Origin of the sequence: Azoarcus sp. TTM-91 (assembly GCF_012911025.1) — a bacterium.
Classification (GTDB): Bacteria; Pseudomonadota; Gammaproteobacteria; order Burkholderiales; family Rhodocyclaceae; genus Azoarcus.
In genome coordinates this window covers 114,070-171,740 of the sequence record NZ_WUEI01000001.1, presented here as the reverse complement: position 1 = coordinate 171,740, position 57,671 = coordinate 114,070, and the positions used below count along the sequence as shown (strand labels likewise).

Annotated in this window: 47 protein-coding genes, 1 tRNA gene and 1 pseudogene (2 of these 49 only partly in view); 14 read left to right on the top strand and 35 right to left on the bottom strand. The window is 66.7% G+C overall.

The window, feature by feature from the left end; all coding sequences use genetic code 11:
- From GRF61_RS24700 to GRF61_RS00685, 4 genes are all read right to left on the bottom strand, one after another.
- Positions 1–410 carry the 5' portion of an OFA family MFS transporter gene (locus GRF61_RS24700; RefSeq protein WP_169148821.1) on the bottom strand. The gene continues 1,240 nt to the left of window position 1, outside the view, so 410 of the gene's 1,650 nt are visible here — the first part of the coding sequence; it begins with the start codon at positions 408–410; the stop codon falls past the left edge of the window.
- A 772-nt stretch (positions 411–1,182) separates the two neighbouring features.
- Entirely contained in the window at positions 1,183–2,262 is a 1,080-nt protein-coding gene (locus GRF61_RS00695) for an NAD(P)-dependent alcohol dehydrogenase (protein ID WP_169148820.1), read from the bottom strand.
- Positions 2,263–2,440: 178 nt separating this feature from the next.
- Positions 2,441–3,331: a LysR family transcriptional regulator gene (locus GRF61_RS00690; protein ID WP_169148819.1), complete on the bottom strand. Its 891-nt coding sequence runs from the start codon at positions 3,329–3,331 to the stop codon at positions 2,441–2,443.
- Positions 3,332–3,733: 402 nt separating this feature from the next.
- Positions 3,734–3,830 (bottom strand) — tRNA-Sec (locus tag GRF61_RS00685).
- Between the two features lie 116 nt (positions 3,831–3,946).
- Between GRF61_RS00685 and GRF61_RS00680 the strand changes: the two genes are divergently transcribed.
- Positions 3,947–4,582 carry a methyltransferase domain-containing protein gene (locus GRF61_RS00680; RefSeq protein WP_169148818.1) on the top strand — a complete coding sequence of 212 codons (636 nt, stop codon included), beginning with the start codon at positions 3,947–3,949 and terminating at the stop codon, positions 4,580–4,582.
- Between the two features lie 92 nt (positions 4,583–4,674).
- Here the strand turns inward: GRF61_RS00680 and selB are convergent, their stop codons facing one another.
- Positions 4,675–6,603, bottom strand: coding sequence for a selenocysteine-specific translation elongation factor (gene selB, locus GRF61_RS00675; RefSeq protein WP_169148817.1), 1,929 nt, complete (start codon positions 6,601–6,603; stop codon positions 4,675–4,677).
- Between the two features lie 190 nt (positions 6,604–6,793).
- On the opposite strand from selB, the gene GRF61_RS00670 reads away from it, so the two are divergent.
- Complete coding sequence (locus tag GRF61_RS00670; protein ID WP_169148816.1) at positions 6,794–7,720, top strand: L-lactate dehydrogenase; 927 nt, start codon at positions 6,794–6,796, stop codon at positions 7,718–7,720.
- Between the two features lie 312 nt (positions 7,721–8,032).
- On the opposite strand, the gene GRF61_RS00665 is transcribed toward GRF61_RS00670, so the two are convergent.
- Complete coding sequence (locus GRF61_RS00665) at positions 8,033–8,206, bottom strand: hypothetical protein (protein WP_169148815.1); 174 nt, start codon at positions 8,204–8,206, stop codon at positions 8,033–8,035.
- 58 nt (positions 8,207–8,264) lie between these two features.
- Between GRF61_RS00665 and GRF61_RS00660 the strand changes: the two genes are divergently transcribed.
- Entirely contained in the window at positions 8,265–8,462 is a 198-nt protein-coding gene (locus GRF61_RS00660; protein ID WP_133594528.1) for a hypothetical protein, read from the top strand.
- Between the two features lie 137 nt (positions 8,463–8,599).
- Here the strand turns inward: GRF61_RS00660 and GRF61_RS00655 are convergent, their stop codons facing one another.
- The 19 genes and pseudogenes from GRF61_RS00655 to def all read right to left on the bottom strand — a co-directional run bounded on the left by GRF61_RS00655 (position 8,600) and on the right by def (position 32,010).
- Positions 8,600–9,313, bottom strand: a complete 714-nt coding sequence (locus GRF61_RS00655) for a class I SAM-dependent methyltransferase (RefSeq protein ID WP_169148814.1) — start codon at positions 9,311–9,313, stop codon at positions 8,600–8,602.
- Between the two features lie 178 nt (positions 9,314–9,491).
- Positions 9,492–10,082 carry a VOC family protein gene (locus GRF61_RS00650; RefSeq protein ID WP_169148813.1) on the bottom strand — a complete coding sequence of 197 codons (591 nt, stop codon included), beginning with the start codon at positions 10,080–10,082 and terminating at the stop codon, positions 9,492–9,494.
- Between the two features lie 1,033 nt (positions 10,083–11,115).
- Positions 11,116–13,443: an SIR2 family protein gene (locus tag GRF61_RS00645; protein WP_169148812.1), complete on the bottom strand. Its 2,328-nt coding sequence runs from the start codon at positions 13,441–13,443 to the stop codon at positions 11,116–11,118.
- Between the two features lie 444 nt (positions 13,444–13,887).
- Complete coding sequence (locus tag GRF61_RS24520) at positions 13,888–14,607, bottom strand: transposase (protein WP_211165654.1); 720 nt, start codon at positions 14,605–14,607, stop codon at positions 13,888–13,890.
- A gap of 47 nt (positions 14,608–14,654) precedes the next feature.
- Positions 14,655–15,170: pseudogene (locus GRF61_RS24515) on the bottom strand (site-specific integrase); the annotation flags it as partial.
- Between the two features lie 425 nt (positions 15,171–15,595).
- Positions 15,596–16,768 carry a ferritin-like domain-containing protein gene (locus GRF61_RS00635; protein ID WP_169148810.1) on the bottom strand — a complete coding sequence of 391 codons (1,173 nt, stop codon included), beginning with the start codon at positions 16,766–16,768 and terminating at the stop codon, positions 15,596–15,598.
- On the bottom strand, positions 16,752–17,612 hold the full coding sequence (locus GRF61_RS00630; RefSeq protein WP_211165653.1) for a PhnD/SsuA/transferrin family substrate-binding protein: 861 nt from the start codon (positions 17,610–17,612) through the stop codon (positions 16,752–16,754). The genes GRF61_RS00635 and GRF61_RS00630 overlap by 17 nt, the downstream gene beginning before the upstream one ends.
- Positions 17,613–17,730: 118 nt before the next feature.
- Positions 17,731–18,843 (bottom strand): acyl-CoA dehydrogenase family protein, encoded by a 1,113-nt coding sequence (locus tag GRF61_RS00625; protein ID WP_169148809.1) that lies wholly within the window; start codon positions 18,841–18,843, stop codon positions 17,731–17,733.
- Between the two features lie 19 nt (positions 18,844–18,862).
- Entirely contained in the window at positions 18,863–19,975 is a 1,113-nt protein-coding gene (locus GRF61_RS00620) for a transglutaminase domain-containing protein (RefSeq protein ID WP_169148808.1), read from the bottom strand.
- 17 nt (positions 19,976–19,992) lie between these two features.
- Positions 19,993–20,538, bottom strand: coding sequence for a TlpA disulfide reductase family protein (locus tag GRF61_RS00615; protein ID WP_169148807.1), 546 nt, complete (start codon positions 20,536–20,538; stop codon positions 19,993–19,995).
- Positions 20,535–21,899, bottom strand: a complete 1,365-nt coding sequence (locus tag GRF61_RS00610) for an FAD/NAD(P)-binding oxidoreductase (RefSeq protein WP_169148806.1) — start codon at positions 21,897–21,899, stop codon at positions 20,535–20,537. The genes GRF61_RS00615 and GRF61_RS00610 overlap by 4 nt, the downstream gene beginning before the upstream one ends.
- A 201-nt stretch (positions 21,900–22,100) precedes the next feature.
- On the bottom strand, positions 22,101–23,555 hold the full coding sequence (gene selA / locus GRF61_RS00605; RefSeq protein WP_169148805.1) for an L-seryl-tRNA(Sec) selenium transferase: 1,455 nt from the start codon (positions 23,553–23,555) through the stop codon (positions 22,101–22,103).
- Positions 23,556–23,679: 124 nt separating this feature from the next.
- Positions 23,680–24,612, bottom strand: coding sequence for a formate dehydrogenase accessory protein FdhE (gene fdhE, locus GRF61_RS00600; RefSeq protein WP_169148804.1), 933 nt, complete (start codon positions 24,610–24,612; stop codon positions 23,680–23,682).
- 143 nt (positions 24,613–24,755) lie between these two features.
- Positions 24,756–25,382 (bottom strand): formate dehydrogenase subunit gamma, encoded by a 627-nt coding sequence (locus GRF61_RS00595; protein ID WP_169148803.1) that lies wholly within the window; start codon positions 25,380–25,382, stop codon positions 24,756–24,758.
- Complete coding sequence (gene fdxH, locus GRF61_RS00590; protein WP_169148802.1) at positions 25,379–26,299, bottom strand: formate dehydrogenase subunit beta; 921 nt, start codon at positions 26,297–26,299, stop codon at positions 25,379–25,381. Before fdxH ends, GRF61_RS00595 begins: the two co-directional genes overlap by 4 nt.
- 10 nt (positions 26,300–26,309) lie before the next feature.
- On the bottom strand, positions 26,310–29,372 hold the full coding sequence (gene fdnG / locus GRF61_RS00585) for a formate dehydrogenase-N subunit alpha (protein ID WP_169148801.1): 3,063 nt from the start codon (positions 29,370–29,372) through the stop codon (positions 26,310–26,312).
- 182 nt (positions 29,373–29,554) lie between these two features.
- Positions 29,555–30,397 (bottom strand): zinc metalloprotease HtpX, encoded by an 843-nt coding sequence (htpX, locus tag GRF61_RS00580; RefSeq protein ID WP_133593837.1) that lies wholly within the window; start codon positions 30,395–30,397, stop codon positions 29,555–29,557.
- Positions 30,398–30,476: 79 nt separating this feature from the next.
- Complete coding sequence (fmt, locus tag GRF61_RS00575; RefSeq protein ID WP_169148800.1) at positions 30,477–31,445, bottom strand: methionyl-tRNA formyltransferase; 969 nt, start codon at positions 31,443–31,445, stop codon at positions 30,477–30,479.
- A gap of 61 nt (positions 31,446–31,506) precedes the next feature.
- Positions 31,507–32,010, bottom strand: coding sequence for a peptide deformylase (gene def / locus GRF61_RS00570; protein ID WP_169148799.1), 504 nt, complete (start codon positions 32,008–32,010; stop codon positions 31,507–31,509).
- A 172-nt stretch (positions 32,011–32,182) separates the two neighbouring features.
- On the opposite strand from def, the gene GRF61_RS00565 reads away from it, so the two are divergent.
- The 4 genes from GRF61_RS00565 (at position 32,183) to GRF61_RS00550 (ending at position 37,581) form a co-directional block, all read left to right on the top strand.
- Positions 32,183–33,214: a LysM peptidoglycan-binding domain-containing protein gene (locus GRF61_RS00565; RefSeq protein WP_169148798.1), complete on the top strand. Its 1,032-nt coding sequence runs from the start codon at positions 32,183–32,185 to the stop codon at positions 33,212–33,214.
- A gap of 4 nt (positions 33,215–33,218) precedes the next feature.
- On the top strand, positions 33,219–34,346 hold the full coding sequence (dprA, locus tag GRF61_RS00560; protein ID WP_169148797.1) for a DNA-processing protein DprA: 1,128 nt from the start codon (positions 33,219–33,221) through the stop codon (positions 34,344–34,346).
- Between the two features lie 87 nt (positions 34,347–34,433).
- Entirely contained in the window at positions 34,434–34,901 is a 468-nt protein-coding gene (locus GRF61_RS00555; RefSeq protein WP_169148796.1) for a DUF494 domain-containing protein, read from the top strand.
- Positions 34,902–35,016: 115 nt separating this feature from the next.
- Entirely contained in the window at positions 35,017–37,581 is a 2,565-nt protein-coding gene (locus GRF61_RS00550; RefSeq protein ID WP_169148795.1) for a DNA topoisomerase III, read from the top strand.
- Between the two features lie 85 nt (positions 37,582–37,666).
- On the opposite strand, the gene GRF61_RS00545 is transcribed toward GRF61_RS00550, so the two are convergent.
- On the bottom strand, positions 37,667–38,137 hold the full coding sequence (locus GRF61_RS00545; RefSeq protein ID WP_133593851.1) for a Dps family protein: 471 nt from the start codon (positions 38,135–38,137) through the stop codon (positions 37,667–37,669).
- A gap of 133 nt (positions 38,138–38,270) precedes the next feature.
- Positions 38,271–39,209, bottom strand: coding sequence for a hydrogen peroxide-inducible genes activator (locus tag GRF61_RS00540; protein ID WP_169148794.1), 939 nt, complete (start codon positions 39,207–39,209; stop codon positions 38,271–38,273).
- A gap of 189 nt (positions 39,210–39,398) precedes the next feature.
- On the opposite strand from GRF61_RS00540, the gene GRF61_RS00535 reads away from it, so the two are divergent.
- Positions 39,399–40,868, top strand: coding sequence for a DegQ family serine endoprotease (locus tag GRF61_RS00535; protein WP_169148793.1), 1,470 nt, complete (start codon positions 39,399–39,401; stop codon positions 40,866–40,868).
- Positions 40,869–40,934: 66 nt separating this feature from the next.
- On the opposite strand, the gene GRF61_RS00530 is transcribed toward GRF61_RS00535, so the two are convergent.
- Entirely contained in the window at positions 40,935–42,545 is a 1,611-nt protein-coding gene (locus GRF61_RS00530; protein ID WP_169148792.1) for a methyl-accepting chemotaxis protein, read from the bottom strand.
- 285 nt (positions 42,546–42,830) lie between these two features.
- Between GRF61_RS00530 and GRF61_RS00525 the strand changes: the two genes are divergently transcribed.
- Positions 42,831–43,292 (top strand): cytochrome c, encoded by a 462-nt coding sequence (locus GRF61_RS00525; RefSeq protein WP_169148791.1) that lies wholly within the window; start codon positions 42,831–42,833, stop codon positions 43,290–43,292.
- Positions 43,293–43,437: 145 nt separating this feature from the next.
- Here GRF61_RS00525 and GRF61_RS00520 read toward each other — a convergent pair whose 3' ends face one another.
- The 5 genes from GRF61_RS00520 to earP all read right to left on the bottom strand — a co-directional run bounded on the left by GRF61_RS00520 (position 43,438) and on the right by earP (position 52,587).
- On the bottom strand, positions 43,438–44,136 hold the full coding sequence (locus GRF61_RS00520) for a cytochrome b/b6 domain-containing protein (RefSeq protein ID WP_169148790.1): 699 nt from the start codon (positions 44,134–44,136) through the stop codon (positions 43,438–43,440).
- Between the two features lie 368 nt (positions 44,137–44,504).
- Entirely contained in the window at positions 44,505–50,114 is a 5,610-nt protein-coding gene (uvrA, locus tag GRF61_RS00515; protein ID WP_169148789.1) for an excinuclease ABC subunit UvrA, read from the bottom strand.
- A gap of 122 nt (positions 50,115–50,236) precedes the next feature.
- Entirely contained in the window at positions 50,237–50,647 is a 411-nt protein-coding gene (locus GRF61_RS00510) for a hypothetical protein (protein WP_169148788.1), read from the bottom strand.
- 163 nt (positions 50,648–50,810) lie between these two features.
- Positions 50,811–51,368 (bottom strand): elongation factor P, encoded by a 558-nt coding sequence (efp, locus tag GRF61_RS00505; protein ID WP_169148787.1) that lies wholly within the window; start codon positions 51,366–51,368, stop codon positions 50,811–50,813.
- 52 nt (positions 51,369–51,420) lie between these two features.
- Entirely contained in the window at positions 51,421–52,587 is a 1,167-nt protein-coding gene (gene earP / locus GRF61_RS00500) for an elongation factor P maturation arginine rhamnosyltransferase EarP (protein WP_169148786.1), read from the bottom strand.
- Here earP and GRF61_RS00495 point away from each other — a divergent pair.
- Positions 52,573–52,902 (top strand): hypothetical protein, encoded by a 330-nt coding sequence (locus GRF61_RS00495; protein WP_169148785.1) that lies wholly within the window; start codon positions 52,573–52,575, stop codon positions 52,900–52,902. The two genes, earP and GRF61_RS00495, sit on opposite strands and share 15 nt — an antisense overlap.
- On the opposite strand, the gene GRF61_RS00490 is transcribed toward GRF61_RS00495, so the two are convergent.
- Positions 52,895–53,632 (bottom strand): 16S rRNA pseudouridine(516) synthase, encoded by a 738-nt coding sequence (locus GRF61_RS00490; RefSeq protein WP_169148784.1) that lies wholly within the window; start codon positions 53,630–53,632, stop codon positions 52,895–52,897. The genes GRF61_RS00495 and GRF61_RS00490 overlap by 8 nt on opposite strands.
- A 127-nt stretch (positions 53,633–53,759) precedes the next feature.
- On the opposite strand from GRF61_RS00490, the gene GRF61_RS00485 reads away from it, so the two are divergent.
- From GRF61_RS00485 to GRF61_RS00470, 4 genes are all read left to right on the top strand, one after another.
- Positions 53,760–54,230: an SRPBCC family protein gene (locus GRF61_RS00485; RefSeq protein WP_169148783.1), complete on the top strand. Its 471-nt coding sequence runs from the start codon at positions 53,760–53,762 to the stop codon at positions 54,228–54,230.
- Positions 54,231–54,299: 69 nt separating this feature from the next.
- Entirely contained in the window at positions 54,300–55,253 is a 954-nt protein-coding gene (locus tag GRF61_RS00480) for a recombination-associated protein RdgC (RefSeq protein ID WP_169148782.1), read from the top strand.
- 287 nt (positions 55,254–55,540) lie between these two features.
- Positions 55,541–56,047 carry a metallophosphoesterase family protein gene (locus GRF61_RS00475; RefSeq protein WP_169148781.1) on the top strand — a complete coding sequence of 169 codons (507 nt, stop codon included), beginning with the start codon at positions 55,541–55,543 and terminating at the stop codon, positions 56,045–56,047.
- 277 nt (positions 56,048–56,324) lie between these two features.
- The gene (locus GRF61_RS00470) at positions 56,325–57,482 is read left to right on the top strand and encodes a class I SAM-dependent methyltransferase (RefSeq protein ID WP_169148780.1); all 1,158 of its coding nucleotides are present in this window, start codon (positions 56,325–56,327) and stop codon (positions 57,480–57,482) included.
- 128 nt (positions 57,483–57,610) lie between these two features.
- Here GRF61_RS00470 and GRF61_RS00465 read toward each other — a convergent pair whose 3' ends face one another.
- On the bottom strand, positions 57,611–57,671 hold the end of the coding sequence (locus GRF61_RS00465) for a TIGR02281 family clan AA aspartic protease (RefSeq protein WP_169148779.1). Its footprint extends 461 nt past the window's final position; 61 of the gene's 522 nt are visible here — the last part of the coding sequence; its start codon lies off the right edge, out of view — the gene reads right to left on this strand; the stop codon is at positions 57,611–57,613.

The following is a 57,671-nucleotide window of genomic DNA, read 5'->3' as shown; positions in this document are numbered from 1 at the left end:
TACACGCCCAGCGCCGAGATCACCAGGCCACCGCACCAGCACAGCGCCGCCACCACGCCGGCCTTGCGCGGCCCGGCACGCTCCAGCCAGCCGCCCCAGATGGCCGCCGAACAGCCGAGGAAGACGAAGAACAGGGTGTACATCCAGCCCAACATGGAAATCTTCCAGTCGCAGCCGGTGGCGAACACCTGGGCGAAGAAGCCCATGTCCGCCGGGCAGGCCAGGGGCGCGGTGATGCCTACCGCTTTCGACAGCGGCAGCCAGAACACCGAGAAACCGTAAGCCATGCCTATGCATAAATGGATTGCGAGTGCTGCGGGGGGAACCAGCCAGCGATTGAAGCCGGGCTGGGCGATGGTGCGTTCCTTGGCGAGCAGGCCGAAACCTGTCGCGGCAAGCGTTGCCGACATTGAGCGTCTCCTTTGGTGTTATCCGTCACCACACTGGCGAACCGATACGGCGTCAGGCCGGGCTCATATTGTCTCGCACGCCTCTATCCCCGGCGCCGTCCGCGCAAGCTACGCCCGCCCCCGGGGGATGGAAAACGAGAAATACCGAACAGCTGTTCGGCTATGGCGAACGCCGCGGTGCTGCGCCGCGGCATCTTTTCCGCGGCGCGAGCCGGGGGATGAGGATTTCCCGCCCGGGCGCCATGCCCGCCTGCGCGGAATGCATGGAATGGCGCGGCATGCCCAGGCGGCAGCAGCCACGCCTTCGCGCCAGCGTACCGATGCGGAGCGGAGCACCAGGACTGGGCCGCACCCGCCTGGGGTGCAACATGGCGCGGCGCGGCAAGGGGAAGCCGTTTATCCGACACCGGCTCCTGACGCCGGAGCCTGGTGAGCCGCCGTGCCGGCGCCGGATAGCGGCCGCCGACCGACTGCCGGATAACGATCGGTCCGCGCCATTCTCTCTCCCATCGCGGGGGAAAGCCGGGAAGAGGGGGCCCCCCGAGCGGCGGCTTCAGTTCAGCCCAAGCGCCGCTCTCCCCTTCCCCGGGAGAGAGGGGAGCAAACCGGCCGTCGCCCTGGTTGCAGCGGGCAGCCCCTCAACTTCAGCTCCCGGTCACTCAGGCCGGAACCCCGCCGCCCGCCTTGTTCCGCCGCGGGCAGTCCTTGCAGGGCTTGCTCTTTTTGCAGCATTTCTTCTTGCCGGCCATCTCCGCCCCCTCCCCCGCCGCCTTCAGCTCGGCTTGATCGCTACCTTCAGCACACCGTCGCGCTGGTGGCCGAAGAGGTCGTAGGCGGCGACGATGTCGTCCAGCTTGAAGGTGTGGGTGACCATGGGGCCGAGGTCGACGCGCTGCGAGGCGATGATGTTCATCAGCCGGCGCATGCGCTCCTTGCCGCCGGGGCACAGCGAAGACACGATGTTCTTCTCCGCCAGCCCGGCGCCGTAGGCGCCCAGCGGAATGCGCAGATCCTCGGAATACACGCCCAGGCTGGACAGCGTGCCGCCCGGCTTCAGCACCCGCAGCGCGGCCTCGAAGGTGGATTGCAGGCCCAGCGCCTCGATGGCCACATCCACGCCGCGGCCGCCGGTGAGGCGCAGGATTTCCTCCACCACGTCCACCTCGCGGAAATTCACCGTGACGTCCGCGCCCATGCGGCGCGCCATCTCCAGCCGGCCGGACACGCCGTCCACGGCGATGACCAGGCTGGCGCCGCGCAGCCGGGCGCCGGCGGTGGCGCACAGGCCGATCGGCCCCTGGGCGAACACCGCCACCACGTCGCCGATGCGGATGTTGCCGGCCTCGGCGCCGGCGAAGCCGGTGGACATGATGTCCGGGCACATCAGCACCTGCTCGTCGCTCAGCCCGTCCGGCACCGGCGCCAGGTTGGCCTCGGCGTCCGGCACCAGCACGTACTCCGCCTGGGCGCCATCCACCGTGTTGCCGAAGCGCCAGCCGCCCATGGGTTTGTAGCCGTGGCCCAGCGGCCCGCCATCCTGCGACGGGTGGCCATCCTGGCAGGCATGCGAGCGGAAGCCGGGGCAGATGGCACCGGCGATGGCGCGCTGGCCTTCGCGGTAGCCGCGTACGTTGGCGCCCAGCTTCTCGATCACGCCCACCGGCTCGTGGCCGATGGTGAGGCCGGGCGCTACCGGGTATTCGCCCTTGAGGATGTGGATGTCGGTACCGCAGATGGTGGTGGTGGTGATGCGCAGCAGCGCATCGTCCGGACCGACATCGGGAATGGGCTTATCGGCAAGTTCGATCCGCCCGGGGGCGACGAACACCGCCGCCTTCATCATTGCAGCCATCGCTATTCTCCTCGTCTTCGGGGCGGAACCGCGCCCGCGGCCACCCCTGGTTGCGGGTGCATGCCGCCTGCGGGCGGCACTGCCAGTCTAGCAAGGACGCAATACGCCGGCATGCGGCGGAGGGCAACGGCCGATTGCCGCAGCGTATGACGTTGGCTATAGCCGCCAACGCCGGCGCTCAGCCGCGGCCCGAGAAGTTGATCGCTTCGGAGAACAGGGCCTGCACCATGGGCGAGCGCGGCTCGCGCGCCATCGCCACCAGCGCGATCTGCCACGCCAGGCGCGGCTCCACCAGGTCCAGCGCCTTCACCCCGTGCGGCATGCCGATCAGCTCCAGCACCGCCCGCGGCACGATGCTGCACCAGGTGCCGGAGCACACATGGGCGAGGATGCTGACGATGGAGTTGCTCTCCAGCGTGATGTTGGGCCGGCAACCCAGGCGCAGGAACACGCCGTCTATGGTGCGGCGGTTCTGCATGTCCGGCGTCAGCAGGCAGAGGTTGAGCTGGGCCGCCTCCTGCCAGCTGATGGCGTCGCGCTCGGCCAGCTGGCCGTCGGCCGGCGCCAGCACCACATGGTCCTCGTCTGACAGCGGCACCATCGCCAGATCCGGCTGGGCGGCGGACTCGGCGTAGATGATGCCCGCCTCCAGCTCGAAGGCGTGCAGCCGCGCCAGGATCTCGCCGGTGGACAACGACAGCACCTCGCTGCGGACCTGCGGATGGCGCAGCGCGAAGCCGGAGGTGAGGGAGGCGACCACGGTGAGCGCGGTCGGGATCACGCCCAGCCGCAGCCGGCCGGAAAGCCCGCCACGCAGGCGCGCCAGCTCCTGGTGCAGATCGGCGGTGCTGGCCGCGGCGCGCTGGGCGTAATCCAGCACTCGCTGGCCTTCCGGCGTCAGCCCGGCGAATTGCTGGCCGCGCTCCACCACCGCGACGCCCAGCTCGCTCTCCAGATCGCGTATCGCCGCCGACAGCGTGGACGGCGACACATGGCAGCTCGCCGCCGCACGGCCGAAGTGCTTCTCCCGCGCCAGGGCGATCAGGTAGAGGTATTTGCGCGAGATCATGCGGCCGCCCCCAGGAACGACGGCGCGCTCCGCCATCGGAGGCCGCGGCATCGTGCCGCAGTATCGGCCGCCGGCAAGCAGGCCGCGCCCCTTGAATTCAGCGCCGGCCGAAACGCTGGCCGGCGCGCCGCCTCAGCCGAGCATGAAAAAAAAGTAACAGGGAGAAGACCGCCGCGCCGCCCCCGGCCGCCGGAAACCGCTTCGGCACTGCGCGGCAGGAGCTGCGCGCACGCGGAGAAACCGCTGCGGCGGGAAGGCGCGAATGGCCGGACGTCAGCCGCCAGCCCAGCGTTCACCGCCGTCACGGCCAGGCCACCCAGCCCGGCAGCGCGGCGCCATCCTGCCCGCAGCTCTGCCTGCAACTCAGCCCTCTCGGCGCCTGTGCGCAAACGTGGAAGGAAGTGGCGGAAGAGAATGGGAGTCGAACCCACCTGGGACCGGCTGACGGCCCCACCCGGTTTTGAAGACCGGTCGCCCCACCGGGGAACGCCTCTCTTCCGCAGAAAAGCCATCGGCGGCCTGCGCCGCCGAAGTCACATATTGTAGCGCCTGCGCGCCTGTAGGCCAGCGCAGCGGCTGCTAGCCTGAAGATGTTGCCCGCTCTCCGGCCCCGCCATGGACCATCAATCCGTCACCAGCGCCTACCAGCGCTATGCCCCGTTCTACGATCTGCTGTTCGGCGGCGTCTTCGAACCCGGCCGCCGCCGCCTCATCCAGGCGCTGGACTGCCGCGACGGCGACTCGGTGCTGGAGGTGGGCGTGGGCACCGGTCTGTCGTTGCCCCACTACCCGCGCCACACCCGCGTCACCGGTGTGGACCTTTCGCCTCACATGCTGGAACGCGCCCGGGCCCGGGTGCGGCGGCACGGCCTGGACAACGTCTCGCTGCTGGCAATGGATGCGCAATCCCTGTCCTTCCCGGATGCCAGCTTCGACAAGGTGGCGGCGCTCTACGTGGCCTCGGTGGTGCCCGACCCGGCGGCGATGATGCGCGAGCTGCGGCGGGTATGCCGGCCAGGCGGCCAGGTGCTGGTGGTGAACCACTTCTCCCGCGGCTATGGCCTCGGCCATGCGCTGGAGCGCGGCCTGGCGCCCTTCGCCCGCGCGCTGGGCTTCCGGCCGCTGTTCCCGCTCGCCCCCTTCGTCGCCGAGGCCGGCATGGAGCTGGCGGATACCCATCCGGTGAATCTTTTCGGGTACTGGACGCTGGTGCGTTTCATCAAGCCGGGGCCGGTGGGTACGCTGGCGTAGCGGCGCAGCGGGCGCAGCAGTGCTTCGCTTTTCCGCCTACGCCCCGTGAGAGCAGAGGGGAAACCCCCGCTGATCTGGTTGGCGCGTTCAGCTCAGACCGGCGGTTCGCCGCGCAGCAGGTGCACCCGGCGGGCACCCTCGCCGACGCGGCGGGTGTAGCCCACGCGGTCGAAGAATTCCAGCAGCTGGATGGCGCGCTTGCGGCCGATGGCGATGCGGTCGCGGAACTCGGCGGCGCGGATGCGGCCGTCGAACGCTGCCAGTTCGGCGACGATGGCCACCAGTTGCGCCATCGTGTCGCGGGTGTAGAAGAGATCGCGCACCGGCTGGAAGACCTCGCCGCGCATGGCGAGCCGGCGCAGCAGCTGGCGCACCTCGCTTTCGGGGATGGCGTTGGCCGTCGCCATGTCGCGCACCCAGGGCGGGTCGAAGCCGCCGGCGGCCAGCAGCGCCAGCAGGGCGTCGGCGCGCTTGCGGTCGGCCTCGCTCAGCTCCACCTTGTGCTGCGGCAAGTGCCAGGCCGAACCGGCGCGCGCCAGCCGGCCTTCGGCCAGCAGCGCCTCCAGCAGGGCGAGGAAGGCGGCCGAGGGCAGCTGCGGCGCGCACATGCGGCGCAGGCGCTCGCGCTCCACGCCCGGCTCGTCGGTGAAGACTTCGTGATAGGCGCCCAGCTTGACCAGCACCTGCGCTCCCAGCTTCGCCCAGTTGCTGGCGGAGAACAGGCGGCGGGCCGGGCGCACCTGCACCAACTCTGCCGCCGGCAGCAGCTCGCGCCAGGCCTCGTCCGGCAAGTTGTGGGCGGCGGCCAGTTCGTCGATGTCCAGGCCATGCGGCGCCGCTTCCAGCAGCGCGGCCAATCGTGCGGCGGCGTCTGGCTGCTCCAGCGCGGCCAGCAGCGCCAGCCGTTCCGGCCGGCGGCGGTGGCGGGCGGGCGCGAAGGGATCGAGCACGCTGCCGCCGCCCAGGGTTTCGCGGCCGGCGGCGTCGCGGATGACGATGCGGTCGCCGTGGCAGGCGAAGATCGGCCGGTCCAGCACCGCCTGCACCAGGCCGTCGCCGCCGGGGCCGAGGCCACCGGCCTCCAGCGCACCGTCCAGCAGGGCCAGCCGTGCCATCGCATGGCCGCCCGCATGGTGCAGGGTGACGCTGGTCCATTGGCCGAGCTTGCGCGGAGCCTCGGGCAACAGCGCCAGCCGCAGGTCCAGCCGGTCCGTGGGCCGCGCCAGCGCCGGCGTCAGCAGCCAGTCGCCGCGTTCGATTTCGCGGTATTCGATGCCGACGAGGTTCACCGCGCAGCGGCTGCCCGGGCCGCCGGCCTCGGCCTTGCGGTTGTTCACATGCAGGCCGCGCACCCGCACTTCGCGGCTAAAACCGTCCGGCCGGGCAAGCAGGGCCTGGTCGCCCACCTGGACCTTCCCGGCGTGCACCGTGCCGGTGATGACGGTGCCGGCACCGGCGATGGCGAAACGACGGTCGGCCACCAGCCGCAGGCCGCCGCGCACCACCGGCCCCGACTCGGCGGCGGCCACTTCGTCCAGATGGGCGCGCAGCTCGGCCACGCCTTCGCCACTCACTGCCGCCACCGGGAACACCGGGCTGCCGGCGAGCCGGGTGCCGGCCAGCAGCGCCTCCACCTCGGCGCCCACCTCCGCCACCCGCGCCGGCTCCACCCGGTCGCACTTGGTGATCGCCACCGCGCCGCGGCGTATGCCCAGCAGATGGACGATGGCCAGGTGCTCGCGCGTCTGCGGCATCACGCCGTCGTCGGCGGCCACCACCAGCAGCGCGTAGTCGATGCCGGCGGCGCCCATCAGCATGGTGGGCACGAAGCGCTCGTGGCCGGGCACGTCGATGAAACCCAGCACCCGCTCGCTACCGGGCAGCGGGGTGTAGGCATAGCCCAGCTCGATGGTGATGCCGCGCTGCTTTTCTTCCGGGAGATGGGTGGTGTCCACGCCGGTAAGGGCGCGCACCAGGGTGGTCTTGCCGTGGTCGATGTGGCCGGCGGTGCCGATGAGCATGGTGGGAGACTTCCGGGGTTGCGTGGGGCTGAGTGTAGCGCCCGGGCCGGCGCCGGACACCCGGCCGCCGCCTCGACCAGCAGCGATGGCGTGCAGCGCCGCGCCATGTTGCGCTGCGGCATAACCCTGCCGGCGAGGGGTAGAATTTCCTCTCCCCGCCGCCCCGCGGCCATCTGCACAGGAGCGCGACATGAAGGTTTCCGTCATCGGCATGGGTGCGGTCGGCACCGAGATCGTGGGTTTCCTGGTCAACATGAGCGAGGTGACCGAGATCGTCGCCGTCGACAAGGTGCGCGAGCGGGCCGAGGCGGAGATCTGGGATTTCTCCCACACCACGCCCTTCACCTACGCCAAGAACCCCAGGCTGATCGCCGGCGGCATGGAAGACACCCAGGGCAGCGACATCGTCGTCATCACCGCCGGGGCGCAGCTGCAGAAGGGGCAGACGCGCGACGACCTGGTGCGGGTGAACAGCGCCATCCTGCGGGAGATCATCGCCGGCGTGGAGCGCCACTCGCCGGGCGCCATCGTCATCAACGTCACCAACCCGGTGGATGTGATGACGCAGGTAATGCTGCGCGCCTCCAGCTACCCGCGCGAGCGCCTGATCTCCGCCGGCACGCTGATCGACACCGCTCGCTTCCTGCGCCTCCTCAGCGAGCATGTGAAGATCGACCCCAAGAACCTGTACGGCTACATGCTGGGCGACCACGGCGCCACCGGCTTCATCCCCTGGAGCCTGTGCCGGGTGTGTGGCGCCGAGGTGGATACCTTCTGCCGCCAGAACGGCCTGCCGCTGGTGGACCGCGAAGCCATGCGCCAGCAGACCCTGGAAGCCGGCTACCGCATCTTCGAGCGCAAGGGCAACACCAACCACGGCATCGCCGCCAGCGTGTTCCGCATCATCCGCGCCATCGAGGGCAACGAGCAGTCCATCCTGCCGCTGGGCGTGCTGCTGCAGGGCGAGTACGGCGTAAGCGACCTGGTGATGAGCGTGCCCTGCGTCATCGGCCGCAGGGGCGTGGAGCGCATCCTGCGACATGAATTCGCGCCGGAGGAACAGGCGGCGTTCCATGAATCGGAGCGGCATCTGCGCGCCTTGCTGGCGCTGGTGTGAGTGCAGCGCTCACCCCGCCGCCCCGTCGCATTGCCGCCATTCGCACACCGCAGGGTCGACATCCCACTTGCGCTGGCACCGCGGCAACGAAGTTTCGCGAGGGTGTCCGGCGCCACCGCCACTAATCCGTTCGCTACCGGAAGCGATCGCCTTCCGGCCGCCTGACAACGAAATCTCCAAGCCGCCGGCAACATCCCGCTTGAATGGGCGCACCCGGCCGAAAGGCTTTCAGGCGGTGCTTTCGACTATCTCCGCGACGCCCCTGTCGAGGCGCCGAATCCTTTCCAGCCCCCTCTTTTCTATGGTCGCCAGTTAATAAGACCAGGCGGGCAATGAATAGGAAATAAACGCGGCGGCCAATTCTTCTCTCCAATTCAGGAATAGAACTTGCCATTCTTCCGGCAGACCCGGCTCTTGCTTGTCGAACAAGACGGTTCTGTCAGGTGCCGCACCAATAAAAACAAGCGCGGCAAGCGACAAAGGCATGCAAGGACTGCGGTCACCGCGGCAAAAGAAGTTCCTTCATCCAACGAGAGAGACCGACATGAACGAGTTCTATGTAGAAAGGCGCAGCAACGAAAAAGACGAGCACCTCGTCCACAAGGGCAACTGCCCGTCCCTCCCTTCAGAGGAAAAGCTGCAATACATCGGCGTGCGCGGCGGCAATGAAGCCCCGCTCCAGGAAGCCGCCTACTTCTGGTATTCCAGTTCGGCGCCCTGTCCGGTGTGCATGGGCAGCTGAAAAAGCCCGGCGTACCTTTCGGGCCTGGAAGCGCAGGGAATGGATTTATCGGGTACCGGCGTGCCCTATAAATCCATTCCGGCAATTCACTCCTGCAGATCATTACCTGCTTGAATCGAGATTCAATCGGTCTCGACTCACAAGGCCGTCCCGGTCAATTCCCGCCGGGAAAACCAGGCGTGAATCAATCCCGCCTGATAGAACGCCACCGGCTCATCAAAGCCGCCGGCCCTGATGACGGACGCCACCTGCGCTGGCGGAAGGATCGCAACGTCCTTCGCATAAGCTGCCCGCATCTGCTCCAGCCCGGCCGCAGGAATACCCGCCGCCAGCATCATCTTCAGCCATACATCCAGCAAAGCCTCGTATGCGCCGGAACGCGTATCCGCCGCCAGGTCCGAGCTGGCCAGGACACCACCCGGGCGCAAGCGCGCCGCAATTGCGCCGAAGAAGGCGATGCGTGCCTCCTGTTCCAGCATGAACTGCGAGACAAGAAAACACGTCGCCCCATCGAATGCCCCTTGGGCCGGCAGCGACTCCAGATAGCCCTCATGGAAAGAACAGCGGGAAACAAACCCGCCCTTCTCCGCCTTGCCGCGGCAGACATCCAGCATGGCCGCAGACGGCTCCACCGCCACAAACGACCATCCGGGAAAACGCTGCGCGAGATAAACAATCTCCTCGCCGGTACCCGCGCCTACGCAAAGCATCCGCGCGTCGCGGGGAAGTTCTGCGAACACCGCCTCCAGCAGGAAATGCAGGCCTTCCCGAATAGGCGCAGTCTTCGCCCAGCGTTCGTCATAGCTCGCAGCCTGCTGTCCAAAAACGGCTTTGATTTCTTCACTATCCATGCTGCTTTCTTCCTTGGGTCAATGAGCCGCAGTTGTCATTCGCTGGCGAGACAAGCGCGGACATGTACCAGTCGCGAAGAAAACCCTGGTCGATGGAGAATTGCTCAAGCGCATCCCGGTTGGCGGCGACGACGTCGCAGCAGCAGCCTTCAGGGGGAACCCGCGCAGGCCGGCACGCTTACCGGGAGGCTGGCGCCCACAGCTTGACCTTGGCCTTTTTCTCGTAGGCCATGCCCTTCGGGTAGCTGATGAGTTCGAGCTGCATACCCCAGGGCGTCAACACATAGGTAATGGACTGCCCGGCGGCCGGCCCCTCGTTCACCGCGAACGGCCCCATGAACGTTTTCACTCCCAGCTCCTTGGCACGCGCGAGGGCGGCCGGAAGGTCCTTCACGTAAAACGCAATGTGATGACCGCCGATGTCGCTGTTCTTCGGAATGGCGTCACGCTGGTCCGGCGAGGCGTACTGGAACAACTCGATGTTGGCACCCTGCCCGCAGCGCATCATCACGATGTGCTGGATCTCGGCGCGCGGGTTCACGTTCACCAGATCCTGCATCAGCGTGCCCTGCTCATCCTTGATCGGACCAAAGCGAAAAGCCTCCTCGCAACCGATCACATCGTGGAAGAAGGTAACGGCTGCGTCCGCGTCGGGCACGGTGAAACCGATGTGATCAATGCCGCGCACGCCTGGAATGGGCCCAGCCGCCGCAGCGGTGGATAAGGTGGCGAACAGCGCAGCAAAGGTGAAGGAACGTGTCAGGCTCATCGTGCTCTCCGTGGGTATTGTTTGAGATCGCCGCAAACGAGGCGGGCGGCTCATGCTAGCCGGCGGAGGAAAACGTCGCTACCGGAGTTAAGTGAGACGATGAACTCGCTAACCGCAGATAGAACATGAACTTCGATTTCTCGTCGCAGCAACACGGAACACTTGCGTTAAGTCGCGCCGATAAGCGACGTCGGCTTAGATGACGGGATGGACTCCGCCCCTCCCCGCCCAATAGGCACCAGTGTGCTCTGGGGAGTGGGGATAGGTCTTTCCATTACGGATGCGACTACCGTTGCCTACGACAATCCGCAGCATCGTCCGAACAAAAGCTCCAACGCACTTCCTTCGCCGTCGCCACCTGACAGATTCACCCTTACGCTTCACCCTTGCGCCAAGATTGATTTCTCATCATGGCAAACCGGGTCACACCCACGCGACACAACGCCGATAACTCTTCCGGCTCTCCAGCAGCCGCTTGTAACGATTGGCGCATCGCGGGCAGATTCCATGTCGGCACGGGTCATTCAGAACCCACCGCAGATGCCGGATATACGACTGCAGGTGATTCATCCCGGGAAGTCAGAAACAGGATCTGTCTTGATTCATGGGGGAGGCCATATATGAACTTTAGAGCCCATTCTCGGCTCCGAGACGGCTACGCGCGAGAAGCACGTAGTCGCCGGAGGGGTCTCCGGCTGCGACTCCGGACTTGAGTACACCGTATAGATCAGGACCAAGCATGTCTTGACCGATCTGTTCAGTAAGCTGACTTATCTCAGCTTGAAGCTCAGCACGAAAGGCCTCCTGCCGCGCCTGGTCATGACCGCTCCAGATGGTACCCCTTGTCGTTATATGACGCAGCCGAGCCCAAGACACGTAGGAGCTTTCCTTTAAGAACGCGAAGAGAATCGGCCATGGGCTCTAACGTGGAGGTCACCGGCGCTGCGCGGCTTTATCGCGCAGCGTCCGGTGGACCGCAGGGTTAGCCTTGCGGGAGGCGCATCTGCCTGCAGGCCCGTTCTCGTATTGGGCGTTACGTTAGGCGTCTGAGCCTGTCGACCCGGTCAAGAAGGTCTGGATCCTGCAGGATTTCATATCCCTTCTTGATATGCAGAACGGCCCATTCGATCAGTCCGGTCTCACTCGTCAGGGTGTGCCACTCCTCCGCAACATCTCCAAGTACAAGGTACATGTATTTGCTTTCGCGAAAGCGCTTCAAGCCGAATTCGGCCTCGGTGACCGCCTGACGTAGCATTGCCTTTCGGTCATCAATCTGGAAGCTGTCGGACCTGGACCGCTGGATAAGTAGACGAACCTTGTATCTCTGGAAAGGCGGATCTAGCCCAAGGTCCTCCGCCGCTGACCGGAGTTCCGCCTCGGCGTCTCCCAATTGGTCGGCACTGAGCAGTTCCCGAACCAAACGATGTCTTGAAACTCGATCGTTCGGAACGATTGCCGAAATCTTGCGGTAAAGCGCAATTCTGTCAAATGCATCAGGAATTGATCGGATGCCCCAGTCGCCATTGCAAAGTTCTCTCAACGAGCGAAGCTCAACGTAGTAAGTGGGGTTGGCTCCTTCAATCACGTCCTCGAAGAGTTGAAGGCGCTCCACCGGGTCCGAGTACTTGTACTTCGCAACGATCTGCGCAACAACTTCGTGCCGCGTTCTCCACAGAAAGACGCCGCGATCATTTGCACTTTCGCTCTGCTCCTTCGTTTCCTCAATTACGCCCTCTAGAGTATCGAGTGTCGAATTGATCTGCGACGGCGAAATGCCGGAGAGCCTAAGCACCATCTGTCGGTGAGGCAGTGCTCCTGCAGCTTCCAAAGCTGCAGTCAATCGGTACACATCCTGATGAGAGGGCTCAGTGGCCGCAAACTCGTGAAGGATGATGTCATCAAGCGAGTCAGACTCAGTGAGGGCCTTTAAGCAAACGAACATATCGGCGGAGCAACGTCGGCGGAGGTGGTCGAGTTGTTCAGAGCGGCCTCTGTTAGCGAACTGTGCTGCAACGAGCTGCTTGAGGTTGGGTGTATTGACGAGGAGGTCTCGCAGCAGCGAAACCTCGGTGGAACTAAGTGTCGAAAGATTCTCGGTACGTGATTCAGTGAACAGCCGTGGGTCCTTCTGACGCGGCTTCCATGCTGACGTCTCAGCGGTTAGAAGCACGCGAAGCGCTCCTTCGACAGGAAGGCGCCGTATGAGCGAATTGACTTGCCTCTGGAACGTTGGGCAATTGTCGATTAGGATGACACCCTTCCTTCCTGCTTCAGCGAGAGCCCGCTCCTGAGCAATCCACGCGTCAGGTGACAATGGCAACTCGTGCCTGTGCTCATAGCAAGACCATCCAGCTTCGCACAAGGCGATAAGGATGCGCCTAGCTAACGTTGATTTGCCAACGCCAGAGACACCAGAAATCAGTGTCACCAGACGGTCCAGCTTCTTCAGCTCGAATTCGCGATCCCGCTCGAAAGTTAGCCCAGCACGAATATCTCCATAGGTAGCCGGGCCACCAAAGAACATGCGTCGCGCATTTGACGGCGATGTGTCAGTGTTCACTTGGATTGTGCAGGGCTCTAGCTCCAGGAGTAGTTGTTGCGCGCTTGCTGACGCTCCTGCCGACGGGCCTTGCACATTGGCCAGCGTGAGCGCATGAGCAAATGCATTCAAATCGCCCTCGGCAACTTCGCGGATGCCTCGCTGCCGCCAAAGAGCGGCGCGTTCATCGTCGTACTCGTAGACCATGAGGTAGATTTGCCCTGGTGCGCCGGACTTCCGTTGCTGCCTGAGCGCCTCATCGGCTAGAAGACGGACATGGGCGTCTCGCATCGAATAGCCAATGATCCAAGTTGTCGATCCGGCCATATCCTGGCTTAGGCGCCCAAACAGGAGTTTTCGGTACTCCTCATGATTGGTGTAGTCGTCTTCGGTAAGAACCATACTGGCGCGATGGCCGTATCCCCTATCCTGTGAGACACAGCCGTGAATCTTGAAGAGGGGAAGGGCAATGGGGTCGTGAGTTTCTTCCCAGTCATAGTTGCTTCTAACGACGCCAAGTTTCTTCTGCTTCTTGGCAAACGCATCTTCAACGAGCCGGTCGAAGTTGGTTGTGTAGATCGCCTTCCATCGATACTCGGCGAGGGCAGTGATTCCGCCATCAGGATTCAGGCCTGAGAGGGCTGAGACAACTGCCTCAACTAAGGCCCTTCTTCCGTGTCGATGTTCCAGTATCCCGCTTAGCTCGGCGAGATCGTCAGAGATCTTGCTACCTGACGCTAGCGTCTTCTCAAGATGTCGACACAGCTCCATGGCGAGGGGCGCACCGGAAGAGCGCGAGGCTCCTGCGCCAAGTAAGAGCACGGTCTTCTTCGGGTCAATGCGAGAGACTAGTGCCGATAGATTTGGTGACGCCACGACGGATCTCCCTGTGAGGTATTTTGAAAGATGCAAGCCGTACCAGCTTTGGGATGTTTGAGAGGGCTAACGAATAGCGTTTATCCGCTGCAGCGGCAGAGTGGGAGGAAGGCAAGGCGGCATGGCGGCGGATAAACCTCGTTGGACTGAACCGCCGCGACGGCGGATGCTATGGGGATTGTAAGCGGCGAAGCTGCGTCGTCAATCCATCTGCATGAAGCGAGCGTGCTTTCCAGCATGCGAAGTGGGCAAGCCCAACTCCAGCAGGGGCCACGATCGGGCGGCGGGGGCAATGCTGAGACCGGCCAGGCGTGTCGCCCCGGACGCAGGGCGAGCGTCGCCGCAGGCGCACGCTGGCACGCCCGGCAGTCGCATTGTCGGTGGCTGCGGTCATGGCGGTCCGTGCTGGTGAAGGGCCCGCGGCGCCGGCGCGAGGGCCGCCACCAAGCGCATCGGTCCGCGCCCGCAGCAGGGGCAGCACGCGTGCTCCATCCCCGCCACCCGGCGCACGAAATCGGCGACCGACTCCACGAGGGCGGCTGACGGAGGCGCTACCTCGAGCGCGGCCCGCGCGGCGGCCAGGCCGGATCGCTTGCGCGCGGGCGAGAGCAGCCCGTAGTGGCGGATGCGTTTGAAGCCGGCCGGTAGCACGTGCAACAGGAAGCGGCCGATGAATTCAACGCCGGGCAGACGCACCGTGCGCTTCTTGCCGCTGCCGGCCTCGGCGCGCACGCGGAAGGCAAGGTGCTCGCCTTCAATGCCGACGATGCGCTCGTTCGAGATCGCGACCCGGTGGGTGTAGCGGCCCAGATACTCAAGCACCGCATCGGGCCCGCCCAGCGGCTGCTTGGCATAGACCACCCAGTCGTGGGCATAGCACTGCGACTTGAGACGCGCCCATTCGGCAGGGGGCAGCCCGCACGCGTTGACCGCCGGCGGTGCAAGGGCCGCGATGAATTTGCCGCGGAACACGCGCGAGAGCGCGGGCACCGGAAACAGGAAACCCTTCTTCGGCCGCAGCCACTCGCCGTGTGGACCGAGCGCACCGCCGGCGACGAGCGCATGCAGGTGAACGTGACGGCGCAGATCCTGGGTCCAGGTGTGCAGCACGAGCGAGAACGCCGGCGTGCCGCCCAGGTGGCGCGCCAGTACAGGCGCAGCCCCTCGAGCAGGCGCGGCGAGAGCAGCGTGTAGCGATCCTTGCCGCCCTTGCCCTGGCGCACCTTCAGGCACATCCGGTCGGGCGCACTCTCGATGTCGGACAGGCGCAGCGCACACACCTCCGACAGCCGCAGCCCGGCCGCGTACTTGGTCATCAGCAGCGTGCGCGAGCGCAGGCGCAGGCGCCGGCTGCAGGCGAAGAGCCGCGCCACCTCCTCGCGCGTGAGCACCAGGGGCAGGCGCTTGGGCACCTTGGCCATCGGAATCTCGAGGGCGACCTCCGTTCGCCCGAGCACGGTGGCCAGCAGAAACCGGATCGCGCACGCCGCTTGATTGACGCTGGCGTAGGCGAGCTTGCGCTCGGTGATCAGATGCAGCAGGTAGGCCTGGATCTGGGCCGCATCGAGGGCATCCGGCGAGCGCCGGTAGTACTGCGCCAGCCCGGCAACGCAGGCCAGATACGATGTCTGCGTCCGCCTGGCAAAACCCCGCAGCACCATCGCGTCATTCATCCGCTTGCGCAGTTCGCTCATGTCGATCTCCTGGTCGGTTCGGGGAAAGTCCCGGCGACAGGATGCGAGTGAGAACCGGCAAGGGGTGAGCGCCCAGGGCGCTTGGACAAGACAACGCGGCGGCGAGGCTCTCACCACCGCGTCAGCGGTTTAGTTCAACCTGTTGTAGACGTCAAAACTGACGTGTATTCCAGACTGTGGCGAATAACACTGTGCATACGCCACCCGAAAACCCAGAGGCCATCAAGGATCGGCTGCGGGCGTGAATTTACGCATAGTGATATGTAACGGAGAAACACGTCAAACGTGTCGGAGCACATGCGGGTATGCGCATGCCGTGATGCCTCCTCCAGGTTGAGTCCGCGCTAGACAACCGCAGCCACCGGCCCGGCATTCATCCCTATGCCAAACGCTGCCCGCCTGGATTACATGAAATTCCGCGTATGCCGTTCCGCCATGGCCTGTGCTTCCGGCAGGCTGAAGCCGAGCTTCATCAGGCGGGCGCGGCGGCCGTCGCTCATTTCGCGGACGAGGTCTTGCACGCGCTGGTAGCCGGTGGCGATGGCTGCCGGATCGAAGGCGCCGGCGGCGAGGAGGATGAGGGCGTCGAAGACTTCTTCGTTGAGGCCATCGGTGTCGGCGAGGGCGTCGTAGCGGGCTTCGACGGCGGTTTCCAGGCGATGGCGCAGGCTGGGGTCTTCGGCCATGTGCCAGGCGAGGTGGGACATGCCGAAGGCGACGTGGCGGGCTTCGTCGCGGGCGGCGAGGCGGCAGATCTGGCGGGTGACGGGGTCGGGGGCGTAGAGGTTGAGGAAGTTGAGCAGGTTCACAAAGCTGCCTTCGCCCAGCACCGCCAGCAGCAGGGAGGAGACGGAGAAGTCGGCGGTGTCGAACAGGGTCTTGAGCGAGGCCTGGCCGCCGACGCTGGAGAGGCCGGGCTTGCGGCCGCGCAGGGCGATGCGGCGGCTGAAGACTTCCACATGGCGGGCTTCGTCCGCCACGGTGATGGCGAGGCACTGCATGACTTCGCGGAAGTGCGGATGCAGTTGGCCGAGGAAGCGCGCCGGCACGAGCAGGGCGGCGTTCTCGTTCTCGACCAGGTAGGTCATGACCTGCACCACCGCGTCTTCCACTTCATCCGGCAGCTCGAAGGGGGCGTTCCAGTCGATGGCGCTGTCCGGGTCCCACTGGCCGGCGACGGCCTGGGCGTAGAGGCGGCCGGCTTCTTCGGCCCAGACTTCGGCCTTGGTGGCGAGGGGGAAGTGGTAGGCGGGCGCGCCCAGTTCCACGTCCGCACCGCGGGCGGCCATGCCCCAGGTGGCGGGCGCGGACTCGGCCGGCCGGGCCGGGGTGCCGCTCTGCTCGGTGCGCGCCAACGCGGCGCAGGGGCCGAGCAGCAGCGCGCCTTCTGCCTCTTCCAGCGCAACGCCGCGGCCGCGGCACCAGCCGGCGAGGTGCAGCGCCAGCTCGCGGTGGCTGCCGTGCACCCGCAGGCGCTGGCCGGGGGCGAGCCGGGCCAGCGCGCGCCGGATGAGCAGGTGGGCGCCGCGGTCGAAGCCGAGGTCGCCCAGGTCCAGCGTTTCAGTAGCGATAGCCATCTGCCTTCACCGCGCCTGCTGCGTCGTAGAAACCGCTGGCGGTCACCGCGCGGTCGAGCAGCGGGTAGCCGCTGACGCGGCCCGGACGCCAGGCGCGCAGGCCTTCGAGGTCCAGCAGCGGGCGGACTTGCGGGTCGTCGTAGGACATGCCGAGCAGCAGGGTGACGAAGCGGTCGATCAGCGCGGCCGGCGCGCCGGGGCTGGTGGTGAAGTTGCAGTGGTCGTAGGGCGCGGTGCGCGCCAGCACTTCGACGCGGCCCGGCGGCAGGGTGCCTTCCTTGGTAAACAGCAGGTGGTTGCCGTCGATGATGCAGGCGGCATCGACTTCGCCGGCGGCCAGCGCGCGGGCGGCGTCGCGTTCGCCGCCGATGTGGTCGCCGTGTTTGCCGGCGAGCACTTCGTTGCGCACGATCTGCAGGCTGGCGGTGTCCACGCCCTGCTCACGCAGCCACTGCAGCGGGATCAGCGTGGCCTGGGGCGAATCGATGGCACCCACGCCGATGCGCTTGCCGGCGAGGTCGGCAACGCTGCGGATGCCGCTGTCGGCGCGCACCAGGATCACCGAGGTGAGGTCCTGGTCGGCGTCGCGCATGGCGATCGCCTTCACCTGGTCGGACACGCCGCGGGCGGCGGCCATGCGCTCGGCGCGCAGCCAGGCCAGCGGGGAGTTCCAGGCAAGCTGCACTTCACCGGCGAACTGGGCTTCCACCTGGCGTTCGTAGTTGGAGTACAGGACGTAGTCGAAATCCAGCCCGTTCGCGGCGAAGTAGCCCTTGAAGCCTTCCCAGATGGTGACCACCTTGGAAGCGTAGGCGACCGCGCCCATCGTCAGTTTCTCGCTCATTTCAATTCCTCAAAGTCTTTCGTGCCAGGCCGGTATTTGAACCGGAGAGGCGGTTCGCTCCGAGCTTCCTTCGACAGGCTCGGGCGAACGGGGGTTATTCATCGAACAGCCGGGGCGCTCAGAAGATCGGCAGGCCGAGCATGATCTTGCCGATGAAGTCGTAAAGCACGTCCGAGGTCGGCCCCATGACGGAGGCGGCGCGGGCGTCGCGGAACAGGCGCTCCACGCCGGCTTCCTTGCGGAAGGCGGCGCCGCCGCAGACGCGCATGGCGGTGTCGGTGACGTAGAGCGCGGCTTCGGCGCTGGCGGCCTTGGTCTGGAACACGCGCAGCACCGCGTCTTCACGGCCGGCGGCCAGGGCGGCGATGGTGTCGTCCAGCAGGGTGGTGGCCTGGTCGGCGCGGATGCGCGCCTTCGCCAGGTAGGCGCGGATGGTGGGCAGATCGGCCAGGCTGCTGCCGAGGTGAGCGTAGCGGGTGGCGCCGACGTGGGCGCAGGCACGCGTGAGCGCGCCGTTCATGAGGCCGACCGAGCTGGAGGCGTTGAGGGCGGCGAACCAGGGCAGCACCGCGTTCATCAGGTCGGAGCCACGGCCGTCTTCGCCCAGCAGCGCGCTGCGCGGAATGCGGGCGCCGTTGGCGCGCACCGGCAGCGAGGCGTTGCCGCGCAGGCCGAGGCCGTCGAAGCCGCCGGAGAATTCCAGCCCGACGGTGGCGGCCGGCACCAGCCACAGCGAGCACGGCCGCTCGCCGGCGGTCGGCCGGCTGGACCAGACGTAGGAGTCGGCCTCGCCGGCGGAGGTGATCCAGCTCTTGGCGGCGTCCAGCACCACTTCGTCGCCGTCGGCGGTGGCGCTGCTCATCGGCGCCCAGAAGTGGCTGCGCGAGCCGGCTTCGGAGAAGGCCAGGGTGCTGAGGTGGCGGCCGGCGGCGATGTCGCGGCGCACCGCTTCACTGCCGTGCTTTTCGATCAGCGAGGTGGCGCAGTAGTGCATGCACACCACCATGGCGGTGGAGGGGCAGTCCTGCGCGATGCGGCGCACCACCGCGCTGGCTTCGGCCAGGCCGCCGCCCAGGCCGCCGACTTCCCTGGCGCTGATGAGGCCGAGCAGGCCGCTCTCGCCCAAAGCCTTGATGGCGGCGCGCGGGAAGCGGGATTCGCGGTCGGTGTCCAGCGCCGCCGGGGCGATGATGTCGGTGACGATCTTTTCCAGGGTTTCCATCGGATTCATCTGCGGTGTCCTCGGTGGATCAGGCGGCGGTGATTTCGCGGGCGGTCAGGGTGTAGCGGAAGGCGGCCGGGTCCAGGCTGTCGAAGCGGCCGGCGGCGCTTTCGCCCTGCGGGTACATCAGGAAGGGCAGGGTGGGGCCGGCGCTGCCGTAGAGCTTGAGGTCGTGGGCGTCGTTGTAGGCCAGCCAGTTGGTTTCCCAGGCGCCGAAGAGTTGCTTGCGCACCGGGATCACCTTGGGATCGTTCAGCGCCAGGTTGGCCGGCGGTTCTTCCAGCACCACCTTGCGCACGTCGGCCGGGTCCACCGGCACCCAGCCGAAGCGGCTGAGGAAGACTTCGGCGCGGCAGTGCTGGGCCTTGGAGATGTCGCCGCTCTTGCCCAGGCTCTTGTAGCCGAAGCGGGAGTCGGCCACGCGCACGCCGTAGATGTCGCGCGCCGGCAGGCCCGCGGCACGGGCGAGGCCGACGTAGAGGGAGTTCAGATCGGCGCATTTGCCGGAGAGGGTGTCCGTCTCCAGCATGGTCTTGATGTCGCCCAGGCCGCAGCCGCGAGTGCCGGGGTTGCGGCTGGTGTTGTCCACCACCCATTCATAGATGGCGCGGGCCTTCGCTTCGTCGCCCTGGGCGCCCTTGGTGATCTGCAGCGCGGTGTCGCGGACGATGCCGTCGGTGGGCAGCAGCTCGGTGGCGCGGGTGAACAGGGCGTGTTCAGCGGCCGGCAGCGCCAGCGGGGTGGCGGAGGGGCGGGAGAAGTCGATGGCGCGGTCTCGGGTGGCGAAGCGGCTCACCACTTCCAGCGCCGGGCTGGCGGTACCGGGCGCCCATTCGGCGTAGAGCATGCGGGCGCCGTACACCGGGTCGCGCACTTCGCGCATCAGGCTGGCGTTGCCGCTCCACAGGTTGCCCATGGGCTTGAACCACTCGGCTTCTTCCATGGAGGGCAGCGGCACCCAGGCACGCACCAGGCCGCCGGTCTGCTGCGGTTCGACACGGCTGGTGACTTCGAACAGGCGCCAGCCGGCGGCCGGGCTGGGGGCGAAGGTGGCGGCGGGCGCGGCAGCGCGCGCGGCCCAGGCGGGCACGGCAAGGCTGGCGGCGAGGGTGGAGGTCTTGAGGAAGTTGCGGCGGTCCATGGCAGGACTCCTTTTATTCAGTGCTTGAGGGTTGGGGCTGCGGGGTTTGCAGGTGTTTTTGCGGCCGGTGCGGCAAAAGCGCGGACACGCTCGCGCAGCGCGGCGTCGTGCCAGTCGGCCTCGCCGCGGATACGCAGGCGGGGCTTGTGGGCGGCGTCGAGCACGACCGAAGTGGGAATCATCTTGACGCCCCAGTTGCGGGCGATGGACTGGTCGGGGTCGGCGATGAGCACGACCTGCTCCAGCAGGTAGTCGTCGAGGAAGCGGCGGCTGTCGGCGGCGCGGTCGGCCACCGCGACGGTGATCAGGGCGATGCCCGGCTCGGACTCGTCGAACTGCACCAGGCCGGGCATTTCGTCGCGGCAGGGCTCGCACCAGCTGGCCCAGAAGTTCACCACCACCGCCTTGCCACGGGCGGCCTCCAGCGCGGCGGCCAGGGCGGGTGACGGCGGCGGCAGCTGTTCCAGGGCTTCGATCTGCAGCGCAGCGGCCGGCGCCGCCAGGGCCAGGCCCAGCAGCCCGGCGGCGAAACCACGCAACACGGTGTGCAGCGGACGGATCATGTGAACATGTCCTCGTAGATCAGCCGCGCCCAGTTGAAGTCTTCCGGGATGGTGGCCGGTGAGCGCTCGTTGAAGTCCATCTGCCGCTGCTCGATGACGCCCTGGTCATTCACGTGGTAATCGAACTGCACCGAGATGCCTTCCTGCGGCGCGGTGTTCACCATCATGAAGCAGAGGTTGTCCGGCAGCGCGTAGTTGGGCTCGCGGCCGGCCTCGCGCTCGGCGATGTACTTGGCGACGATGCGGGCGTGGCGGTTGGCGACGTGGCCGGCCTTGGGGTAGTAGGCAAAGTGCGAGGAGACGAAGCCCACCGCGTCGCCAATCACGTACACATCCTTGTCGTCGCGGCCATGCAGGAACAGCGGATCGACGTCGGCCCAGCCGCCCGGCTTGCCCTGGCCGGGCGCCGGCACCAGCCCGGCCTTCCAGGCGAGGTCGCCAGCCTGGTGGGGCGCCATCAGGATAGCGTGGTCGAAATCGAAATCGCCCGCGGCCGTCTTGATGTGCTTCTTGAAGGGATCCACCTCTTCCACATGGGCGTTGGGGACGTAGGTGATGATGTCCTTGTACAGCTCCTCGAAGGCGGCCTTGAAGCCGGGGCCGATGGGGCGCACGCCGTCCTTGTGATCGAGGATGAGGATGCGGCCGGGAATCTTCTTCTGCTTGAACATGGAGGCGATCAGGCAGGCGCGCTCGTAGGGGCTGGGCGGGCAGCGCTGGGGCGGCGGCGGCAGCGTCATCACCAGGGTGCCGCCCTTGAAGTCGCGCAGCGAGTCCTTGAGGCGGAAGTGCTCGGCGCTGGGAATGTAGGCCGCCGGGAAGCGCGCCCGGGTGGCCTCGGCCATGCGCCTGTCGTTGGCGAACCAGGCTTCGTAGTTGTAGCGGATGCCGGGGGCGACGATGAGGTAGTCGTAATCCACCGCGCCCAGCGCGGTGACGACACGCTTGGTGTCGCGCTCTATCTCCAGGATCTCGGTCTGGATGAAGCGGTAGCCGTACTTCTCCGACACGCTGAGGTAGTCATGGGTGAGGAACTGGGTGTCCACCACATCCACCAGCCACTTGTTGCTCATCGGGCAGGAGAAGAACACCGGATTGCGCTCCAGCATCACCACTTCCATGTGCGGTGCAAGTTGGCGCAGGTACTTGGCGGCGGTGACACCGCCCCAGCCGCCGCCGCAGATCACCACGCGGCGAGCCTTGCCGCGCGGCAGCAGGTTCTGGGTGGCGCGCCCCACCAAGGGCGGCAGGCCGGCGGGCGCCGCGGCCTGGGCGAGCACCGGTGCCGCGGCGGCGGAAACGGCAAGCCCCCCGGTCGCGGCAAGGAAGCGCCTGCGCGAGGCGCTGTGACTGTCGGACATTCATGTCTCCCGTTTTTTTCAGCCACCCCGCCGCGGAAGTCGACAGGGTTTAATCCGGCCCCGCGCCCGCGGGGCCGTGCGTGCAATGGCGGTACGCAGACCGCCGACCGGGCAGCCGATACACAGATCGGCCGGAATGTGCCCGGCGCCTTCGGCCGCCACGAGGGCAGCCGCAAGCATTGGTGTGGCAGCGTGCCGGGCTCAGCCCGGGCGCACCAGCCGGCCGCACTGGGCGGCGAATTCGTTTTCATCGGCCGGGCGCAGGCAGCGCAGATCCAGCCACAAGGCGTTGTCGGCAATACGGCCGACCACCGGCACCGGTAGTTCCCGCAGCGCCTTTTCCAGGCGGTTGAGCACGCCACCCTTGCGTTGCGGCCGGCATACCAGGCCGGCGGAAGGCAGACGGTCCACCGGCAGGCTGCCGGAGCCGATCTGGGAGCGCATGGATTCGACCGTGACATCCACCGGCCAGCCGGCCAGCGCGGCCGCCAGCGCCGGCCGCAGGCGCTCGGCCTGGGCGTGGATCTCGGCTTCGGCGCGGGTCAGCAGGCGCAGGCCTTCCAGCCGCTCGGGCAGGCGCTCCGGGTCGCGGTACAGGCGCAGCACCGCTTCCAGCGCGGCGAGGGTGATCTTGCCGACGCGCAGTGCGCGCTTCAGCGGGTTCTTCTTGATCCTGGCGATCAACGCCTTGCGGCCGACCAGGATGCCAGCCTGTGGACCGCCGAGCAGCTTGTCGCCGGAGAAGGTGACGAGGTCGGCACCGGCGGCGATGGCCTCGGCCGGCGTGGGCTCGTGCGGCAGGCCCCAGGCCTCCAGCGCGGTGAGCGTGCCGGAGCCGAGGTCTTCGACGAAGGGCAGGCCACGGGCGTGGGCGATGGCGGCGATTTCCGCCTGCGGCACCGCCTTGGTGAAGCCTTCGACGGCGTAGTTGCTGGTGTGAACCTTCATCAGCAGCGCGGTGCGCGGGCCGATGGCTTCCTCGAAGTCGCGGGCGTGGGTGCGGTTGGTGCAGCCAACCTCGACCAGCTTGGCGCCGGCACGCTTCATGATGTCCGGCACGCGGAAGGCGCCGCCGATCTCGACCAGTTCGCCGCGGGAAACGATCACCTCCTTGCGCTGCGCGAGGGTGTTGAGCAACAGGAAGACGGCGGCGGCGTTGTTGTTCACCACGGTGGCAGCCTCGGCACCGGTGAGTTCGCACAGCAGCTCGTTCACCAGGTCGTCGCGGTCGCCACGGCCGCCGGAAGCGAGGTCGTATTCCAGCGCGCAGGGATGGCGCGCGGCATCCACCATGGCGGCGATAGCCTCCTCCGGCAGCGTGGCGCGGCCGAGGTTGGTGTGCAGCACGGTGCCGGTGAGGTTGAAGACGCGACGCAGATTGGGCCGGGCGGCAAGCTCCAGCGCAGCGAGGGTATCGGCGATCAGGCTGTCGCCGGTTGGAGCGGCGGCGCCGGCAAGGATGGCGCTGCGGGCGGCTGCGAGCGTGGCCCGCAGCGCCTGCACGACCGGGCTGCGGCCGTGCACGGCCACCGCCTGTTGCAGCGGCTCGGCGCCGAGCAGGCGGTCTACCGCCGGCAGAGAGGCCAGCGGGGCGGCCGCCCGGGATTCGTCAGCCGCGGCATGGGCGGCGGGAAGTGCGGAGGATTGCGGTTTCATTGGCCTTCGCCCGTACCGGGCAGAGAGGACGAAAAAAGCGAGGCCGGAGATGACTTACCAGTCTAGCCGCGACACGGCCCACATCAAGCGCCGCCGCGCGAGGGGCGCGGCGGTCGGCGCCATCTCACTCGGCGCTGCCGGGAATGAACAACGGATTGGGGCCGGCGCGTTCGAAACCGGCTTCGTCCACCAGGATGTCCAGCGCCAGGGTGGCGAGATCGTCCGCCACCGGGTCCACCAGCGGGTCCTTGTCCTGCTGGGCGATCTTCAGATAGCTGTGGCAGGACTCGCAGCACTCGGCGCGGACCGCCTCCGAACCACCTTCGATGTGGCGGTAGGAGACCTTTTCCAGGCCGCCGCAGCTCACGCACTTGGCGCGCACCATGTTCCATTCGGTGTTGCACACCGAGCAGTGCAGGTAGCGCAAGTTGGCGACTTCGCCGCCGATGCGCAGCACGCTGGCGACCGCCAGGCTGCCGCAGCAGGGGCAGACGTTGTGCACATCCAGCCGCTTGAGGCCGCTCAGCGCCGGGGCGGCGGCCATGTGGGTCCAGTAGACCTGCAGCGCGGCGGCCACCAGCGGCAGGCCGCCGGCGTTGTCTACCGTGTAGTCGTTGGCCAGCACCGCGTCGGCAAGCTTTTCCAGCTCGTCTTCACCCGCCTTGGCCAGGGAGTCCAGCACCGCGAGCACTTCGGGGCTGGCGCCTTCGCGCAGGCCGGTAAGGATGCGTTGCAGGTGCGCACGCCAGGCGGGATCGCGCGGCCAATCGCTGACCGGCAGCGGCGGCATGCCGTAGCCAGCGGCGCGGGCAAGCGCGTCCGCATCCGGCAGCGGCACTTCGGGATGGTCCTGCAGGCATTCGTGCTGCAGGCGGGTGACGCGACCGAGGAAACGCAGGTACTCGCCGAGGCTGTGATCGGCGGCCAGCGTGTCGAAGCGGCGGGCGCGGTCGGCAAAGACGGCGGCCTTCTGCGGCTGGCACACCTCGATCGGGTCGCTGCTCGGCGGAATCACGCCATCGGCGGCGGAGATGTTCTGGTTGGGATTGAGACTCATGGTGTATCCATAGGACGACCCGCCGTTGAGGGCGGGCCGCCAGTCGGCTCGTGGGGCGGAAAAGCGCCGGGGCGGGAGACGGAACGGCATCTCATGATGCCGGCCGCCCCACCGCCCGCGGTGCAGTCCACCTCAGAGCACGGTCAGCGCTTGTCGCCGGTGACCTGGCGATACCAGGCGCGGTGGTGCTGCTTGGCCCAGGCGCGGGTCACCGTGCCGTAGAGCATGGCGCGGATGGTGCCCTTGGTCCAGATGGCGGCATACACATGCATGATGATGAGGCCGATCATGAACACCGCGGCGGCCGCATGCACCACCGAGGCGACACGGATGACGCCCACCGGCACGGTGATCCAGCTGCGCCACATCAGCACGCCGGTGATGGTGATCAGGCTCATGCCGAGCACCAGCCCCCAGAACAGCATCTTCTGGCCGCCGTTGTACTTGCCCTGCTCCGGCATGTTGTGATCGTCGCCGTTGACCATCTCGCCAACGCGCTTCAGCCACTCGATGTCGCGCTGGGCGATGTAGTTCAGGCGGGCGAAACGCAAGGCCATGATGAGGAAGAACACGGCCATCACCACACCGATGTACGGGTGCAGGATGCGCGTCCACGTCGGACTGCCGAACAGCTGCGTCAGCGGGAAGAAGGCCGGGTGGAAGAACGCCAGCCCGGACAGCGCCAGCAGGATGAAGCAGATGCCCACCACCCAGTGGTTGGCACGCTCCGACGCGTTGTAACGCTGAATGTCGCGAGGATTGCGGATCATTTTGCGTCCTCCTTCTCCAACGCCCGCAGACGTTCGTCTTCACGTTCCATTTCGTCCTCAAGCTCCTTCGACACCTCGTTGGGGCCCTTCATGACGTAGTGGAACAGGCTGCCCAGCGCCGCCGCACCCAGCGCCGCCATCGCCAGCGGCTTGGTGATGCCCTTCCACAGGCTCACCGTCGGGCTGATGGTCGGATCCTTCGGCAGGTTGTGGTACAGCGCCGGCTTGTCGGCGTGGTGCAGCACGTACATGACGTGGGTGCCGCCGACACCCGCCGGATCATAGAGACCCGCGTTGTCGTAGCCGCGTTCCTTGAGGTCGGTGATGCGCGTCTCGGCGTACTCCTTCATCTTCTCTTTCGAGCCGAACTGAATGGCGCCGGTCGGACAGACCTTGGCGCACGCCGGTGCCTGGCCGACCGCGACGCGGTCGGAGCACAGGGTGCACTTGTAGGCCTTGCCGTCCTGCTTGGAGATGCGCGGCACGTTGAACGGGCAGCCGGTGATGCAGTAGCCGCAGCCGATGCAGTTCTCCTCGTGGAAATCCACGATGCCGTTGCTGTACTGGATGATGGCGCCGGGCGAGGGGCAGGCCTTGAGGCAGCCCGGATCCTCGCAGTGCATGCAGCCATCCTTGCGGATGAGCCACTCCAGGCCGCCGTCGTCGGTCTCCACCTCGTCGAAGCGCATGACCGTCCACTGGTGGGCGGTGAGGTCGTTGGGGTTGTCATACACCCCGACGTTGGTCCCCACTTCCTCGCGGATGTCGTTCCACTCCATGCACGCCGCCTGGCAGGCCTTGCAGCCTATGCAGGCGGAGACGTCGATGAGCTTGGCGACCTCCAGGGTTTCACGGGCCTGCGGAGAAGGCGTGGTGGTCGCCGAGCGCCGCTTGATATCTAGCGATTGCAATGCCATGGCGATCTCCTCAAATCTTCTCGATGTTCACGAGGAAGGATTTGGATTCCGGGGTCTGGGTGTTGGCGTCGCCAACGAAGGGCACCAGCGTATTGGCGATGTAGCCTGCCTTGGCCTGGCCCAGGAAACCCCAGTGGATCGGAATGCCGACCTGGTGCACGGTCTTGCCGTTGACCTTGAGCGCACGGATGCGCTTGGTCACCACGGCCACGGCACGGATGTAGCCGCGCTTGCTGCTGACCTGCACCTGATCGCCGTTGGCGATGCCCTTCTCATGCGCCAGCCCCTCGCCGATCTCCACGAACTGCTGAGGCTGCAGCACGGCGTTGATATGCACATGCTTGGTCCAGTAGTGGAAATGCTCGGTGAGCCGGTAGGTGGTACCCGCGTACGGGAACTCGGCCGAAGTACCAAAGTTCTCCAGATCACCCTTGAAGATCCGCGAGGCCGGGTTGTAGATGGCCTGCGGATTGTTGTTCATCGGGTTTACGTCGATCGGCGTCTCGGTCGGCTCGTAGTGCTCGGGGAACGGCCCTTCGACCATCATGTCCCGGGCGAAGAAGCGCGACACGCCCTCCGGGTTCATGATGAACGGCCCCATGCCGACTTCCGGCGCGGAAGCCGGAGCGAAGTCGGGCACGTCGTCGCCGGCCCACTTCTTGCCGTCCCACCACACCAGCCTGCGCTTGCTGTCCCACGGCTTGCCGGAGGGGTCGGCCGAGGCGCGGTTGTACAGGATGCGGCGGTTGGCCGGCCACGACCATGCCCAGTTCTGGGTCTGGCCATCGCCATAGGGGTCGGAGTTGTCCCGGCGCGCCATCTGGTTGCCGGCCTGGGTCCAGCTGCCGGCGAAGATCCAGCAGCCGCAGGCGGTGGAGCCGTCGGCACGCAGCTGGGCGAAGCCATCGAGCTGTTCGCCGGCCTTGCGGATGATCTTGGTCGGATCCGCCGGATCGGCCAGGTCTTCCAGTGCCTTGCCGTTGAATTCCTTCGCCAGTTCCTCGGACGAAGGCTCGTGCGGCATCTTGTACGGCCAGTCGAGATTCAGGATGGGGTCGGGGAACGCACCGCCTTCCTTCTTGTACAGCTCCCGCAGATGCAGGTGCAGGCCGGCCATGATCTCGGTGTCCGGCTTGGCTTCGCCCGGGGGCTCGGCGCCCTTCCAGTGCCACTGCAGCCAGCGCGCGGAGTTCACCAGCGAACCGCTTTCCTCGGCGAAGCAGGTGGTGGGCAGGCGGAACACCGTGGTCTGGATGCTGGCGGTATCGACGTCGTTGAGATCGCCGTAGTTCTTCCAGAACTCGGAGGTCTCGGTCGCCAGCGGATCCATGATGACCAGGTACTTCAGCTTGGCCAGCGCGGTGTTCAGCTTGTGCTTGTTCGGGAACGCGGCCAGCGGGTTGAAACCCTGGCAGAAGTAGCCATTGACCTCGCCGTGGTACATGTCCTCGAACACCTGCAGCACGTCGTGCGGCTTGTCGAGCTTGGGCAGCCAGTCGTAACACCAGTTGTTGTCGGCGGTAGCGGCCTTGCCGTACCAGGCCTTCATCAGGCTGACGTGGAACTTCTCGTAGTTCTGCCAGTACGACATCTGGTTCGGCCGCATGGGTTTGGGCGCGCGCTTGTCGATGTAGGCGCGGTAATCCGCCTCCTTCTCGCTCGGCAGCGTCATATAGCCCGGCAGCAGGTTGGTCATCAGACCCAGGTCGGTCAGACCCTGGATGTTGGAGTGACCGCGCAGCGCGTTCATGCCGCCGCCCTTGACGCCGATGTTGCCCAGCAGCAGCTGCACCATCGCCCCGGTGCGGATGATCTGCGAGCCCTGCGAGTGCTGCGTCCAGCCCAGCGCGTACATGATGGTCATCACCCGGCCGGTGCCCGAGGTCGAGGCGATGTACTCGCAGACCTTGAGGAACTGCTTCTCCGGCGTGCCGCAGATGTTGGACACCACATCCGGCGTGTAGCGGCTGTAGTGCTTCTTCATCAGCTGGTACACGCAGCGCGGGTTTTCCAGCGTCGGATCGGTGAGGACGTAGCCGTCCGCGCCACGCTGGTATTGCCAGGTGGACTTGTCGTAGCTGCGCTTCTCGGCGTTGTAGCCGGAGTACAGCCCGTTCTCGAAGCTGAAGTTGTCGTCGACCAGGAACGTGAAGTCGGTGTACGCCTTGACGTACTCGTGCTGAATCTTGTCGTTGGTCAACAGGTAGTTGATGACACCGCCGAGGAAGGCGATATCGGTGCCGGTACGGATGGGGGCGTAGTAGTCGGCAACCGAAGCGGAGCGGGTGAAGCGCGGATCGACCACGACCAGCTTCGCCTTGTTCAGCTTCTTCGCTTCAATGACCCACTTGAACCCGCACGGGTGCGCTTCGGCGGCATTTCCGCCCATGATCAACACTACGTCGGCATTCTTGATGTCCGACCAGGTGTTGGTCATCGCGCCACGGCCAAACGTCGGAGCCAGACTGGCTACCGTCGGGCCGTGTCAGACACGTGCCTGGTTGTCGAATGCAAGCATGCCAAGGTTGCGGACAACCTTGTGCGTAATGTATCCAGCTTCGCTAGGGGAGGCGGAGGCGGCAAGGAAACCGGTGCTCAGCCAGCGATTGACGGTGACGCCATCGGCGTTCTTTTCGATGAAGTTGGCGTCGCGGTCATCCTTCATCAGGCGCGTGATGCGGGAATAGGCTTCTTCCCACGAGATACGCTTCCATTCGTTGGTGCCGGCTTCGCGCACTTCCGGGTACTTAAGGCGGGCGGGGCTGCTGACGAAATCCAGCAGGCCGGCACCCTTGGGGCACAGCGTGCCGCGGTTCACCGGATGGTCCGGGTCGCCCTCGATGTGGATGACCTTCGCCTTGGTGTTCTTGGCGCCATCGCCGATCGAATAGACCAGCAGGCCACAGGCCACGGAACAGTACGGACAGGTGTTACGGGTTTCGGTAGTGTGCGCGAGCTTGAACTGCCTGACCTCCGCCAGCGCCGCAGTCGGGGCGAACCCCATTGCGACCAGGCTGGATCCCGACATGCCCGCGGCACAGACTTTGAAAAAGCCTCGCCTCGAGACGTGCATGATTCCCCCTCTTCGGGTAGTGGTTGTGTTGAAAACCAACCGCTTTATCCGCAAGTTCCGTTCCTCCTCCTTTAGTGCAGGCGGAAAGCGGGTTATACGGCCGGAACCGGAAAGCAAACCGGGACATTCTGTCCGCAGTGCAGACAGAATGTCCCGGCAGAATACTCCTTCCGGCGTGGTGCTCAGTGCACCATTGCACGAAGCTTGGCGATTCGCTCTTCGGTGGAAGGATGGGTGGAAAACAGGCCGCGCAGCCCGCCGCCGGACAGCGGGTTCATGATCATCATCTGCGCCGTCTCGGGGTGAGCCTCCGCGGTGTGCATCGGGATGCCGCGGGCGTAGGCGTCGATCTTCGCCAGCGCGCTGGCGAGTGCTTCCGGATCGCCGGAAATCTCCGCACCGCCACGGTCGGCACCGAACTCGCGGGTACGGCTGATGGCCATCTGGATCAGCATGCCGGCGATGGGCGCCATGATCATCACGATGATGGCAACGATGGGGTTGGGGCGGTTTTCGCCGTCGCGCCCGCCAAAGAACATGCCGAACTGGGCCAGCGAGGAGATGGCGCCAGCCACGGTAGCGGAGATGGTCGAGATCAGGATGTCGCGGTTCTTCACGTGCGCCAGCTCGTGCGCCATCACGCCGCGCAGCTCGCGCTCGGAGAGCATGCGCATGATGCCGGTGGTGGCGGCCACTGCAGCGTTCTCCGGGTTGCGGCCGGTGGCAAAGGCGTTGGGCTGGTCCTCGTCGATGATGTACACCTTGGGCATCGGCAGGCCGGCACGGCCGGCGAGGCCCTTCACCATGTTGTACAGATAGGGCGAAGTGGTCTCGTCCACCTCGCGGGCGCGGTACATCTTCAGCACCATCTTGTCCGAGAACCAATAGGCCCAAAGGTTCATGGCCCCACCGAACACCAGCGCCAGCAGCATGCCTTGCTGCCCGCCGATGACCCCGCCGACCACGCCGAACAGGGCGACGATACCGGCCATGAGGATGGAGGTCTTGATCCAGTTTCCGAACATTTCGCGTTTCCTCTCCTAGAGTCCTGCGCTTGGCGGCAAGCCGCCGACACTGCAATAGATGGGGACGAAGGTGCCGCTTTCAATCGCCCTGAGCAGGGGGCGGCACGAATCTCTCACCGGCAGAGACATTGAAACCACGCAGGAATTCCCCCGCCGGCAGGCGCTTGCTGCCGGGGCGCTGCAGTTGCAGCAGGCGCAACGCGCCCTTGCCGCAGGCGACGATGATGCCCTCCTCGCCGGCGGCAAGCACCGTGCCGGCTTGGCCGCCGGCAGCCTCACCTCCCGCCACCTGTTCGGCCGCCCAGATCTTGATCGTCGTGTCCCGCAACGAGCCGACGGCGCCCGGAAAGGGATTGAAGGCGCGGATCGCGCACTGCAGCTCGGCCGCCGGCCGGCTCCAGTCCAGCGCGGATTCGGCGCGGCCGATCTTGGCGGCGTAGGTCACGCCCGCCTCCGGTTGCGGTTCCGGCGTCAGACCGCCATCCGGCAGCGCAGCCAGGGCTTCGAGGATGGACTCCGCGCCGAGTGCGGCGAGGCGGTCGTGCAGGCTGCCGGTGGTGTCGTCCGGCAGGATGGGCAACCGGCGGCGCAACAGCATCGGGCCGGTGTCCAGGCCTTCGTCCATCTGCATGATGGTGATGCCGGTCTCCGCATCGCCCGCCTCTATTGCACGGTGAATGGGCGCAGCACCACGCCAGCGGGGCAGCAGGGAAGCGTGGATGTTGAGGCAGCCATAGCGCGGCAGATCGAGCACCGCCTTCGGCAGGATAAGGCCGTAGGCGGCCACTACCAGCACGTCCGGGGCACAGGCGAGAAGCGCCGCCCGCTGCTCCTCGGTGCGCAGACGCTCCGGCTGATCCACCGGGAAGCCGCGGTCGAGCGCGAGTTGCTTCACCGGGCTCGGCATCAGCTTCATGCCGCGGCCGGCAGGGCGATCGGGCTGCGTCAGCACCAGCGGGATCTCGTAACCGGCAGCGGCGATCGCATCCAGCGCGCAGGCGGCGAATTCGGGCGTGCCCGCGAAGGCGACGCGAAGAGGGCGATTCATGGAGTTCAAAGCCTGGAGAAGAACGCAGCCAACCTGGGGCCGGCTGCCGGGAGGAAGCGCTTCAGGCGGTGATGCGTGCCTTCTTCGCAAGCCTGGTCTTGATGCGGCCGAGCTTGAGGGGAGACAGGTATTCGACGAAGACCTTGCCATCCAGGTGATCGATCTCGTGCTGGATGCACACCGCGAGCAAGCCCTCGGCCTCTAGTTCGAAGGTCTCGCCCTTGTCGTTGAGCGCCTTCACCTTCACCCGCTCGGCGCGGGTCACCTTCTCGTACACGCCCGGCACCGACAGACAACCCTCTTCGCACACCTGCTCGCCGGAACGCTCGAGGATCTCCGGGTTGATGAAGGCGATCAGGCCGCTCTTGTCCTCGCTCACGTCGATCACCACCACCCTGCGGTGAACATCGACCTGCGTGGCGGCCAGGCCAATGCCCGGCGCTTCATACATCGTCTCCGCCATGTCCTGGACCAGACGGCGGATGGAGTCATCCACCTCGGTCACCGGGCGGGCCACGGTGTGAAGGCGGGAATCGGGATATCGGAGGATGGGTAACAGAGCCATAAATGCTTGCCGGGTTAAGCCATTACGTGCAGAATTTCAAGCGGTTTGACATGCATGCCTACGTGCTGAGACGGCCTGCGCCGACCGCACACACCGCGAACAGAAGTCGTGGACCCGGCGGAACAGAGGGCGTTCCGAGCGGGCCGCCGCCCGTACCTACCGGAAGCGAGCAATGATCCGAATTATATTCCCTCTCGTCCTCTGCATCGCAGGCCTGTTGAGCGGCCCGGCGGCGGCACAGGGCGTAGCGCTGGCGGATGATGCGCCCGACACCTACACGGTGGTCCGCGGCGATACGCTGTGGGGCATCTCGGGCCGCTTCCTCAAGCAGCCGTGGCGCTGGCCGGAAGTCTGGCGTCTGAACCGCGACCAGGTGCGCAACCCGCACCTGATCTACCCCGGCCAGATCATCATGCTGGACCGCAGCGGCCCCTGGCTCACCGTCGGCCGGCGTGTCGGCGGCACCCAGGACGAAAAGCTCTTTCCCCAGGTCTATAGCGAAGCGCTCGGCCAGGCCGTGCCCAGTATTCCGCTGCATGTCATCGACCCCTTCCTCGTCCAGCCGCTGGTGGTCGATCAGGCGCGGGTGGAGGGCTCCGCCACCATCGTCGCCACCGAAACCAGCCGGGTCTATATGGGCGCAGGCGACACGGTATTCGCCAAGAACGTGCGCGACGGCGTGGACGTGTGGCAGATCTACCGCCCTGCCCGTCCGCTGGAGCGCCCGGGCACGCGGGAAATCATCGGCTACGAAGTCGTCCATCTCGGCTCAGCGCGGGTGAGCGAGCGCGGCAACCCGACCACGCTGGAGATCATCAACGCCAACGAGGAGATCGGCGTCGGCGATCTGATGCTGCCGAGCGAACGGCCGACCGTGTTCTCCTATGCGCCGCATGCGCCGGAGCAAGAAGTGAACGGCCAACTGGTCTCCATCCACCGCGGCGTTGCGGAGACCGGCAGCCTCAACGTCGTCGCGCTGGATATCGGCGCCAAGGAAGGCCTGGAGCGCGGCCATGTGCTGGCGCTGTATCGCGACCGCGGCACCGCGGATTACACCGAAAACGGTTCCCGCGAGATCTATGTGCTACCGGAGAAGCGCTACGGCCTGGCGGTGGTGTTCCGCGTCTTCGACCACATCGCCTACGCGCTGGTGATGGAGTCGGATGGTCCGGTCACCCTCGGCGACCGCGTCCGCAAACCCTGATCCATTGACCGCAGACACCGACCTCAGCGATCTCGCCGCCTGGCTGCGGCTGACGCTGGTGCCCGGCCTAGGGCCGGCACAGCAGCGCAAGCTGCTCTCCGCCTTCGGCCTGCCCCGACAGATCTTCGATGCCAGCCGCAGCAGTCTTGCCGGCGTCGTCGGCAACGAGGCAGCCGACTTGTTGTCGGCCCAGCCCGACCAGGCCGCCATCGATACCGCCCTCGCCTGGGCCAGCGAAGACGGCAACCATATCCTGACCCTGGCGGACGCCGCCTATCCCAAGGCGCTGCTGGATATCGCCGATCCCCCCGCGCTGCTGTACGCCAAGGGCAACGCGGATCTTCTCGACCGGCCCGCCCTGGCGATCGTCGGTGCCCGTTCGGCCACGCCGCAAGGCGAGGAAAACGCCCATGCCTTCGCCCGCCACCTGTGCTCGGCCGGGCTCACCATCGTCAGCGGACTTGCGCTGGGCATCGATGCCGCCGCCCACCGCGGTGCGCTGGCGGACGAAGCCGCAGCCACCATCGCGGTGATCGGCACAGGGGCGGATCGCATCTACCCGGCCAGGAATGCCTCGCTGGCGCGGGAAATCGCGGCGCGCGGCCTCATCCTCAGCGAGTTCCCTCTGGGCAGCGCCGCCCAGCGCCACCACTTTCCCCGCCGCAACCGGCTCATCGCCGGCCTCTCGCTCGGCGTGCTGGTGGTGGAGGCGGCCGTCGGCAGCGGCTCGTTGATAACCGCCCGGCTGGCGACCGAGTGCGGCCTGGAAGTATTCGCCATTCCCGGCTCCATCCATTCACCGCTGTCCCGCGGCTGTCACCGCCTGATCCGCGACGGCGCCAAACTGGTGGAGACCGCCGAGGACATCCTGGAAGAACTGCGCCCCCGGCTCGAGCTGCCACGCCCGACCTCAGCCCCGGCCGCCGCGAACCCGACCCGACCTGCCGACGACGGTGACGGCGACGAAGCCAGCAAAAAGCTGCTCTCCGCCCTCGGTCACGACCCCGTGGACATCGACACATTGGCGCTCCGCTGCGGCTTGACGGTGGATGCGCTCTACGCCATGCTCCTTGCCATGGAACTGGATGGACGCATCGCCCGCCTGCCGGGCAACCGGTTCCAGCGCCTGTAAGCTGCCGCCTCCGCGGCCATGCCAGGCGGATCAGGCAACAACGCGCGGGGTCGTCGAGACCCGCCGCGGCGATTCCGGGAGGTGACCTTGTTCGACATTCTTGTATACCTCTTCGAAAGCTACATCCACGCCGATGCCTGCCCCGAGTCGGAGCAACTTGCCCGCAAACTGTCGGCGGCGGGCTTCGAGGACGAAGAAATTACCGAAGCGCTGGAATGGCTGTCCGGCTTGCGCCGGGTGGCGGAAACCGCGCTTCCCTGTGTCGCGCCCTCTGCCGGCGCGATCCGTCTCTACGCCGAAGAGGAAACCGCCAGGCTGAATCCCGAATGTCGTGGCTTCCTGGCCTTTCTCGAAAGCGCCGGCGTGCTCGACGCCCTCAGCCGCGAGATGATCATCGAGCGGGCCATGGCGCTCGACAAGCTCAGCATCAACCTGAACCGGCTCAAGGTCATCGTGCTGATGGTGCTGTGGCAACAGGAACAGCCCATGGACAGCCTGATCGTAGACGAGCTGCTCTCCAGCGAGGACGAGGAACAAGGCCCGGTCCTGCACTGAGCCTTACCGCCTAACTGTCCGGCTTGCACGTCGGGCAGACGCCTCTTTATCATCCGCCGCTTCATAACCTCCGGGGCCACGGCCGGCAACGGCTTCCTGCCCCCGCCCAACAGGCATGAGCAAGCAACTGATCATCGCGGAAAAGCCTTCCGTTGCGCAGGACATCGCCCGTGCGCTGGGCGGCTTCACCAAGGAGAAGGACTACTACGAGTCCGACGACTATGTGTTGTCGTCCGCCGTGGGCCACCTTCTCGAGCTGGCCGTGCCCGAGGAATACGAGGTCAAGCGGGGCAAATGGACCTTCGCCCACCTGCCGGTCATCCCGCCGCACTTCGCCCTGAAGCCGATCGAGAAGACCGACGACCGCCTGAAGTTGCTGACGCGGCTGATCAAGCGCAAGGACGTCACCGGCCTGATCAACGCCTGTGACGCGGGGCGCGAAGGCGAGCTGATCTTCAACTTCATCGTCCAGCACGCCGGCACCAGCAAGCCGGTGCAGCGGCTGTGGCTGCAGTCGATGACTGCCACCGCGATCCGCGACGGCTTCGCCCACCTGCGGACCGCGCGGGACGTGGAAGGCCTGCGCAACGCCGCCGTCTGCCGTGCCGAATCCGACTGGCTGATCGGCATCAATGGCACACGGGCGATGACCGCGTTCAACTCCAAGACGGGCGGTTTCCACCTCACCACCGTCGGCCGCGTGCAGACACCCACGCTGGCCATCGTGGTCGAGCGCGAGGACAAGATCCGCAAGTTCAAGCCGCGCGACTACTGGGAGCTGGAAGCCAGCTTCGGCTGCCAGGCGGGCGAGTACGCCGGCCGCTGGTTCGACGAGCAGTTCAAGAAACCGGAAGGCGACGAGCACGCCAACGCTCACCGCCTGTGGGACAAGGCCAAGGCGGAAACCATCCGCGCCAAGTGCGAGGGCAAGCCGGGCAAGGTCAGCGAGGAGTCCAAGCCTTCCACGCAGCTGTCGCCGCTGCTGTTCGACCTCACCAGCCTGCAGCGCGAAGCCAATGGCCGCTTCGGCTTCTCCGCCCGCGTCACCCTGCAGTTGGCCCAGGCGCTCTACGAAAAGCACAAGGTACTCACCTACCCGCGTACCGATGCCCGCGCGCTGCCCGAGGACTACCTCGGCACGGTGAAGGACGTGATGCGCGGCCTGCCGGACGAGTACGCGCCCTTCGCCAATGAGATCGCCAAGCAAGGCTGGGTGCGACCGAACAAGCGCATCTTCAACAACGCCAAGATCTCCGACCACTTCGCCATCATTCCCACCGGCACGCTGCCCAAGAGCCTGTCGGAAGCCGAGCAGAAGATCTACGATCTCGTCACCCGGCGCTTCTTGGCGGTGTTCTATCCGGCCGCCGAGTACCAGATCACCACCCGCATCACCCGCGTCGAAGGCGAAGCCTTCAAAACCGAAGGCAAGGTGCTGGTGAATGCCGGCTGGCTGGCCGTTTACGGCAAGGAAGCGGCGAACGAGAAGGACGACAAGGAGGGCGGCGGCCCGCAGCTGGTGCCGGTGCAGCCGAACGAAACCGTCGCCACCGAGGACATCCTGCTCAAGTCGCTGCAGACCAAGCCGCCGGCGCGCTTCAACGAAGCCACGCTGCTGTCGGCCATGGAAGGCGCCGGCAAGATGGTGGACGACGAGGAACTGCGTGCCGCCATGGCCGAGCGCGGCCTCGGCACACCAGCCACCCGCGCGCAGATCATCGAAGGCCTGATCGCCGAGCAGTACATCCACCGCGAAGGCCGCGAGCTGATCCCCAGCGCCAAGGCCTTTTCGCTGATCACGCTGCTGAAGGGCCTGGGCGTCAATGCACTGACTTCGCCGGAGCTCACCGGCGGCTGGGAGTACAAGCTGTCGCGCATGGAGCGCGGCGAGCTGTCGCGCGAAGCCTTCATGGGCGAGATCGCCGAAATGGCGCGTGAGGTGGTGGAGCGCGCCAAGCGCTACGAATCCGACACCGTGCCGGGCGAATTCGTCGCCCTGCAGACGCCTTGCCCCAAGTGCGGCGGCACGGTGAAGGAGAACTATAAGAAGTTCGCCTGCCAGTCCTGCGACTGGAGCACCTGGAAGATCGTCGCCGGCCGCCAGTTCGAGATCCCGGAGATCGAGACCCTGCTGCGCGAAGGCAAGGTCGGCCCGCTGCTCGGCTTCCGCAATAAGATGGGCCGGCTGTTCAATGCCGAGATCAAGCTCAACGACGACAAGCAGCCGGAGTTCGATTTCGGCCAGCCGAAGGAAGGCGAGGAAGGCGCCGAGGCGGTCGATTTCTCCGATCAGCAATCCCTCGGGCCCTGCCCCAAGTGCAGCAGCGCAGTATACGAACACGGCCTGGCCTACGTCTGCGAGAAGTCGGTGGGCCCGGGCAAGAGCTGCGACTTCCGCTCCGGCAAGATCATCCTGCAGCAGCCCATAGACCGGGACCAGATGAGCAAGCTGCTGGCCGAGGGCAAGACGGATCTGCTGAAGGGCTTCGTTTCCGCCCGTACCCGACGCAAGTTCTCCGCCTTCCTGGTGCGGGGGAAGGATGGCAAGGTCGGCTTCGAGTTCGAACCCCGCGCGCCCAAGGCGACCCCCGCCAAGGCAGGTGCCGGCAAGGCCGAGAAGAGCGGCGAAGCAGCGGAGGCCAAGCCGGCCCCACGCAAGCGCGCCAGCAAATCCGCCTGAGTACTACCAAGACAGCAAAAGACAACGGGCCCTTTCGGGCCCGTTCGTTTTTCTGCTCGCGGCGCCGGCCGCGGCTGGCGATCGCTCATCCCTCCAGCAGGCTGCGCAGCATCCAGGCGTTCTTCTCGTGCACTTGCATGCGCTGGGTGAGCAGGTCGGTGGTCGGCTCGTCGCTGTTCTTGTCCGTCAGTGGCAGGATGCTGCGGGCGGTTCTGACCACTGCCTCCTGACCCTGCACCAGGATGCGGATCATGTCGTTCGCCGCCGGCACGCCATCCGGCTCGCCGATGCTGGCCAGTTGCTGGAACTGCTTGTAGGTGCCCGGCGCCGGGAAACCCAGGGCGCGGATGCGTTCCGCCACCAGATCCACTGCCAACGCCAGCTCGTTGTACTGCTGCTCGAACATCAGGTGCAGCGTGTTGAACATCGGGCCGGTGACGTTCCAGTGGAAGTTGTGGGTGGTGAGGTAGAGGGTGTAGGTATCCGCAAGCAGCCGGGAAAGGCCGTCCGCGATCTTGGCCCTTTCTTCCTTGTTGATGCCGATGTCGATGTCCATGGTATTTCTCCTTGTCTGTCGAACGGATGGCCTTGCAACAGCCGATGGATGAATCCTATTCCCCTGCCCTCGATAGTGCTAATTGATCCTCGGAATTCCCCTCATCGGGTTTACCTATCGCGCCGCCGCCTGCTCAAGCGGCCTCGGTAAGCGGTGCCCGGCCCAGCGGGCGTACGCCGGGCAGTTCGCTTTCCAGGATAGCAGTGCGCAGGATGTCGATCGCGCCGCTGCGCGGGTAGGTCACCCGCCAGGCCAGCGCTACCCGGCGCACCGGCTGCGGCTCGGCAAAGGGACGTACCGCCACCAGCTGGTTCTGTAGCGTCATCTCGTCGGCGGCGGAGCTGGGCAACACGGTGACGCCGAGGCCGGTGGCGACCATGTGGCGTATGGTCTCCAGCGAACTGCCTTCCAGCGTGCGCTGCAGGCCGCCGACGTTGCGGCAGTGCGGACAGACTTCCAGCACCTGGTCGCGGAAGCAGTTGCCGGCGCCCAGCAGCAACAACTGGTCGTTGGCGAGCTGGTCGGGATCGATGCTCTCGCTGTTCTTCCACGGATGCTCGGCCGGGATGAGCACCCGGAAGGGTTCGTCGTACACCGGCTGGGCAACGATGCCGGCTTCCTCGAAGGGCAGGCTGATGATGATGACATCCAGCTCGCCGCGCTTGAGCGCCTCCGCCAGCCGGGTGGTGTAGTTCTCCTGGATGATCAGCGGCATGCGCGGCGCCAGCTGATGCACCCGCGGAATCAGCCGCGGCAGCAGGTAGGGCCCGATGGTGTAGATGACGCCGACGCGCAGCGGCCCCGCCAGCGGATCCTTGCCTGCGGCGGCGATCTCCTGGATCTGGCCGGCCTCCATCAGCACCTTTTCCGCCTGGGCGACGATGCGGCGACCCGTCTCGGTGATCTTGACCTCGGCGGCGCTGCGCTCGAACAGCTGTATGCCCAGTTCGTCCTCCACCTTCTTGATCGCCACCGACAAGGTGGGCTGGCTGACGTGGCATTTCTCAGCCGCCCGGCCGAAGTGGCGTTCGTGCGCCAGGGCGACGAGATAACGTAGATCGGTAAGCGTCATAAACTAGCGTCCTGCCGTGGCAGGTCCTCGGTACCGGAGAGGGCCGATGTTACCCCGCACAGCCGCGGACCGGGAGCGCAAGGCCCAGGATGGGCAGGGCTGCTGCCCGCGCGCAGCGGGAACACCCCGCACATGACGGCGTCCACCGCTGACGCAAGAACAGGAAATCGCTCCAGGGAGTTCAAGCCGATGAAAAAACTCGTACTCGCCACTGCTTTCACCCTCGCTTTCGGTGGCCTGCCGGCCGCGCCGGTGCTGGCCCAGGTCCAGGCTCAGACTGGCCCCGCTACCAATTCGCCGGCGGCCAACCCCAGCCGTTTCGGCTTGCCGGACTTCGGCGACCTGGTGGAACAGGTCGGCCCGGCGGTGGTGAACATCAGCGTCGTGCAGCAGCAAGCGCAGGGCCAGGCCGATCCAGACAATCCCTTCGCCAACGATCCCTTCTACGACTTCCTGCGCCGCTTCGGCGTGCCGGTGCCGGGCATGCCCGGCGCGCCGGGCGCGCCGGGCGGATCGCCGCGCATCAGCCGCGGCATCGGCTCCGGCTTCATCGTCAGCAAGGACGGCTATGTGCTGACCAACGCTCATGTGGTGGGCGAGGAAAGCGCAGAAGTCACCGTCACCCTGATCGACAAGCGCGAGTTCAAGGCCAAGGTCATCGGCACCGACAAGCGCACCGACATCGCGGTGATCAAGATCGAGGCGGACAACCTGCCCACGGTACGCATCGGCGATGCCGAGCGTGCCCGCGTCGGCGAATGGGTGATCGCGGTCGGCTCGCCATTCGGCTTCGACCACACCGTTACCGCCGGCATCATCTCGGCCAAGGCCCGCCGCCTGCCGGACGAGAACTACGTGCCTTTCCTGCAGACCGACGTCGCCATCAACCCCGGCAACTCCGGCGGGCCGCTGTTCAACCTCAACGGTGAAGTAGTCGGCATCAACTCGCAGATCTACTCCCGCTCCGGCGGCTTCATGGGCATCTCCTTCGCCATTCCGATGGACGTGGCGATGAATGTGAAGGACCAGCTGATCGCCCATGGCCGGGTTCAGCGCGGGCGGCTGGGCGTCGCCATCCAGGGCGTGAACAAGGAACTGGCGCAGTCCTTCGGCCTGCCGGACGCACGCGGCGCACTGATCGCCAGCGTCGACCCGGGCAGCGCGGCGGAAAAGGCCGGGCTCAGATCCGGCGACGTGGTGCTGGCAGTGGATGGCACCACGGTGGAGGATTCCGCCGACCTGCCGCGGGTGATAGGCGACAAGCGCCCCGGCACCCGCATCCGCCTGGATGTATGGCGCGAGGGCAAGCGCCGGGAAGTGACAGCCACGCTGGACGAACTGAATCCGGAGGCCAGCGCCTCCGCCCAGCGGCCGGGCCGCGGCGACAGCACCGGCGGCAAGCTGGGCCTCAGCGCCCGCCCGCTGAGCGGCCAGGAAGCGAGCCAGCTCGGCATCGGCGGTGGGCTGTTGGTGGAGAACGTCAGCGGACCGGCCGCCCGCGCCGGCCTCCAGCGCGGCGACATCATCCTGTCGCTGAACAACCAGCCGGTGGTGACGATGGAGCAACTGCGCCAGCAGCTGGAACGGGTGGGCAACCGCTTCGCGCTGCTGATCCAGCGCGGCGGCGCCCGCATCTTCGTGCCGGTGCGCCTGGACTAAGGCAGGCGCCGCTGGCTGAGGCCAGCACGGGGCAGCCGGCCCGAGCGCCGCTGCCCCGCCAGCAGATCAAACCCGGAAGCGCGACACCGATTCCTGCAGGCTGGCGGCCAGCCGCTCCAGTTCCTGCGCCGCTTCCACCGTCTGCTCGATGGCGCGGTTGTTGTCGCTCGCCATGTGGGCGATCTCGTCGATGCTGCCAGTGACTTTCTCGCTGGAACGGCGCTGCTCGCCGGTGGCGCCGGCAATGCGGTCCAGCCCCTCGCCGACTTCGCCAACCGAGGTATTCGCCGCGTCGAACACCTCGGACACCGTATCCGCCGCCTCCCGGCTGGACGCCAGGTGCTCCAGCCCGCGGGCGATGGATTCCTGTACCGAGGCCGACTGCCGGGTGATGTCCTGGGTGATTCCGTCGATCTCGCCCGCCGAGCGCGCCGACTTCTCCGCCAGCTTGCGCACTTCATCGGCCACCACCGCGAAACCGCGGCCCTGCTCGCCCGCCCGCGCAGCCTCGATGGCAGCGTTGAGCGCCAACAGATTGGTCTGCTCGGCAATCTCCCGCACCTCGCGCGTCATGTCGGTGATGGAGGCGGTGGATTGCACGAAGGCGCCAGCGGCTTCCGCCATCTGCTTCACCGCCTCTTCCACCTCGCCGACCTCGCCGATCAGCCGCGCCAGCGTCTGCTGGCCTTCGCGGGAACGGGTAAGGCTGTCGCGCGAACGCTCGCGCACTTCCTCTGCGCTGCCGGCGATATGGGCGATATTGCTGGTGAGCGCATCCACCGCCGCTGCGGCTTCCACCGAACTGTCGTTCTGCCGGTGCGAGCTCTCCGCCAGCCGCCCCGCCCCGGTGGCGAGGCTGCGCGCCGAGACGGTGACCGCCGAGGCCGAACTGCCGACCTGGCGCACCAGCTCGGCGATGGTGGCGAGCATGCGGTTGAAGCTGGCGGCGGTGCGACCGATCTCGTCGTCGCCGGCAATCTCCAGCCGGCGGGTCAGGTCGCCACCGCCCTGGGCGATCTCGCCCAGGCTGTCACCCAGGTGTGCAAGCGGCCGGCTGACGAAACGGCGGATGAAGAGATAGACGAAGCCCAGCAGCGGGACGGACACCAGCAGCGCGAACAGGATGCTCTTGTTGCGGAAGTCATTCACCGCGCTGTTCACCTGGTCCAGCGAGATGCGCATGCTCACCGCCCCCAGCGGCGTGCCTTCCGTGACCTGGTGGCACATCACGCAGTCCTTGCCGAGATAGTTGCGCGATGCCAGCGCGGGAATGACGACGCGCAGGTGGCCATCCCCCTCGACGCGCATCACCGGCGCGCCACCGCCCATCACCTCGCGCTCCACCGCATCGAGCGTGACCTCGCCGGCGGTGCCGGGGCCGAACAGTTTGCTCACCTGCTCGCCGCGGATGACCTTCAGGTCGCGCACCGCAGAGAGTTCCTTGATCTGATCGAGGAAGACATCGCGCTGCGCCACCGTGCCGGTGATCATCATGCCGGTCAGCCCGGCCATGGTCATTTCATTGACGGTGGCGGCAAAATCCTTTGCCTGCTCGATGGCAATATCCCGGTTCACCCGGGTCTCCCATGCGATCATGCTGCCCCAGGCCACCACCAGCATCAGCCAGATGGCACCCGTGAGTCTTACCCAGATCGGCGTATCTGCCAGGCGACGCATATTCATATTCTCCCTGCCTCCTCTGCCACCCTGTTGCCTTGCTGCGTTGTTGTCTTTCTTATGGCTGTCTACGACCATACGACGAAGAGCTTAAATCCATCCCTATCCGCAACCTCGCTCAGATACCCATTTCGGGTTTCTTCAGCACACACCCATCATCCATCACTGCAATGCAACATCCGGGCAGATCGCAGCCGAACCTTTTGAGGGCCCCGGCTGTCTAGCCCGTCCGGGGCTCATCGCCCTTGTCATACGCTTTCATCAACCACGTCCCACGAGGAACATATGAAAAAAAGCATCGCCCTCGCCGCTTTCGGCATCGCCGCCTTCAGCTTCGCCGCCACCGCTTCCGCCCAGGCCAAGCCCGAAGACCAGATCAAGTACCGCAAGGCGGGTTACAGCTTCATGAGCTGGAACATGGGCAAGATCAAGAGCAACCTGGAAGGCACCTACAACAAGGACCAGGTGATCGCCGCCGCCAATGCCATTGCCGGCATCGCCAACTCCGGCATGGGCGCGCTGTATGGCCCGGGTACCGAGAAGGACGTCGGTGACCAGAAGACCCGCGCGAAGCCGGAACTGTTCCAGAACATGCAGGAAGTCGGCCGCATCGCCACCGACTTCAACGCCGCCACCACCAAGCTCGCTTCTGCCGCCGCCACTGGCGACAAGGCCGCGGTGCAGGCTGCCTTCGGCGAAGTCGGCAAGAACTGCAAAGCCTGTCACGACAAGTTCCGCGCCGACTGAGCGCTGGCCGGGCAAGCTCCGCCACCCACCCGATAGGGTGCACCGGCGGACGTCCGGCCGCTGTGCCGGACCGCACGAAGCGGTGCCGGCATGAATAGAGAAACGCCCCGGTCATCCGGGGCGTTTCTCTTTCCGCAACCTGGCCTTACCAGGCCGGCGCTTCCTGCGCCGGCGGGGGCGGAGGGGACGGTGCCAGCAGCCCGCCGGCACTCGCCCAGGCGACACAGCCGGCCACCGCGGCCGCCACCATGAAGGCGAGCGCGCCGCCGCCACTGGCCGGGCGTGCCGCGCCTTCGCTCACTTCCTTCACCCCGGTGATCATGGGTTTCACCAGGTTGTCCTTCTTCACCCGGGCGTAGAACAGGATGGCTGCCACATGCACCACCACCAGTGCAACGATCACCCACATGTTCTGGCGGTGCAGGCCGGTAAGCCAGTCGCTGGTGTCCTTGGAAACCAGCGAATACAGCGGCGCGGTAAAGGCGATGTCGTCGTTGGACAGCAGGCCGCTGACCACCTGGAACAGCAACACCAACAGCAGCGCCAGCACCGACAGCGCCCCCAGCGGGTTGTGACCTACACCCTGCCATTGGCCGCGCAGATAGGCAGAAATGCGGGCCGGACCGGGCACGAAGGTGGCAAAGCGGGCGTAGGTGGAACCGGCCACGCCCCACACCAGGCGGAAAGCCAGCAGGCCGGTAATGGCAATGCCGAGGCGGCCATGCCAGACGATGAGGTTGCCGCCGAGCAGGCCGGTGACGAAGGCACCGACCACCAGTGCCAGCAGCAGCCAGTGGAACAGCCGGGTGGGAAGATCCCATACCCGGATCAGCTTTTTGTTCATTCGGAATGATCCTGGTTGAAAAACGGACGACTGCACGGACCGGACAAGCCTGGATTGGTTTCCGCGCCGCAGCAAATACAGCCGGCCTGGCGACCGCAAGATGCAACAGCGGGCACCCCTTGTCCACAGGGTTTTCCGCAGCTGCGGACACATCGCTACCGCTGGTTCCAGCACAACGGACCGAGCAGCATTCCAGGCCGCACGGCCCTCGGCGGACCAGCAAGGAGCGCAGTGCCGGCCTGGAACTGGAAATAAAGACCTACGCTTCTAAGCTGGCCCTTAGCGCCGCTTACATTTCAACCAGCGCTACCTCTACTGTGCCAACGCCTGCCGCCATGGCGACGAAAAACGCGGCGTGATCGCCTCCGTCAGCTACCGCTGGCAGGCGGGGCCGCCACGCCCTGCCGGCTGGCGAGGAATTCCACCAGGTGGCGGCCGGTGTGGGAGCGCTGCTGCGCCATCGCCACTTCCGGCGGCCCTTCGGCAACGATCTCGCCGCCGCCCTCGCCGCCTTCCGGGCCGAGGTCGATCAGCCAGTCGGCCTCCGCCATCACGTCCAGGTCGTGCTCGATGACGAGCACGGTGTGGCCGGCGTCCGCCAGGCGGTGCAGCACCCGGATCAACTTGTCCACGTCCGCCATGTGCAAACCCACCGTCGGCTCGTCCAGCACGTAGAGCGTGTGCTTGTCCGCCGGCAGCGGTTCGCCGCCGGTATCCACCGGATCGCCGGCGCGCTTGCGCACCTTGGCCAGCTCGGTGACCAGCTTGATGCGTTGGGCCTCGCCGCCGGACAGCGTCGGGCTGGGCTGGCCCAGCGTGAGGTAGCCGAGGCCGACGTCCTGCAGCAGCTGCAGCGGATGCGCCACCGCGGGATGGGCGGCGAAGAAGCCCACTGCCTCGTCCACCGGCATCGCCAGCACCTCGGCCACCGTCTTCTCGCGCCAGCGCACCGACAGCGTCTCCGGGTTGAAGCGGGCGCCGCCGCAGGCTTCGCAGGGCGTCTTCACATCCGGCAGGAAGTTCATCTCCACCGTGGTCTGGCCGGCGCCGTCGCACACCGGGCAGCGACCGGCGCCGGTGTTGAAGGAGAAGCGCGAGGCGTTCCAGCCACGCGTGCGGGCGTCGAAAGTATCGGCGAAGAGTTTGCGGATGGCGTCCCAGAAACCGACGTAGGTGGCCGGGCAGGAGCGCGGCGTCTTGCCGATGGGGGTCTGGTCCACCTCCAGCACGCGGCCGACCTGCTGCCAGCCGTCGATGGCGCGGCAGCCGACCAGGGTGTGATTGCTTTCCTCCGGCTGCGCCTTGCCGCGGCGGCGGGCGCGCACCGCTTCCGGATCGCCGAGCAGGGCGCGCAGGTTGGCGTGGATGACGTCCCGCGCCAGCGAGGATTTGCCCGAGCCGGAAACGCCGGTGACCACGGTGAGGCGGGCCAGCGGCACTTTCGCATCGACATTGCGCAGGTTGTGCAGGTTGGCGCCGCGCACCTGGATGGCGGGATGGCGCGCCGCCACCGCGCGGCGCGGCCGCAGCGGATGCTGCAGCGGCGCGCGGAAGCAGGCACCAGTGGCGGATTCCGGCGCGGCGATCAGCGCCGGCAGCGTGCCTTCGGCCACCACCCGGCCGCCGCGCACGCCGGCGCCGGGGCCGAGGTCGATGACGTGGTCGGCGCGGCGTATGGTGTCCTCGTCGTGCTCCACCACCAGCAGGGTGTTGCCGCGATCGCGCAGCACTTCCAGGGTGTCCAGCAGCAAACGGTTGTCGCGCGGATGCAAGCCTATGGTGGGTTCGTCCAGGATGTAGCAGACCCCGCGCAGGTTGGAGCCGAGCTGGGCCGCCAGGCGGATGCGCTGCGCCTCGCCGCCGGACAGCGTGGGCGCGGCGCGATCCAGCGCCAGGTAGCCGAGGCCGACGTGCTGGAGGAAATCCAGCCGGCCGCGGATTTCGCTGACCAGGTCTCGGGCAATGTCGGCCTCGCGCGGCGCCAGCTCCAGCGCGGCGAAGAAGCCGGCGGCCCTGTCCACCGGCAGTTCGGCGAGCTGGTGCAGGCCCTGGTCGCGGAAGCGCACCGCGCGCGCCACCGGATTCAGCCGCGCGCCGTGGCAGGCGGGGCAGGCTTCGTTGCCGTGCACGGTTTCCTCGGCATCGCCGAGGTCCAGCGCGTCCGGATCTTCCACCTTGCCGGCTACTTTCAGGCCGGTGCCGTAGCAGCTGGGGCACCAGCCGTGCTTGGCGTTGTAGGAGAACAGCCGCGGGTCCGGCTCGGGAAAGCCGGTGCCGCAGCTGGGGCAGGCGCGCTGGGTGGAAAAGGTGACCGGCGCGGCGCCCAGCTTGCCCAGTTCCACCACCTTGAGCACGCCCTTGCCGTGCTCCAGCGCCTCATGCACCCGCTCGCGCAGCAGGGCTTCCTTGTTGGCGGCGAGCTTGACCATGCCCACCGGCAGCTCGATGTTGTGTTCCTTGTAGCGGTCCAGCCGCGGCCACTTGGCGGTGGGCAGGTATTCGCCATCCACCCGCAGCTGCTCGTAGCCCTTGCCGCGTGCCCACTTGGCGAGGTCGGTGTACAGGCCCTTGCGGTTCACCACCAGCGGCGCCAGCAGTTCGATGGACTGGCCACGGTAGTCGCGCATCAGCTGGGCGACGATGGCTTCGAAGCTCTGCGGCGTCACCGGCACGTCGCAGGTAGGGCAGTACTGGGTGCCGAGCTTGACGTAGAGCAGGCGCAGGAAGGGATGGATTTCGGTGAGCGTGGCCACCGTGCTCTTGCGCCCGCCACGGCTGGTGCGCTGTTCGATGGCCACCGTGGGCGGAATGCCGAACAGGCCGTCCACATCCGGCCGGCTGGCCGGCTGCACGAACTGGCGGGCGTAGGCGTTGAGCGACTCCAGGTAGCGGCGCTGGCCCTCGCCGAAGACGATGTCGAAGGCCAGGGTGGACTTGCCGGAGCCGGACAGGCCGGTGATCACGGTGAACTTGTCGCGCGGGATCTGCAGCGAGACGTTCTTGAGGTTGTGCTCGCGGGCATGACGGATCTCGATCGCCGGCGCCGCCACCGGCCGGTAGCTGGCGCGCTTTTCCGCCGCCTTGGGCAGGGCCTTGCGCCGGGTGCGGGCGAGCTCGGCGGCGTAGTCGCGTAGCGCGGCGCCGGTGTGGGAGGTCTTGTGCTCCCGCACCACCTCCGGCGGACCATCCACCACGATGCCGCCGCCGGCGTCGCCGCCCTCGGGGCCGAGGTCGATGATCCAGTCGGCGGCGGCGATCACGTCGAGGTTGTGCTCGATGACGATCAGCGAGTTGCCCGCCTCCAGCAGCTTGCCGAAAGCGCCCAGCAGGGTGGCGACGTCCTCGAAGTGCAGGCCGGTGGTGGGTTCATCGAACAGGAACAGCAGGCCGCCTTGCGCTTCCTTGCCACTGCTCTTCTTGCCCTTCTTCTGCGCCGCTTCGGCGAGATGGCCGGCGAGCTTGAGGCGCTGGGCCTCGCCGCCGGACAGCGTGGGCACCGGCTGGCCCAGGCGCAGATAGTCCAGGCCAACGTCCGCCAGCGGCGCCAGCGCGGCCAGCACCTTGGGCTGGTCGGCGAAGAAATCCAGCGCCTCGCGCACCGTCATCTCCAGCACCTCGGCCACCGAGCGCTCGCGCCATTGCAGCTCCAGCACTTCCGGCCGGTAGCGCTTGCCTTCGCAGTCCGGGCAGCGCAGCCAGACGTCGGACAGGAACTGCATCTCCACATGCTCGAAGCCTGAGCCGGTGCAGGTGGGGCAGCGGCCGTCGCCGGAGTTGAAGCTGAAGGTGCCGGGGGTGTAGCCGCGCTCCTTGGCCTCGGCCAAGCCGGCGAACAGGTTGCGGATGGGGTCCCAGGCGCCGACGTAGCTCACCGGGTTGGAGCGGGAGCTCTTGCCGATGGGCGACTGGTCCACCATGACCACGCCGCGCAGCTTATCCGCGCCTTCCAGCCGCTCGAAGGCGCCCGGCGCTTCGGCGCCTTCGCCGAAGTGCTTGGCCAGCGCCGGGTAGAGCACGTCCTGTATCAGGGTGGATTTGCCGGAGCCGGATACACCGGTGAGGCAGACCAGGCGCTGCAGCGGGAAGGCGACGGTGAGCGCCTTGAGGTTGTGCTCCGAGGCGCCGGCCAGGATCAGCCGCGGGGTGTCGTCCGCCACCGGCCGCGGCGGGCGGGAGACGTCTATCTTCTTGCGCCCGGCCAGCCAGGGGCCGGTGACCGAGGCGGGATCGGCGGCGATTTCCGCCGGTGTGCCGCGGGCGACGATGTTGCCGCCACGCTCGCCGGGGCCGGGGCCGATCTCCAGCAGTTCATCGGCGGCCACCATCAGTTGCGGGTCGTGCTCCACCACCACCAGGGTGTTGCCGGCGTCGCGCAGCCGGGTCATCACGCCGAGGATGCGGCCGATGTCGCGCGGATGCAGGCCGATGGACGGTTCGTCGAGCACGAACAAGGTGTTCACCAGCGAGGTGCCGAGCGCGGTGGTGAGGTTGATGCGCTGCACTTCGCCGCCGGACAGGGTGCGCGACTGGCGGTCCAGCGTGAGGTAGCCGAGGCCGACATCGGCGAGGTAGTCGATGCGGCTGCGGATTTCGCCCAGCACCAGCTCGGTAGCCTCGTCGGCGCCGGCTTCCGGCAGCGCCAGCGCCGCCACCGCGGTACGCACCCTGTCCACCGGCAGGCCGAACAGTTCATGGACGGCGAGGCCGCGGCCGCCTTCGCCGCCGGGCACCGGCAGGCGCCACAGCAGGGCTTCCGGCTTCAGCCGGGCGCCGTGGCAGGCGGGGCATTCGGTGTAGCTGCGGTAGCGCGACAGCAGCACCCGGATGTGCATCTTGTAGGCCTTGGTCTCCAGCCAGTCGAAGAAGTGGCGCACGCCGTACCAGCGCCGCGGCCAGGAGGATTCCCAGCTCTTCCATTCCGGATCGCCCTCCAGCACCCACTGGCGGTGCTCCGGCGGCAGATCGCGAAAAGGGATGTTCATGGCGACGCCGTACTTCTTGGCCATCTTCGCCATGTCGTCCTGGCATTCGCGGTAGCTCTGCGTCTGCCAGGGTTTGACCGCCCCTTCGGCCAGGGTCTTGGATTCGTCCGGGATCACCAGGCCGAAGTCGACGCCGATGACGCGGCCGAAACCACGGCAGGTGTCGCAAGCGCCTATGGGCGAGTTGAAGGAGAACAGCGCCGGCGTGGGATCGCCGTAGTGGATGTCGCAGGGCGCGCAGTGCAGGTCGGTGGAGTAGCGCCAGCTGGCCTCTCCGCCGGCCACGCCGTCGCCGCTGGCGAACACCGCCAGCCGGCCGTGGCCACGCTGCAGCGCCGTTTCCAGTGCTTCGCCGAGGCGGGCCGGGTCGGCGCCGGAGAGGCGGAAGCGGTCCTGCACCACTTGCAGCACGTCGCCGTCGGAGCCGGACTCGCGGTTGTGGATGCGGGTGTAGCCCTGGGCGTTGAGCAGGGCGGTGACTTCGTCCTCGCTGAAGTTCTTCGGCACCGTCACCGGGAAGCACATCGCCAGCCGCGGATCGCCCGCCGCCTCGCAGCGCGCCGCCAGGTCGGCGGCGATGCTGGCCGGAGTGTCGCGCCGCACCGGCTCGCCGCAGCGGCGGCAGTGCAGATGGGCGCTGCGGGCGTAGAGCAGCTTGAAGTGGTCCGCCAGCTCGGTCATGGTGCCGACGGTGGAGCGCGAGGTGCGCACCGGGTTGGTCTGGTCGATGGCGATGGCCGGCGGCACGCCTTCGATGCGGTCCACCTGCGGCTTGTCCATGCGGTCCAGGAACTGGCGCGCGTAGGGCGAGAAGGTTTCGACGTAGCGGCGCTGGCCCTCGGCGTAGAGGGTGTCGAACACCAGCGAGGACTTGCCCGAGCCGGACACGCCGGTGACCACCGTCAGGCGGTTCAGCGACAAGTCCAGGGAAAGGTTGCGGAGGTTGTTCTGGCGCGCTCCGCGAATGCGGATGCTGTCTTTGGCGTCGGCGGACATGAAAGGCGAAGGGCGGACGAAATCGGAACAGCGATTCTATTCGTCCGCCGGCCTTTCTGCTGTTCAAATATTCAGTTACGCCCGGAAATCGACGCCGGCCGGGGCACCGGCTTGCTGCCCGCTTACTGCTTGTCGGCGCTGCCGCCCTCGCCGCGCACCGATTCCACCGCCTCGCGTCCCACCGCCTTCAGCTTCTGCGCGGCCTCGCGGGTGGCATCGGCGATGCGGCGGGTCGCCTGTTCGGTGGCCTGCTTGGCGTCTCGGGCGGAATCGCCCGCCGCCTCGGTGGCGCGTTCCACCTTTTCGCTGCCGGTCTCGGCGGTTTCCTTCAGCGTCTCGCCGGCGGCTTCCACCGCGGCTTCACCGGCCTCGCCAGCCTTGCGCGCGGCTTCACCGGCCTTGTCGGCCGCATCCTTGATCGCTTCAACCGCTTCTCCCATCTTGTCGCTCGCTTTCTCGGCCGGCCCCTGCCCTTCGCAGGCGGTCAGCAACAGGAGGGAAGCAAGGGCCGTGGCGGCCAGCAGCGGTTTCATGGACGGCGTTCCTCGAAGAAAGGGGAAAACTGGAAAGGCGCGAAGCTTACATTAAGCTGAACAGATCAGCCCAAAGTAAAAGGTTGCGATGCGTAAGCAACGGAAAAGAAAGCAGAAATGAAAAAGGGGCCTGGACGGCCCCTTTCTTCTCACCCCAGCGCGATCACTTCACGCGGGCGCGATACTCGTCGGTGCGGGTGTCGATTTCGATCTTGTCGCCGATTTCCACGAAGGCGGGAACGGGCAGTTCGAAACCGGTACCGATGGTCGCCGGCTTCATGACCTTGCCGGAGGTGTCGCCCTTGACGGCGGGTTCGGTGTAGGTGACTTCGCGCACCACGCTGTTCGGCAGTTCGACCGAAATGGCCTTGCCGTTGTAGAACACGACTTCGCAGGCGAGGCCGTCTTCCAGGTACTTCAGCGCGTCGGTCATGTTCTCGGCTTCGACTTCGTACTGTTCGTACTCGGCGTCCATGAACACGTACATCGGGTCGGCGAAGTAGGAGTAGGTGACTTCCTTGCGATCCAGCTGCACGACCTCGAACTTGTCGTCGGCCTTGTAAACCGCTTCCGACGGCGCGCCGGTCAGCAGGTTCTTGAGCTTCATCTTCACGACGGCAGCATTGCGGCCGGACTTGTTGTATTCGGCCTTCTGGACCACCAGCGGGTCGCTGCCCACCATGATGACGTTGCCGGAGCGGAGTTCCTGAGCGGTTTTCATGCGTCTTCCCGTGCGGCAACGGCCGCAAGCGAATCATTAAAAACCCGGCATCTTACCCGTTTGCTTTGACACTGTGTGTGCACAATTCGAGCAGGCGCGCAACGAGGTCCGGCAGCACCGCCTGGCGGGCCGACCATTGCCGTGCATGCCGCGCTAAGTCTGGCAGTACCGCAACAAAGGGGAGCCAGGCGGCGGCCGTGTCGCCGCGGCCGTTCCAGGCCAGCCAGAAATCCGTCAGCGCCTGCCGGGCCGGCGTTTGCAGGTCCGCGCCGTAGAGGTCGAGGAAGGCCTGCAGCTTGCGGAAATGGGCCTCTTCTTCCTGGGCATAGATGTGCCACGCCAGCGGCCGCGCCGCCCATTGCGCGCGGACGAAGGAGTCCTCGCCGCGCACCAGGTTGAGATCACAGGCCCACAGCAGGCGGTCGTAGCCCGCCTGGTCGGTGAAGGGCAGCACCCGGGCCGACAGCGCCCCCCGCCTCGCCGTTTCCCCAACTTCCAGCCGCGGGCGCCCGAAAGCCGCGGCAAGGTCCGCCAGCACCCGGCCCTCCGGCACCAGCAGGCAGACCGGCCTGTCGCCCTGCGCCCAGCATTCGGCCAGCGCCGCCAGACCGGGCTGCTCGTAGGCGAACAGGGAGACCCACAGGGTGTCGTCCGGCTGGCCGGCCGGGCCGGCGGCGGCCAGCCAGGCTGCGCGCCCCTCAGCCTGGAAGGCATCCCGCGCCACCAGCAGCCCACTTTCCCGCAGCAGGCCGCCGGTGTCGGCAGTGAAACCGGGGAAGAAGAAGCGCTTCGCCAGCGCCAGCCGCGGGTGCGGAGAGGCCAGCCCATGGCAGCCGGCCACCCAGTCTTCGGCGGACAGGTACTCGAGGTTGATCCACTGCGGCGGCTGCGGCCGGACCGCCATCGCCTGCAGATGGCTGGGTGGGATCTCGCAGGCGAAGGCTTCGATCACGACCTCCGCAGGTTCAACAGCCGGGAAGGGCGAACGCCAGCGCCGCAGCTCCACGCCCTCAACTTTTCCGCCCTCGGCCGGCAAGCCGGCAGCGGCCGGGCAGAGGCGCGAGAGGGCCTGCCAGTCATCCACCCAGAGGCGTACCGCGCGGTCCGGATCGGCAGCCAGCGACCGGGCGAGGCGCAGGCAGACGCCAATATCCCCAAAGTTATCCACAACCTGGCAGAAGATTTCCCAGGAAGTGGGCCGAGCATGGAAGTGACTCATTGTCAACGTGGAAAAACCGCAGAGGAAGTTCGGGAGAGGTTGTGGACAAAGGGTCCGGAAGCCGTCGGCCAAAAAATCATGGACATTCCATCCACAAGCGACGAGCGGGGTTACACAGGGTTTGTTCTTCCGTTAGCGGGCTTGTGCTTGCTGGGGGAAGCGGACTTATCCACAGATTTTCGCCCACTGTTAACATCTTTGTTTTCTATATATAAGAAAAAACACTACAACCAAACCGTGCCGCAACCTTCACAGGCAGACATAAAAAAACCCGCCGCGGCGGGTCTCGAGAAACAGAAAGGAAGGCTCAGCTGAAGTCGGCCAGTTGCTGCAGGTCCGCTGGCGTCAGCCAGCGCCACTGGCCTTCGGGCAGATCCGCCGCATCCAGCACCAGCCCGCCCACGCTCTGCCGCTGCAGGGCTTCGACCCGGTTGCCGGCCGCAGCCACCATGCGCTTCACCTGGTGGTACTTGCCTTCGCAGATGGTCAGCGCCAGGGTGTGGCTGCCGGTGAGTTCGCAGGCGGCCGCGGCGATGGGCGCAGGTTCGTCGTGCAGTTGCACGCCGCTCAGCAGGGCCTGCACCAGGCTGTCTTCCACCGCATGCTTCAGGGTGACCCGGTAGCGCTTGGGAATGCGCTTCTTGCCCGAACTCCACTGGTGGATGAACTGGCCATCGTCGGACAGCAGCAGCAGACCGGTGGTGTCCTGGTCCAGCCGGCCTATGCACTGCACGCCGCGCTCCTTCAGCTCGGGCGGCAGCAGCGAGAAGACGGAGGGGTGATGGGTGGGCAGGTGGGAGCATTCGTAGCCGGCGGGCTTGTGCAGCATCAGGCAGGCGCGCTGGCGGTAGTTCCAGGCCTGGCCATCGACGCTGAACGCCAGGCCGGGCAGATCCTGACCGCCGCCGGGTTCGACTTCCTGGAAGGGGTTTTCGCAAGGTTCGCCGGCGACGCTGACCAGGCCGGCACGGATCAGGGCGCGGCATTGCTTGCGGCTGCCGAAGCCCTGGGAGTGGAGGAGACGTTCGAGTTGCATGGGCGGCATGGTATCCCGGCCGTCTCCCCGAGTAGAAGAAACGGAGGGCAGTCCGCTCCCGGTGGCGGCGAGCAGGTCGGCTTGCCGGTGGCGGCCTGGGGGTAAACTAGCCGGCCGACCGGACAGGAGTTTCGCCTTGAAGTTTGAACATCTGGTCGAGGTCAACGACCTCGCCGACCCCGCCGCGACCGCGCTGAGCCGCGAGGAACTGTGGTTCGGCCTGCTGTGCCGGGCGGAGGACGCCCGCCCCTTCCTGCCCGGCCTGGAGGCCTGCGAGATCATGGAGCGCGGCGAAGGCATGCTGCTGCGCGAGCTGCGCTTCGGCAGCGCGGTGATCCGCGACCGTGTCACCTTCAGCGAGCTGGAGTGGATACGGTTCGAATCCGAGGCCACGCCGGAGCATCCTGGCGGCTGGCTCACCATCCGCATCGAGGAACCCCAGCCGGGCGCCCTCTTCCTGCGCTTCGAGTACCGCACCGGGCTACAGGAGGACGGTGGCGGCGAGGATGGCCGCTACGCCGACTTCGTGCGTTCGGCCTATCACCAGTCCGACCTGGACACGCTCAAGGTCATCCGCATGATCGCAGAATCCGGCCGTCTCCAGTAATTCCCCATAGCCGGCGCCCGCCCTCGGTGGCGGGCGCCGTTTTCATGTTTGCCTAGGAAAGAAAAAACCATGTACTTCAAGAATCTGCAGCTCTACCGCCTGCCCGCCAAGTGGGACCTGCCCATCGAAAAGCTGGAAGAGCAACTGGCGAAAAAGACCTTCCAGCCCTGCGGCAGCCAGGACATGGAGAGCCGCGGCTGGATGTCGCCGCTGGGCAACGATGTGCTGGTGCACGCGGTGGGCGACCAGTGGCTGATCGCCCTGGGCGCGGAAGGCAAGTTGCTGCCCTCCTCCGTGGTCAAGCAGGTAGCCGATGAGCGGGCGGAGGAAATCGCCGAACAGCAGGGCTACAAGCTGGGCCGCAAGCAGCTGAAGGACCTGCGCGAGCAGATCACTCAGGAGCTGTTGCCGCGCGCCTTCACCCGCCGCCGCAAGGTCTACGCCTGGATCGATCCGGTCAATGGCTGGCTGGCGGTGGATGCTTCCAGCCTGGCGCGCGCCGAGGACGTGCTGGAGATGCTGCGCCAGAGCCTGGACAGCTTCCCGCTGGCCCTGCTGCGCACCGAACTGTCGCCGGTTTCGGCAATGGCCGACTGGCTGGCGGGCGACGAGGCGCCGGGCGGCTTCACCATCGACCAGGACTGCGAACTGCGCTCGGTGACCGAGGACAAGGCCGCGGTGCGCTACGTACGCCATTCCCTCGAAGGCAACGAGGTCAAGGGCCATCTGGCGGCCGGCAAGCTGCCCACGCGCCTCGCCCTGACCTTCGATGACCGCATCAGCTTCGTGCTCACCGAGAAGCTGGAGATCAAGCGCCTGGACTTCCTGGACGTGGTGCGCGACCAGATCGAAGGCAGCGCCGAAGATGCCGAGGCCCTGTTCAACGCCGAATTCGCCCTGATGACCGCTGAGCTTGCCCGCTTGCTGCCGGCGGTGGTCGAGGCGCTGGGCGGCGAGGTCAAGGCGGCGGAGGCCAGCCCGGTGGTTTCCGGCAGCGTGACTGCCAGCGACGCGCCTTTCTAAGGTCGGTGCCGAGATCCCGGCCAGGTTTTCCCTCAGCCGGGCAGCGTCAATGGGTGTACACAGTTTTTAAAGATGTAAACAAACATAAAGATTAGTGTACCGGCCCTTTCTGTGGATAAAGCCGGAAAGCCCAGCAAAATCGGGCCTTCCGGGCGCGGGAAAAGGCGTGGAGAAGCGCTGGAGGAAAAGCGGGACCGATTGTTGATGAAAAATCCGCTGTTAGCCGCCACGCAACTTATCCACATTCCGCTCCTCCCTACTTGCACAGCTTTTCAACGGAGGGAACCGTGCGGCGCATCGGCCTGATTTCCGACACCCATAGCCTGCTCCGGCCGGAAGCGGAGGCCTTCCTGCAGGGCGCGGACGCCATCGTGCACGCCGGCGACATCGGTGACCGCGGCATCCTCGACACCCTGGCGCGCATCGCGCCGCTGACCGCCGTCTACGGCAACAACGATCACGGCCCGGCTCCGGAACCCTTGCCCGAGCTGGACTGGCTGGACCTGGGCGGCGGCCGCCAGCTGTGCGTGATCCATGAGTTGCCCCGCCTGCCGCCGGGCGCGGCCGGCGCCGACTGCCGGGTGGTGGTGGCCGGCCATTCCCACAAACCGGCGGCGGTGGTGCGCGACGGCGTGCTGCTGGTCAATCCTGGCAGCGCTGGTCCGCGCAGGTTCAAGCTGCCGGTCTCGGCCGGCGAGCTACTGGTGGCGGAGGACCGCATTTCGGTGCGGGTGGTGGACCTCCTCAGCGGCGAGCTCTGTGCCGAGGCGTTGCTGCCGACCGGGCCAGGCTGAGGTGGCTGCAGGCGGCGCCGGGCGGCGTTACCATGCGCGCCCTGCACTGAGTGTTTCGTTCCAGCCCCATTGAAAGCGCGGCACTTCCGGTTTGGGCAGGCCGGCGTTCGTTGCCGGAGGCGCTAGACCGTGCTGGCAGCCAGGTTGGCAGCCTTACCGATAGGCTGCCGTTCTCCGTGCCATTGCGGCCTCTTTCCTCTTTTCCACAGGTTTCTCCCGTGAGCTTTTTCCGCTGCCTGCCGTCCCGCCTGACTTCCTCCCTTGCCAGAGCCCGCCGATGAACGCCGCGGCCGAAGTGCAGTGGGAGGAGAACGGCGCTACCCATCGCGCCCGCTGGCGCTCGGAGAGCGGCGCGCCGGTGCCGCGGCGCATCGTCGTCGCCGATGACAGCCTGAACGCGGATGCGGCCTTCCGGCTGGCCTGCGAGGGCACCGCCATCCTGTGGCGGGGCGATTTCCATAACGCCCGCCAGCTGCTGCAGGCGATGAATCGCCGCATCGGCCGCAAGGCTGTGCGCAAGGGGGGAAAAGGCGGCAAGGATGACAAGCCCGCCGCAACGCCGGCCCAGGCCTTCCACTTACATCGCCAGGCCCAGGCCCAGCGCGCGCACACCCTGGGCATGCTGTTGCTGCCGCTGGAGGGCGACTACCGCATTCCGCTGCGGCGCGCGCCGGACGTGGCCGAGGCCTGCGGCGAAGCCTGGGGCGCGGCCGACGGCCAGCCGGCGCTGGTCTCCCTGCGCGAGCTGCTGGGCCTGATAGGCGCCCACGAGTGGCGGCGCAAGGGGGTGGAGGTGCCTGCGCTGGGCGGGCGGCTGCATGTGCATTACGGCGTGTTCTCGCCGCTGCGGGGCGAATACGTGGATCTGGTGGCCAAGGCGAGTCTGCCGGCGGGTCTGCGCACCGCCTTCGACATCGGCACCGGCAGCGGCGTGCTGGCGGCGGTGCTGGCGCGGCGTGGGGTGGGCCGGGTGGTGGCCACCGACCAGGACGAACGCGCGCTGGCCTGCGCGGCGGACAACCTGGCAAGGCTGAAGTTGGCGCAGAAGGTGGAGTTGCAGCAGGTGGATCTCTTCCCCGAAGGCCGCGCCGAGTTGGTGGTGTGCAATCCGCCCTGGCTGCCGGCCAAGCCCAGCGCGCCGCTGGAGTACGCCATCTACGACCCGGACAGCCGCATGCTGAGGGGCTTTCTCGCCGGGCTGGCGGCCCATCTGGCGCCCGGTGGCGAGGGGTGGCTGCTGATCTCGGACCTGGCGGAGCACCTGGGCCTGCGCAGCCGCGAAACCCTGCTGGGCTGGATCGCCGATGCCGGCCTGCTGGTGCGTGAGCGCCTGGACATCCGCCCGCGCCATCCGAAGGTGATGGACGAGGACGATCCGCTGCATGCGGCACGCGCGGCAGAGCTGACTTCGCTGTGGCGGCTGGTGGCGGCCTGAGAGGGATCAGGCGGAATCAGGGGGAGTTGCGGGCTTCAGGCGGCGGGCTGCGAGCCTGATGGACGGCAGCCACGCATGGTGAAGCCGGGGCGGCGGTTTGAGCTGCAATGCCAGCTTCCGCAGGAAGCTCAGAGCCCTGGCGCCCGCAGCACCAGCGTATCGCCGCGCTGGGTGAATTCCAGGTTGCCG

Coding starts and splice junctions, on each gene's coding strand:
- GRF61_RS00695 (WP_169148820.1), bottom strand. CDS start 2,262: ATGGCTGCAATGATGAAGGCGGCGGTGTTCGTCGCCCCCGGGCGGATC.
- GRF61_RS00690 (WP_169148819.1), bottom strand. CDS start 3,331: ATGATCTCGCGCAAATACCTCTACCTGATCGCCCTGGCGCGGGAGAAG.
- GRF61_RS00680 (WP_169148818.1), top strand. CDS start 3,947: ATGGACCATCAATCCGTCACCAGCGCCTACCAGCGCTATGCCCCGTTC.
- selB (WP_169148817.1), bottom strand. CDS start 6,603: ATGCTCATCGGCACCGCCGGCCACATCGACCACGGCAAGACCACCCTG.
- GRF61_RS00670 (WP_169148816.1), top strand. CDS start 6,794: ATGAAGGTTTCCGTCATCGGCATGGGTGCGGTCGGCACCGAGATCGTG.
- GRF61_RS00665 (WP_169148815.1), bottom strand. CDS start 8,206: ATGCCTTTGTCGCTTGCCGCGCTTGTTTTTATTGGTGCGGCACCTGAC.
- GRF61_RS00660 (WP_133594528.1), top strand. CDS start 8,265: ATGAACGAGTTCTATGTAGAAAGGCGCAGCAACGAAAAAGACGAGCAC.
- GRF61_RS00655 (WP_169148814.1), bottom strand. CDS start 9,313: ATGGATAGTGAAGAAATCAAAGCCGTTTTTGGACAGCAGGCTGCGAGC.
- GRF61_RS00650 (WP_169148813.1), bottom strand. CDS start 10,082: ATGAGCCTGACACGTTCCTTCACCTTTGCTGCGCTGTTCGCCACCTTA.
- GRF61_RS00635 (WP_169148810.1), bottom strand. CDS start 16,768: ATGGCTATCGCTACTGAAACGCTGGACCTGGGCGACCTCGGCTTCGAC.
- GRF61_RS00630 (WP_211165653.1), bottom strand. CDS start 17,612: ATGAGCGAGAAACTGACGATGGGCGCGGTCGCCTACGCTTCCAAGGTG.
- GRF61_RS00625 (WP_169148809.1), bottom strand. CDS start 18,843: ATGAATCCGATGGAAACCCTGGAAAAGATCGTCACCGACATCATCGCC.
- GRF61_RS00620 (WP_169148808.1), bottom strand. CDS start 19,975: ATGGACCGCCGCAACTTCCTCAAGACCTCCACCCTCGCCGCCAGCCTT.
- GRF61_RS00615 (WP_169148807.1), bottom strand. CDS start 20,538: ATGATCCGTCCGCTGCACACCGTGTTGCGTGGTTTCGCCGCCGGGCTG.
- GRF61_RS00610 (WP_169148806.1), bottom strand. CDS start 21,899: ATGTCCGACAGTCACAGCGCCTCGCGCAGGCGCTTCCTTGCCGCGACC.
- selA (WP_169148805.1), bottom strand. CDS start 23,555: ATGAAACCGCAATCCTCCGCACTTCCCGCCGCCCATGCCGCGGCTGAC.
- fdhE (WP_169148804.1), bottom strand. CDS start 24,612: ATGAGTCTCAATCCCAACCAGAACATCTCCGCCGCCGATGGCGTGATT.
- GRF61_RS00595 (WP_169148803.1), bottom strand. CDS start 25,382: ATGATCCGCAATCCTCGCGACATTCAGCGTTACAACGCGTCGGAGCGT.
- fdxH (WP_169148802.1), bottom strand. CDS start 26,299: ATGGCATTGCAATCGCTAGATATCAAGCGGCGCTCGGCGACCACCACG.
- htpX (WP_133593837.1), bottom strand. CDS start 30,397: ATGTTCGGAAACTGGATCAAGACCTCCATCCTCATGGCCGGTATCGTC.
- fmt (WP_169148800.1), bottom strand. CDS start 31,445: ATGAATCGCCCTCTTCGCGTCGCCTTCGCGGGCACGCCCGAATTCGCC.
- def (WP_169148799.1), bottom strand. CDS start 32,010: ATGGCTCTGTTACCCATCCTCCGATATCCCGATTCCCGCCTTCACACC.
- GRF61_RS00565 (WP_169148798.1), top strand. CDS start 32,183: ATGATCCGAATTATATTCCCTCTCGTCCTCTGCATCGCAGGCCTGTTG.
- GRF61_RS00550 (WP_169148795.1), top strand. CDS start 35,017: ATGAGCAAGCAACTGATCATCGCGGAAAAGCCTTCCGTTGCGCAGGAC.
- GRF61_RS00545 (WP_133593851.1), bottom strand. CDS start 38,137: ATGGACATCGACATCGGCATCAACAAGGAAGAAAGGGCCAAGATCGCG.
- GRF61_RS00540 (WP_169148794.1), bottom strand. CDS start 39,209: ATGACGCTTACCGATCTACGTTATCTCGTCGCCCTGGCGCACGAACGC.
- GRF61_RS00535 (WP_169148793.1), top strand. CDS start 39,399: ATGAAAAAACTCGTACTCGCCACTGCTTTCACCCTCGCTTTCGGTGGC.
- GRF61_RS00530 (WP_169148792.1), bottom strand. CDS start 42,545: ATGCGTCGCCTGGCAGATACGCCGATCTGGGTAAGACTCACGGGTGCC.
- GRF61_RS00525 (WP_169148791.1), top strand. CDS start 42,831: ATGAAAAAAAGCATCGCCCTCGCCGCTTTCGGCATCGCCGCCTTCAGC.
- GRF61_RS00520 (WP_169148790.1), bottom strand. CDS start 44,136: ATGAACAAAAAGCTGATCCGGGTATGGGATCTTCCCACCCGGCTGTTC.
- uvrA (WP_169148789.1), bottom strand. CDS start 50,114: ATGTCCGCCGACGCCAAAGACAGCATCCGCATTCGCGGAGCGCGCCAG.
- GRF61_RS00510 (WP_169148788.1), bottom strand. CDS start 50,647: ATGAAACCGCTGCTGGCCGCCACGGCCCTTGCTTCCCTCCTGTTGCTG.
- efp (WP_169148787.1), bottom strand. CDS start 51,368: ATGAAAACCGCTCAGGAACTCCGCTCCGGCAACGTCATCATGGTGGGC.
- GRF61_RS00495 (WP_169148785.1), top strand. CDS start 52,573: ATGGAAGTGACTCATTGTCAACGTGGAAAAACCGCAGAGGAAGTTCGG.
- earP (WP_169148786.1), bottom strand. CDS start 52,587: ATGAGTCACTTCCATGCTCGGCCCACTTCCTGGGAAATCTTCTGCCAG.
- GRF61_RS00490 (WP_169148784.1), bottom strand. CDS start 53,632: ATGCCGCCCATGCAACTCGAACGTCTCCTCCACTCCCAGGGCTTCGGC.
- GRF61_RS00480 (WP_169148782.1), top strand. CDS start 54,300: ATGTACTTCAAGAATCTGCAGCTCTACCGCCTGCCCGCCAAGTGGGAC.
- GRF61_RS00470 (WP_169148780.1), top strand. CDS start 56,325: ATGAACGCCGCGGCCGAAGTGCAGTGGGAGGAGAACGGCGCTACCCAT.